Source organism: Erwinia sp. PsM31 (assembly GCF_030433775.1).
In the GTDB taxonomy this organism is placed as follows: Bacteria; Pseudomonadota; Gammaproteobacteria; order Enterobacterales; family Enterobacteriaceae; genus Erwinia; species Erwinia aeris.
In genome coordinates this window covers 115,343-173,013 of sequence record NZ_JARUWZ010000006.1, presented here as the reverse complement: position 1 = coordinate 173,013, position 57,671 = coordinate 115,343, and the positions used below count along the sequence as shown (strand labels likewise).

Genomic DNA, 57,671 nt, shown 5'->3' with positions numbered 1-57,671 from the left:
GCGAGCCGGAAGGCTTTACGCGGCATGTGGATGTTCATCAGGGCTTATCGTTCGCCGCCAGGCTGAAGCTGCTGTGTAAAGATGCCGCCACGACTAAGGCCAGCCTGGGGATTTTTATCCTGTGCTCGGTACAGAACTTTGGCTACTACGGCTTGATGATTTGGATGCCGGCTTACCTTTCCAGCCGCTTTGGCTTCTCGCTGACCAAATCGGGGCTGTGGACGGCGGTCACGGTCGTGGGCATGACGTTGGGTATCTGGCTGTTCGGCATGCTGGCCGATCGCTTTGCCCGCTGGAAGATTTTCCTGCTTTATCAGGCTGGTGCGGTCGTGATGGTGGTGGCATACGCCCAGCTACGCGATCCGATGATGATGCTGTTTGCGGGCGCCGTGATGGGGATGTTCGTCAACGGCATGATCGGCGGCTACGGCGCGCTGATCTCAGACACCTATCCCGTGCAGGTCAGAGCTACGGCGCAAAACGTCTTATTTAACCTGGGCCGCGGCGTCGGCGGTTTTGGCCCGCTGGTTATCGGACTGCTGGCGATGCAGTTCTCCTTTACGGCAGCGATTACGCTGCTGGCGCTGATTTACCTGCTGGATATCTTCGCCACGCTGTTTTTACTGCCGAAAAAGCAGGGCAGCGAAGATACGCTGGGCGCGATCGGCTAAACGGTGTCCGCGCCGCCTGGCGCGGAGTGCCTGCTCAGCGCGTCAGTTGCCAGCCTTTTTGCCGCCACAGCTCCGGCAGCTGCGCCATATCGTCAAAAGGCGTCACCAGCGGATGATCCAGCGGCCTGTTGTGGGCGTCCGCGCAGTAATAGAACACCGGGATACCCGCCGCGATGCCTGCTTTGGCGCCCGCTTCGGAATCATCCACCAGGATGCACTGCGCCAGCGGGATCGCCATCTGTTCCGCCGCGTATGCCATCAGCGCGGGATCGGGCTTCCAGCGTGAAATCGTATAGCCGCTGTACAATCGGTCATCAAAATAGTCGAGCATCCCGGTTAATCCCAGCGAATGCTGCATTTTCGGCACGGTGCCGTTCGATACCACGCACATCGGCACGCTAATCTGCGCCAGCAGGGCTTTCGCGCCCGCAATCGGCTGTAGCTGTTGCTCAAAAAGGCGCGCCACTTCCTGACGGTAAGCCGGCTCCAGCTCCGTGACATCGGCGCTGAGATGATGTTCAGCGGTCACGTCGGCAATAATGTCATAGAGCTTTACGCCCTTATATTTTTCAAACATCTCCTGCAGCGACAGCTCGACGCCGTAGCGCGCAAACGTATTGACATAGGCCTGGGTACAAAGCAGCTCGCTGTCCACCAGCGTGCCGTCGCAATCAAAAAAGATACAGCTAACAGACATCGGTTCATCCTTAACGAAGGGGCGTGCTTTTACTTTACGCGTGGAAAGGTAAAACGCGACCGGAAAAGATGAATTTTACGTTAACGGCGCTGAAGTCAGGGCTAACAAGGCGCAATCGGTTGCGAAAAAACTCTGGCGCCGTCTGGCAAATTAAAATTTATCGTTTAGGATAGCCGACGATAACTTTTCTCCGTTTTGGAATCTTATATGAACAACTCAGGTCTACTGCAGCGGATCTTCAAACTACAGGAACACGGCACGACGGTGCGTACGGAAGTGATTGCCGGTTTTACCACCTTCCTGACCATGGTCTATATCGTGTTCGTGAATCCGCAGATCCTCGGCGTGGCGGGCATGAATACCCAGGCGGTATTCGTGACGACCTGCCTGATCGCCGCCGGAGGCAGTATTCTGATGGGGCTGGTCGCCAACCTGCCGGTAGCGCTTGCGCCCGCAATGGGCCTGAACGCCTTTTTTGCTTTCGTGGTCGTCGGCGCGATGGGCGTCTCCTGGCAGACCGGCATGGGCGCCATCTTCTGGGGCGCCGTAGGGCTGCTGTTGCTGACCCTTTTCCGCATTCGCTACTGGATGATTTCCAATATCCCGGTCAGCCTGCGCGTGGGTATTACTGCCGGTATTGGCCTGTTTATCGCGATGATCGGCCTGAAAAACGCCGGGATCGTGGTGCCCAATAAAGAAACGCTGGTGGCGGTAGGCGATCTGACCTCCCACAGCGTCCTGCTGGGCGCGCTGGGCTTCTTTATTATTGCCGTGCTGGCTTCCCGCAATATTCATATTGCAGTGCTGGTTTCCATTGTGGTGACTACGCTGATCGGCCTGGCGCTGGGCGACGTGAAGTATGGCGGCGTGTTCTCTATGCCTACGGGCATTACGTCCATTCTGGGCGAAGTCGATCTGAAAGGGTCGCTGAACGTCGGCATGGCGGGGATCATCTTCTCCTTTATGCTGGTAAACCTGTTTGACTCTTCCGGCACGCTGATTGGCGTAACGGATAAAGCGGGCCTGACCGATGAAAAAGGCACGTTTCCGCGCATGAAGCAGGCGCTTTACGTCGACAGCATCAGTTCGGTAGCGGGCGCTTACATCGGTACTTCTTCCGTTACCGCCTATATCGAAAGCTCCTCCGGCGTTTCTATTGGCGGACGCACGGGCCTGGTGGCCGTGGTGACGGGCGTGCTGTTTCTACTGGTGATGTTCCTGTCGCCGCTGGCGGGCATGGTGCCGGCTTACGCTGCCGCAGGCGCACTGATCTACGTAGGCGTGCTGATGACCTCCAGCCTGGCGCGCGTCAAGTGGGACGACCTGACCGAAGCGGTGCCGGCCTTTGTTACCACCGTGATGATGCCGTTCAGTTTTTCTATTACCGAAGGGATTGCGCTGGGCTTTATTTCTTACTGCGTGATGAAGCTGGGCACGGGCCGCTGGCGTGAAATTTCGCCGTGCGTCATCGTCGTGGCGATCCTGTTTGTGTTAAAAATTGTCTTTATCGACGCGCACTAATCTGAACGGGCCGCTGGCCCGTTTTTTTTTGGCCGCGCTAAAGCGCGATTGCTTTTTCCGGCGGCAGGCTCACCAGCCGCAGCGCGCGCGGCCCCATCTTCTGTCCCGTGGCTGGAATATCCTGCAGGCCTTTCCAGCGCGCGTTGTCCACTTCCCACAGCGAGAGCCGCTCACAGCCCGATGAATGGGCGCAAGACCAGATAATCAGCGGCTCAACGTCGGAAAAGGCTTCTGTTTGCGGCTGCAACAGCGAGCGTAGGCGCCCGGACGCGGGATGCAGTCTCAGCGAATCTTTTTCCGGGTTATCGGACAGCTTTAGTATGCTTTGCCGCATCGTCCAGAGCTGGGTGGCCGCCTCATCGGGATCGGTCTGGGCCAGTATCCAGGCTTTTTCGGCCGGAGAAATTTCACGTGAATATCGCTCCAGCGTCTGGCGGCTGTGGGCGCGGACGATTTCCATATCCAGCCCGACGCTGCCGTCTTCTCCGGCCAGCAGTACGCCAACGATATTGCCTGCGTAGGCGATGCTGAAATCGGGCAGCTGCGGATCGGCAAAGTGGGGACGTCCGTTTGGTGAGAGCCGGATTTCAGGCAGCGGCGAAATGCCATAAAGGCGCAGCAGCATTTCCGCCAGCAGCATACGGGCCACCAGAAAGCGCGTCCGCCGTCTTTCCGGTAGGTTACTGGCGCTTTCTGTTATCTGTTGAGAAAGTTGGTGTACCGGGACGCGGGTATCCGTCAGGATCCAGCGTGCGAAATGGCTGGCCATCTGTCGCTCCGTGAAAATGGGTGAAAACGCGTTATTATTGTAAGAATTTTCTTAGCGCGTGACACGTAACTTTCCCGTTTTACCTCTAAATTAGGATTAATATTAACGAATGCGCGTGTGGTTCTCATCGTCAATATTCTTTTTACATGGCTTTTTAATATCTTCATTGTCTTATTTAAGTTTAATAATTTCCTGTAATGCCAATATATAATTGCTAAAGGGAGTGCAGAAGAATTCCAATAAATTAGTGTAGTAGAATTAAATATTGTTGTTATTTTCAATTTTAAATTGAAGTTGATTGTCGTACGGGAAATAGTGTACTTTCCTCTGCCAGGCACGGAAGGCCGGATTTTATTCACTTCATCAGTAAGTGCTAATAAATCTTTTATAATCAAACGCTAAGAATGTTATGGAAAACAAACCTTTATTTCGCATGGAAGCGGTGCAGCATCTGAAGACGAAATGGCTGGGTAAGGCGTTGTTAACCTCCGGCTATCCCGCCTGGGCCGTCGCTCTGGCGTCAATGCTGTTCTTTATTTTGCTGCTGATGTTTATTCTTTACGGCACCTTTACCCGCCGAATTAACGTCAACGGCGAGGTGATCTCGTTGCCGCACGCCATCACCATCCTTGCACCACAGCAAGGGTTTATTACCAAAACCTGGGCTGAAACCGGGCAGCGCGTAAAAAAGGGCGATCGGCTTTATCAAATCGACGTCAGCCGGATTACCTTGACCGGCAACGTCAGCGTCCGTTCGATCGCTGCGATTAATCAACAGATTGCGCTATCGGAAACGATTATCGCCCGGCTTCAGAAAAACAAAGCGGCCACGCTGAAGAATTTGCAGCATCAGCTGGCGCAGTACCAGGCGGCGCATCAAAAATCGCAGACGCTGATTTTTGAAGCCGGAAACGGCCTGAGCGAAATGCGGAAAAGCATGACGAGTTACGGTGATTACTTACGTAAGGGTTTGATTAACAAAGAGCAGTTTGCCAATCAGCGCTATCTTTTTTATCAGCAGCAGAATGCCTGGCAGAGCCTGAATACGCAGGTTATTCAGGAAGCTTTGCAGATTAGCAGCCTGGAGAGCGAGCTGCTGACCAGGGGGATCGAATATGACAACCAGATTTCGCAATATCAGGCGCAGCGCAGCGATCTGATGCGCCAGCTGGCGGAGGTGGACGCCAGCGGCACGCTGTTTATTACCGCGCCGAGCGACGGCAAAATTGAAAATATGAGCGTGACGGAAGGGCAAATGGTCAGCCCTGGCGACAGCCTGGCCCAGCTGACGCCCGCCAGCAGCAACCGTTATTACCTGATGCTGTGGCTGCCCAACACCAGCATGCCCTATGTCCATCCTGGCGACGCCATCAACCTGCGTTATGAAGCGTTCCCCTTCGAGAAATATGGCCAGTTTCCGGGCCGCATCCTGTCCATTTCCAACGTGCCGGCTTCCTATCAGGAAATGGGCAAGTACAACACGCTTCCGCGCACCGACGGCGTCATCGAACCCTATTACAAGGTAATCGTGTCGCTTGAAGAGAGCCGCTTCAGCTATCAGGGCAAGCCCCTGGCGCTCTCCAGCGGCATGAAAGCGCAGGCCACGCTGTTTCTGGAAAAACGGCCTCTCTGGCAGTGGATGCTGTCGCCTTACTATGACCTCAAAAAAAGCATTAGCGGGCCTGTAAATGAACGATCCTCTGTTTGACACTCTCCTGCGTCGGCTGAATTTCAGCTTTCGGCGCAAAGTGCCGGTCGTGTTGCAAACCGAAGCGGCAGAATGCGGCCTGGCCTGTCTGGTCATGGCCTGCCGCTATCACGGCATGGATATTGACCTGTTTAATTTGCGCAGCCGATTTGGCATCTCTTCACATGGCGCTACGCTGGCCGTGCTGATCGACATCGGCAGGCAGCTGAAGCTGAAAACGCGACCGCTGGCGCTGGATCTGGACGAGCTGAAACAGCTGAAAACGCCCTGTCTGCTGCACTGGGATATGAGCCACTTCGTGGTGCTGGTTGCCGTTAAAGGCTCGCGCTTTATCCTGCACGATCCGGCCTTTGGCCGGCGTGTTGTCGGGCTGGCGGAAATGTCCCAGCACTTTTCCGGCGTGGCGCTGGAAGTTTGGCCAGACAGCGAGTTCTCCCGCATTAAACAACGCAGCAGCCTGAGCTTTACCACGATGATGAAAAACGTCAGCGGGCTGCCGGGCTTCCTGGCCAAAATCTTCTGCCTTTCGCTGGTGATAGAAGCGGTTAACCTGCTGATGCCGGTAGGAACGCAGCTGGTGATGGATCATGTGATTATCGCGGAAGACCACGATTTGCTGTCGCTGATCTGTATCGGGCTACTGGGCTTTATCCTGTTCCGCGCCTTCGTCAGTATGCTGCGCGCCTGGACATCGCTGGTGATGGGATCGCTGATCGACGTACAGTGGAAAGCGGGCATGTTCGATCATTTGCTTAATCTGCCGCTCAACTATTTTGAGAAGCGCAAGCTTGGCGATATTCAGTCCCGCTTTGGCTCGCTGGACGTGATCCGCAACACGTTAACCAGCAGCCTGGTGAACGGCATTATCGACTCGCTGATGTCGATTGGCGTGTTTATCATGATGTTCCTGTACGGCGGCTGGCTGGTATGGGTCGTGCTGGGCTTTACGGCGCTGTATATGCTGCTGCGCCTGGCGACCTGGCAGCGCTATCGGCAGGCGCAGGAAGAGCAGATTGTGAAAGGCGCGCGGGCCAGCTCGCATTTTATGGAAAGCCTTTACGGCATCGGCACGTTAAAAGCGCTGGGCATAACCGCCAAGCGAGCGCAGTTCTGGCTGAATCTGAATATCGACACCACCAACGCTAATATTCGCCTGACCCGACTCGATCTGCTGTTTGGCGGCGTAAACACGTTTATCAGCACCATCGACCAGGTAGTGATCCTGTGGCTTGGCGCCTCGATGGTGATCGATGGTCAAATGACGCTGGGTATGTTTGTCGCCTTTAACGCCTATCGCGGCCAGTTTTCCGACCGGGCCGCCAGCCTGATCAATATGGTGCTACAGCTGAAAATGCTGACGCTGCACAGCGACAGGGTAGCGGAGATCGTCTTTACCGACGCGGAAGAAAGCCAGCCGGGCCGGGCGCTGGTCGCCTCGGGCGAACCGGCCAGCTTTGAGGCGCGCGGCGTCACCTATCAGTATGACAAACTGTCGAAACCGATTTTCAGCGGGCTGAATATCATCGTCGAGGCCGGCGAGAGCGTGGCGATTGTCGGGCCTTCCGGCATTGGCAAAACCACGCTGATGAAGGTCATGTCCGGCCTGCTGGCGCCTGCCGAGGGCGAAATCCTGATCAACGGCCTGAATATCAACAATATCGGGCTGAATAACTATCGGGAATGTATCGCCTGCGTATTGCAGGAAGACAAGCTGTTTGCCGGATCCATCGCTGAGAACATCGCCAGCTTTGACGGCGAGAAGGATATGGAGCGTATTATCCGCTGCGCCATGGACTGCAATATTCATGAGGAAATTAGCGCGATGCCGATGGGCTACGAGACGCTGATTAGCGAGCTGGGCGGCAGCCTGTCGGGCGGCCAGAAGCAGCGCTTGCTGATTGCCAGAGCCTTATATCGACGGCCCAACATCCTGTTTCTGGATGAGGCGACCAGCCATCTGGATCTGGCTAACGAGGCGCATATCAATGCTTCCGTGGCGGCGCTGAAAATCACCCGGATCTTTATCGCACACCGGCCTTCGACTATCGCCAGCGCGGACAGGGTGATTGAGCTGTAAGCTTTAGCAAAAAACGCCTGTAATTACAGGCGTTTTCTATGTTGCCCTTATTCTAAGGTAATCGCTTTTTTGATGTTATTGACCTGAAACTGCAAATCTGTGCCGGGGATTTTAGACCCGACAGCAAACGGATTAACATAGTTTCTCAACGCCGAATAGGGCGCTGTTGACATAGCGGTTCTGACAATTTTAAAGGGAACGGAAAGTTCAACCTCCGTATAGGTACCCACTGTGCCGCCGCTGGTATAGGCATAGGTAGAAACTTTTTTCCCCGTAGGGATATTAACGGGGGCTGCTCCCGGCTCGGTATCGCCGTAGCCAACATAAATGGTCAGCCCATACCCCAACTCGCCTGCAGCATTACGTTTGAAGTAGACTTCCGCGTCTTGCCCATACTGCTTAAGCTGATCTAACGCACAATTAAATTTTACGTCCATTTTTCCGCTATAGATTACGGTGTCGACAGGCGTATCTGCCGATAATTTCAAGCCTAATGTTTTTAAATTAAGCGCTGTTATCGTACTCGAATTTTTACAATTTAGCGTCGTGTCATCAGCTGCACAGGCCGTCATAGTAACAGAGCAAAAAAATAGTGCGGCCAGGCCATTAATGAAGGTTTTTTTCATGAGGATTGTCCTTAATATATCATATGGAAAATTTATCTTTATTTGTAAGGTGTTTTTAACTTATTCTTCCCTATAAAATACAGCCTCCTTTCTTTATGACTCTTCTATGTAATTCATTGTTTTTATTGTATAAATACAATAAAAATATTAATTTCTTTCTTTATATTAATAAATTATTCCGGCGGTATCTCACCGCTTTGTCTGGCCTGAATGCATAAGTGAAGCTGATGAAATAATAATTACTTTAACGCTAAAAAATTGCGACATTCGTCTGAGTAATGGTAAAAAATTATTCTGTCTTAATGAGTGAAAGTAAAAAGATATAAGTTCATGTGGGAGTGAAATATAAATAAAAACGGTGCCCACAGCAGGAGCACCATTTTAAATGATTATTTACCGATACAAAAACTGGAGAAAATCCGTCCCAGCAGATCGTCGGAGGTGAACTCGCCGGTGATCTCGCTTAACGCCTGCTGCGCGACGCGCAGCTCTTCCGCCAGCAGCTCGCCCGCTTTGGCGCCCAGCAGCTGCTCTTTGCCCTGAAGTAAGTGAACGGCCGCTAACTCCAGCGCCTGAAGATGGCGACGGCGCGCCAGGAAGCCGCCTTCGGTATTGCCTGCAAAGCCCATCGTTTCCTTCAGATGCTCGCGCAGCACCTCAACACCTTCACCCGTACGCGCGGAGAGACGAATAAGTGAGTGATCGTTTACTTGCGTCAGCCCCAGCGTTTCGCCTGTAACATCCGCTTTGTTGCGTACTACGGTAATCGGCAGGCTGGCCGGCAGACGGGCGATAAAGTCCGGCCAGATTTCCGCCGGTTCGGTCGCGCCGGTGGTCGTGCCGTCAACCATAAACAGCACGCGGTCGGCCTGCTCGATTTCATGCCAGGCGCGCTCAATACCGATCCTTTCCACCTCGTCGCTGGCTTCGCGCAGCCCGGCGGTATCGATAATATGCAGCGGCATCCCGTCGATATGGATATGCTCACGCAGCACGTCACGCGTGGTACCGGCAATGTCGGTAACGATGGCCGCTTCACGGCCCGCCAGCGCGTTGAGCAGGCTGGATTTCCCGGCGTTGGGGCGGCCGGCAATCACCACCTTCATGCCTTCGCGCAGCAGGCTGCCCTGACGCGCTTCGGCACGCACGCTGTCCAGATCGGCTATCACCTGATTCAGCTGGGCTTCGATTTTGCCGTCCGAGAGGAAATCAATCTCCTCGTCGGGAAAATCAATCGCCGCTTCCACGTAGATGCGCAGGTGAGTAAGTGCTTCCACCAGCGTGTTGACGCGTAGCGAAAAAGCGCCCTGAAGCGAGTTCAGCGCCGAGCGTGCCGCCTGCTCCGAACTGGCGTCAATCAGATCGGCAATAGCCTCCGCCTGCGCCAGATCGAGCTTGTCGTTAAGGAAGGCGCGCTCGGAGAACTCGCCGGGACGAGCGATACGCACGCCGGGAATAGCCACGATGCGCTTCAGCAGCAGATCCAGGATCACCGGCCCGCCGTGGCCCTGCAGCTCTAGCACGTCTTCGCCGGTAAAGGAATTCGGGCCGGGGAACCAGAGCGCAATTCCCTGATCCAGCGTGGTGCTATCGGCGTCGCGGAAGGGCAGATAGTCGGCGTAGCGGGGCTTCGGCAGCTTGCCCAGCAGCGCCTGGGCCACCTCGGCGGCTTTGGGGCCGGAAACGCGCAGAATACCCACGCCACCGCGGCCTGGCGGCGTCGCCTGGGCGACGATAGTCTCGCTATGACTCATGTTCGACTCTCTTTTTAAGGCAAAAAAATAAGGCGGTCAGTTGACCGCCTTATGATAACCCTTGTCCGCGCCGTTGGCGACGGGATGTCGGTTAAGCTTTTTTCTTGTCGCGGCTGTGCAGACCGCGTTTTTCCAGCCCGCGGTAGATCAGCTGCTGCTGCAGAATGGTCACCAGGTTGCTGACGATGTAGTACAGCACCAGACCAGACGGGAACCACAGGAAGAACACGGTGAAGATAACCGGCATAAAGGTCATGATCTTCTGCTGCATCGGGTCGGTCACGGTGGTCGGCGACATCTTCTGAATGAAGAACATCGTCACGCCCATCAGGATCGGCAGGATGTAGTACGGGTCCTGAGCAGAAAGGTCATGGATCCACAGCGCGAACGGCGCATGACGCAGCTCGATAGAGCCCATCAGCATGTAGTACAGCGCAAGGAAGATCGGCATCTGGATAACCAGCGGCAGACAGCCGCCCAGCGGATTCACCTTCTCTGCTTTATACAGCGCCATCATTTCCTGGCTCATGCGCTGCTTGTCGTCGCCTAAGCGCTCGCGCATCGCCTGAATCTTCGGCTGCAGCATACGCATCTTAGCCATCGAGGTGTACTGCGCTTTGGTCAGCGGGTACATGATGCCGCGCACGATAAAGGTGATGACGATAATGGAGAAGCCCCAGTTACCGATAAAGCTGTGCAGGAACTTCAGCAGCTTAAACAGCGGCTGAGAGATAAACCACAGCCAGCCGTAGTCCACGGTCAGATCCAGGTGTGGGGCGATAGCCGCCATTTTATCCTGAATTTCCGGGCCAACCCACAGCGTGGCGTTGAGGTTCTGCTGCGCGCCTGCCGCAACGGAAACCGGCGTAGACTTGTAGCCTACCGCAGCGATGCCGTTACCCAGATTGCTGGTGTACAGCGTGTTGGCGCCGTTGGTGCGCGGCACCCAGGCGGTAGCGAAGTACTGCTGCAGCATCGCCACCCAACCGTTGTTGGTATTGACGCTCAGGTTTTCGTTATCGCTGATTTTATCGAACTTGTACTTCTCGTAGTTGGTCTCACTGCTGGAGTAAGCCGCGCCACGGAAGGTGTGCAACGCAAAGTTATTGCTGCCGGTATCGCGATGCTTAGGCAGATCGATAGTCTGCTTCAGCTGGCCGAACATCGCCACTTCCAGCGGCTGCTGGGTAGTGTTGTTGATCTGGTAATCGACGTCGATGGCAAACTCGCCGCGCTTCAGCACGAAGGTTTTGGTATAGGTCGCGCCGTTTTCCGCCGTAAAGGTCATTGGAATACGCAGCTCGCTCGCGCCGTCAGCCAGCTCAAAGCTGTCCTGGGTCGTGGTGTAAAGCGGGCGGGCGCCGTTGGCCGGGTTATCCGGGCCGTTGCGTCCGGTCAGGCCGCTTTGTGCCTGATAGAGAAAGCCTGGCGAGGTTTCCAGCAGCTGGAAAGGCTGTGAAGAACCCAGTTTGTCCGGGTAAGTCAGCAGCTGCGCCTGCTCAATATCGCCACCGCGAGTATTGATCTGTAAAGACAGGACGTCAGTCTTAACGGTGATCGTTTTGCCCTGGCCGCTGGCGGGTACACCCTGGTTTGCGGCATCACCGGCTGCTGTCGTGTTTTGCGTGGTCTGGGTTTGCTGCGGCTGCGGAGCATGGTCCGTCTGCCAGGTCTGCCAGATCATAAAAGACACGAACAGAAAAGCGATGAGAAAAAGATTGCGTTGCGAATCCATCGTTAATGTTCTCAGTTATCGTCGGTTTTTGGCGGCACCGGATCGTCACCACCCGGGTTCAAAGGGTGGCATTTTAATACGCGTTTCATCGTCAACCAACTGCCTTTTACCACACCAAACCTGCGCAATGCCTCAATACCGTATTGCGAACAGGTTGGGTGGAAACGACAGTGGGGTCCTAAAAGCGGGCTGATCGCGCGTTGATAAACGCGGATCAGCGCAATCAGGAGCCGCGAGCCAGGCGACAGTGACGACGCCACATCTTCTCCAACGCTTCCATCAGCGCACGGTTATCCAGATCGGCCACGCCTTTTTTCGCCACCACTACAAAATCCATAGCGGGCAGGTCGTGCTGACGCAGACGAAAGCTTTCGCGGGTCAATCGCTTGATCCGGTTGCGTTCATGTGCGCGCTTAACATGTTTTTTGGCGACGGTAAGACCGATGCGGGGATGCCCCAGCGAGTTAAGGCGGCCGAGGATGGTGATTTGCGGCGTACCGGCTCTTTGTGGCTGCTGGAAGACGAAAGTGAAATGAGTGGGAGTTAACAAACGTAACTCCCTGGGAAATGCGAGCTTAACCACTCAGCGGTTAGCTTTTATTACTTAGAAACGGTCAGACGTGAACGGCCTTTAGCACGACGACGTGCCAGAACCTGACGACCATTTTTTGTTGCCATACGAGCACGGAAACCATGTGAACGGTTGCGCTTCAGTACGGACGGTTGAAAAGTGCGTTTCATGGCGATTTCTACCTAAACTTGGAAAATTTCACTTAGTGACGCGCTTGAAAGGTCCGAAAACCAACCGACGCCTCAGTGTATCTTTAATAAAGAGGCGGGATTGTAATAATTGTACAGTCCGGAGTCAATTTACTTCGCTTTTAAAGGCGCGTCTGGATATCCCGTTCGACCGCAAAACCAGCCGGTACGGGCCAGAGCGCAACACGCCGGGGCACGAATTATACGGCCTCTGTCGTAAAGCGCAAGGATCGTTCAGGATCTTCCGCCGATCTTATTGCAAGCGCGTTGCGTAAATAACGTGACGGCGCCTTAAATTTTCATCTTATGCGCAGGATCCTGAATGTCTTTTGAGCGCGAACGAGTAAACTTGTCCCTGCGCGCTTTGCCCTGTGGATAAATTGGAACAAAACTGTGTAGAAAGTGAAGATCTCTGCTGCGCTTTGCGCTATGATCCGCCCTTCCGTTAGCGATCCTTCGGGTCAGTCAGCGGCGGAGAAACCGCGGACAGCGGTTCGTATGTGCGTCATCTGCATGCGTCAACAATGATGAATTTATCGCTTCAGCGCCTTTTTTCTTATCGAATATTTTCGAGTGGAGTCCGCCGTGTCACTTACGCTTTGGCAACAGTGTCTTGCCCGTTTGCAGGATGAACTACCTGCCACCGAATTCAGCATGTGGATACGTCCGCTCCAGGCTGAATTGAACGACAACACCCTGGCCCTGTATGCACCAAACCGCTTTGTGCTCGACTGGGTTCGTGACAAATACCTTAACAATATCAATGCGCTGCTTAATGACTTTTGCGGCGCCGATGTGCCGCTGCTGCGCTTTGAAGTCGGCAGCAAGCCGGTAACGCGTCCGGTCAGCCAGCCGGTGATGAGCAGCGCCAGCGCGCCGCCGCCGATGAACCGACCGGCACCGGTACGTCCAAGCTGGGACAGCATGCCTGCGCCTGCGGAACTGTCGTATCGTTCAAACGTGAACACCAAGCATAACTTCGATAACTTCGTTGAAGGTAAATCGAACCAGCTGGCGCGTGCGGCCGCTCGTCAGGTCGCCGACAACCCCGGCGGCGCCTATAACCCTCTGTTCCTCTATGGCGGCACTGGCCTGGGGAAAACTCACCTGCTGCATGCTGTGGGTAACGGCATTATGGCGCGCAAGCCCAACGCCAAAGTGGTCTATATGCACTCGGAACGTTTTGTGCAGGACATGGTGAAGGCGCTGCAAAACAACGCCATTGAAGAATTTAAGCGCTACTACCGTTCGGTAGACGCGCTGCTGATCGATGATATTCAGTTTTTCGCCAACAAGGAGCGCTCGCAGGAGGAGTTTTTCCACACCTTCAACGCGCTGCTGGAAGGCAATCAGCAGATCATCCTGACGTCGGATCGCTATCCTAAAGAGATCAACGGCGTCGAAGATCGTCTGAAATCCCGCTTTGGCTGGGGCCTGACGGTGGCGATCGAGCCGCCAGAGCTGGAAACCCGCGTGGCTATCCTGATGAAAAAGGCGGATGAAAACGATATTCGCCTGCCGGGCGAGGTCGCCTTCTTTATTGCCAAGCGCCTGCGGTCCAACGTGCGTGAGCTGGAAGGCGCGCTGAACCGCGTGATCGCCAACGCCAACTTTACCGGCCGCGCCATCACCATCGACTTTGTGCGTGAAGCGCTGCGCGATCTGCTGGCGCTGCAGGAAAAGCTGGTCACCATCGATAATATCCAGAAGACGGTGGCGGAATATTACAAGATTAAGGTAGCCGACCTGCTTTCCAAGCGGCGTTCGCGCTCCGTCGCGCGTCCTCGCCAGATGGCGATGGCGATGGCGAAAGAGCTGACCAACCACAGCTTGCCGGAAATCGGCGACGCTTTCGGGGGTCGTGACCATACTACGGTGCTGCACGCCTGTCGCAAGATCGAGCAGCTGCGTGAAGAGAGTCACGATATTAAAGAAGATTTCTCAAATCTAATCAGAACATTATCTTCCTGACGCTATGAAATTTATTGTTGAACGTGAGCAGTTACTTAAACCTTTACAGCAGGTCAGCAGCCCGCTGGGCGGCCGGCCGACGCTGCCGATCCTCGGCAACCTGCTTTTACAGGTTAACGACGGCAGCCTGCTGCTGACGGGAACGGACTTAGAGATGGAAATGGTGGCCCGCGTCGCGCTGACGCAGGATCACGAGCCGGGCGCGACCACCGTGCCCGCGCGTAAATTTTTCGATATCTGCCGCGGTCTGCCTGAAGGCGCAGAGATCACGGTGATCCTGGATGGCGAAAGAATGCTGGTGCGCTCCGGCCGCAGCCGCTTCTCGCTTTCCACGCTGCCGGCCAGCGACTTCCCGAACCTGGACGACTGGCAAAGCGAGGTGGAATTCACGCTGCCGCAGGCCACGATGAAGCGCCTGATCGAAGCCACCCAGTTTTCTATGGCCCATCAGGACGTACGCTACTACCTGAACGGGATGCTGTTTGAAACGGAAGGCGAAGAGCTGCGCACCGTCGCCACCGACGGCCACCGTCTGGCGGTTTGCTCGATGCCGGTAGGCCAGTCGCTGCCCAATCATTCGGTGATCGTGCCGCGTAAGGGCGTGATTGAGCTGGTGCGCCTGCTGGACGGCGGCGAGACGCCGTTACAGGTGCAGATCGGCAGCAACAATATTCGCGCGCACGTCGGCGACTTTATCTTCACCTCCAAGCTGGTGGATGGCCGCTTCCCGGACTATCGTCGCGTGCTGCCGAAAAACCCGGACAAAACGCTGGATGCCGGCTGCGATCTGCTGAAGCAGGCTTTTTCGCGCGCGGCAATCCTCTCTAACGAGAAGTTCCGTGGCGTTCGCCTGTATATCAGCGAAAATCAGCTGAAAATTACCGCCAACAACCCGGAACAGGAAGAAGCGGAAGAGATCCTGGACGTCACTTATGGCGGCACCGATCTCGAAATCGGCTTTAACGTCAGCTACGTGCTGGACGTGCTTAACGCGCTGAAGTGCGAAAACGTACGTCTGCTGCTGACCGACTCCGTTTCCAGCGTGCAGATTGAAGACGCGGCCAGCCAGTCGGCGGCCTATGTCGTCATGCCAATGCGTTTGTAGTAAAATTATCGGGCTGACTTGGTCCGGCGCCCGCCGCCCTCGCGTGCTTTCACGCGGCGGCGGCTCGCCCGCACCGTAACGCTCTGGCCTTGTATAACAGCACGTGCCGTTTTATCCGATCTACTGCCCGCGGAATGACTCCACTTATGGCTTTAACCCGCCTGCTTATCAAAGATTTTCGCAACATTGAAAATGCCGATCTGGCGCTGGCGCCCGGCTTCAACTTTCTGGTCGGCGCTAACGGCAGCGGCAAAACCAGCGTGCTGGAAGCTATCTATACGCTGGGCCACGGCCGCGCTTTCCGCAGTTTGCAGGCAGGCAGAGTGATCCGCCACGAGCAGGACGCTTTTATTCTGCACGGCCGCATTGAAGGGGCCGAGCGTGAAACCACCGTCGGCCTGACCAAAAATCGTGCGGGCGACAGCAAGGTGCGGGTTGACGGCACCGATGGTCATAAAGTGGCCGAGCTGGCGCAGATGCTGCCGATGCAGCTGATTACGCCGGAAGGCTTTACGCTGCTTAACGGCGGCCCGAAGTACCGGCGCGCCTATATCGACTGGGGTTGTTTTCATAACGAACCGGGCTTTTTCACCGCCTGGAGCAACCTGCGGCGGCTGCTGAAGCAGCGCAACGCGGCGCTGCGCCAGGTCACGCGCTACCAGCAGATCCGCGCCTGGGATCAGGAGCTGGCGCCGCTGGCGGAGCAGATAAGCCAGTGGCGCGCCGCCTACAGCGAAGCCATTGCTGAGGATATCACCGCCACCTGCGCGCAGTTTCTGCCTGAGTTTGCGCTGAATTTCTCTTTCCAGCGTGGCTGGGATAAAGAAACGGACTATCGCGATCTGCTGGAGCGTCAGTTTGAGCGCGATCGCGCCTTAACCTACACGGCCAGCGGCCCGCACAAAGCGGACTTCCGCATTCGCGCCGACGGCACGCCGGTGGAGGATCTGCTGTCGCGCGGCCAGTTAAAGCTGTTGATGTGCGCCCTGAGGCTGGCGCAGGGTGAGTTTCTCACCCGACAGAACGGGCGACGCTGCCTGTATCTGATAGATGATTTTGCCTCCGAGCTGGATGAGACGCGGCGCCACCTGTTGGCATCGCGCTTAAAGGCCACTCGAGCCCAGGTTTTTGTCAGCGCTATTAGTGCCGATCATGTGTTCGACATGGCTGACGAAAAGGGCAAGATGTTCCACGTGGAACAGGGTAAAATAGCGGTTCAACCTGAAGATTAAACGAGCGAGAAACGTTGATGTCGAATTCTTATGACTCCTCAAGTATCAAAGTTCTGAAAGGGCTGGATGCGGTACGCAAGCGCCCGGGTATGTATATCGGCGATACGGATGACGGCACCGGTCTGCACCATATGGTATTCGAGGTTGTGGACAACGCCATCGACGAAGCCCTCGCAGGTCACTGTAAAGACATTCTGGTCACCATCCATGCCGATAACTCCGTTTCCGTGCAGGATGACGGTCGTGGTATTCCAACCGGCATTCACGAAGAAGAAGGCGTTTCCGCTGCGGAAGTGATCATGACCGTGCTGCACGCAGGCGGTAAATTTGATGATAACTCCTATAAAGTGTCCGGCGGCCTGCATGGCGTAGGCGTGTCGGTGGTTAACGCCCTGTCTGAAAAGCTGGAGCTGACCATCCGTCGCGAAGGCAAAGTTCACCAGCAGATCTACGTTCACGGCGTGCCTCAGGCCCCACTGCAGGTAACCGGCGAAACCGACCTGACCGGGACGCGCGTGCGTTTCTGGCCAAGCCACGAAACCTTTACCAACGTCACCGATTTCGAGTACGAGATCCTGGCGAAGCGTCTGCGCGAGCTGTCGTTCCTTAACTCCGGCGTCTCTATCAAGCTGGAAGACAAGCGCGACGGCAAGAACGATCACTACCACTATGAAGGCGGCATCAAGGCGTTTGTGGAGTACCTGAACCGCAACAAAACGCCTATCCACCCTAACGCGTTCTATTTCTCTACCGAGAAAGACGGCATCGGCGTGGAAGTGGCGCTGCAGTGGAACGACGGCTTCCAGGAAAACATCTACTGCTTTACCAACAACATCCCACAGCGCGACGGCGGCACGCACCTGGCCGGCTTCCGCGCGGCGATGACGCGTACCCTGAACGCCTACATGGATAAAGAAGGCTACAGCAAAAAAGCCAAGGTCAGCGCCACCGGCGACGACGCGCGCGAAGGCCTGATTGCCGTGGTTTCCGTTAAGGTACCGGATCCGAAGTTCTCTTCGCAGACCAAGGACAAGCTGGTCTCTTCCGAGGTGAAATCAGCCGTTGAGCAGCAGATGAACGAGCTGCTGGCAGAGTACCTGCTGGAAAATCCGGGCGATGCCAAAATCGTCGTGGGTAAAATCATCGATGCAGCCCGCGCGCGTGAAGCAGCGCGTCGCGCTCGCGAAATGACCCGTCGTAAAGGCGCGCTGGATCTGGCCGGCCTGCCGGGCAAGCTGGCAGACTGCCAGGAGCGCGATCCGGCGCTGTCAGAAATCTATCTGGTGGAAGGGGACTCTGCGGGCGGCTCCGCCAAGCAGGGCCGTAACCGTAAAAACCAGGCTATCCTGCCGCTGAAGGGAAAAATCCTGAACGTGGAAAAAGCGCGCTTCGATAAGATGCTCGCTTCGCAGGAAGTGGCGACGCTGATCACCGCGCTGGGCTGCGGCATTGGCCGTGACGAATATAACCCGGACAAGCTGCGCTACCACAGCATCATCATCATGACCGATGCGGACGTGGATGGCTCGCACATCCGTACGCTGCTGCTGACCTTCTTCTATCGTCAGATGCCGGAAATTATCGAGCGCGGCCACGTGTATATCGCGCAGCCGCCGCTGTACAAGGTGAAAAAAGGCAAGCAGGAGCAGTACATCAAGGATGACGAGGCGATGGATCAGTATCAGATCGCCATCGCGCTGGACGGCGCGACGCTGCACACCAACGCCGATGCGCCTGCGCTGGGCGGCGAGCCGCTGGAAAACCTGGTGGCCGAGTTCAACAGCACCCGCAAGATGATCAAGCGTATGGAGCGCCGCTATCCGCTGGCGTTGCTGAACGCGCTGATCTATCACCCGACGCTGAGCGATATCTCCGCAGAGGCGCCGGTTCAGCAGTGGATCGACGAGCTGGTGACGCGCCTGAACGAGAACGAGCAGCACGGCAGCACCTATGCCAGCCATGTGCGCCAGAACCGCGAGCAGCATATCTTTGAACCGGTAGTGCGTATCCGTACGCACGGCGTTGATACTGATTATCCGCTGGACAGCGAATTTATCTCGGGCGGCGAATACCGCAAGATCTGTACGCTGGGCGAGAAGCTGCGCGGCCTGATTGAGGAAGATGCCTTTATCGAACGCGGCGAGCGTCGTCAGCCGATCGCTAACTTCGAGCAGGCGATGGACTGGCTGGTGAAAGAGTCGCGTCGCGGCCTGTCGGTACAGCGTTATAAAGGACTGGGCGAGATGAACCCGGAGCAGCTGTGGGAAACCACGATGGATCCGGACAGCCGCCGTATGCTGCGCGTTACGGTGAAGGATGCGATTGCCGCTGACCAGCTGTTCACCACGCTGATGGGCGATGCGGTGGAGCCGCGCCGCGCCTTTATCGAAGAGAACGCGCTGAAAGCCGCCAATATCGATATCTGATAAAGCAGGACGCAGGCCCTCCGGCCATGCAACAGCGTTTGAAAGGCAGATCGTTCGATCTGCCTTTTTTTTCAGCTTTTCTGCTGTGCCGGATCGCCAAACGCGCGCTGATAAAACTGACCATTATTTTCATTTCCGGCCTGCGCGCTTATGGGCAGGAGGGTTTTACTGCTACTTTTCAGGGCTTAGCTGACAAGCCCGTTTCCCGCTTTTTTCACCCAAAGGCCGTAAGCGCGAGCACATTTACCGGAAGATTTACCAAATCGAACTTAAAATTACCGGGCGTGATTCGTCTGGTCATGGCTGGCTGAATCGCGTTAGCATGAAAGAAACCGTGAAGCTCAAGAGGAAGTTATGGCGATAAAACTGATTGCGATTGATATAGACGGCACGCTGCTTAATCCTCAGCATGAGGTGACGCCTGGCGTTAAGCGGGCCATTCAGGCAGCCCGTGATAAAGGAATAGCGATTGTACTGGCGAGCGGCCGGCCGTTTATCGGCGTGGAGCGTTATCTGATGGAGCTGGATTTACAACGGGAAGGGCAGTATTGCATTACCAATAACGGCGCGCTGGTGCAGAAAGCGGAATCGGGCGAGTGCGTGGCGGAAGTTACGCTGAACTTTGACGACTACCTGTATGTGGAAAAGCTGGCGCGCGAGCTGGGCGTACATTTTCAGGCGCTGACGAAATCGCTGCTGTTTACGCCCAACAAGGACATCAGCGAATACACCGTCCACGAAGCTTCGCTGACCGGGATGCCGCTGCGCTACCGCGCGGTGGAAGAGATGGATAAAACCGCCACTTTCCCTAAAGTCATGATGATCGATACGCCAGAAACGCTGGATGAGGCCATTACCCGCATTCCGCAGGAAGCTTACGATCGCTATACCATTATGAAAAGCTCGCCTTATTTCCTGGAAATCCTTAATAAGAAAGTCGATAAGGGCGCGGGCGTCAAAGCGCTGGCCGAGCGTTTAGGGCTTTCCCGCGATGAAGTGATGGCTATCGGCGATCAGGAAAACGATCTGGCGATGTTGACCTTCGCCGGCACGGGCGTGGCGATGGGCAACGGTATCGACAAGGTAAAAAACATTGCGCAGTTCGTTACCAAAACCAATATGGAAGACGGCGTGGCGCACGCTATCGAAAAATTCGCGCTCTGACAGGGCGGCGGTATCACGCTTTAAGCGCCAGTACCGCAAAAGCGCGTAATGCATTACCCTTAGCAGCAAACCTCGCTAAGGGTAAGCATGATGACGGAAAAACAGCTCACTTTTGCTCAGCGCAATCACCAGCTCACCAATATCAACGTCTGGACGGCCGACAGCCACTGGCTGGTCTACGACGTTCGCAGCAATGCCTCCACCTTCAACAGCTTAACCGTCGAGCGCGTTAACCTCAGCGGCCAGACGGAAATCCTTTACCAGGCGCAGGCGGGCGCGCACGTTGGCGTGATCACCGTCAGCCCGGATTTGCCGCCGCGCTACGTTTGCATTCACGGCCCGGAACATCCTGACAGCCAGTGGCGCTATGACTTTCATCATCGTCGTGGCGTTATTATTCAGAACGGCCTGGTGGAAAATATGGACGCCTGCGATATTACGCCGCCCTTTACGCCCGGCGCGCTGCGCGGCGGCTCGCACGTACACGTGTTCAGCCCCGACGGCACCAGGCTGAGTTTTACCTATAACGATCATGTGATGCACGAGCTGGACGTGAAACAAGATTTGCGCAACGTCGGCGTGGCCGTGCCGCTACATGCGGTTTGTCCGCCGTTGCAGCATCCCCGAGAGTATGCAGGCAGCCATTTCTGCGTGCTGGTCAGCGCCACCACCGCCACGCCGACGCCCGGCAGCGATGAGATCAATCGAGCCTATGAAGAGGGTTGGATCGGCGAAGAGGGCTACCTGAAAAGCGACGGCCACCGGCAGCGTTGGGCGCTGGCGTTTATCGGCGATACGCTCAGCGAAAAAGGCGAGAAGGTACCGGAAGTGTTTATTGTCGATCTGCCGGAAAAGATGGCCGACTATGCGCTGGAAGGCGACGCTCCGCTGGCTGGCACCGCCGCCACGCTGCCCGCTCCGCCGCTGGGCGTCAGGCAGCGTCGGCTGACTTTTACGCACGATCGCCCCTTTCCGGGCCTGGCGACCTCGCCGCGTCACTGGCTGCGTAGCTCACCCGACGGTCGCGCCATCGCCTTTTTAATGAAGGACGACGAAGGCGTGGTGCAGCTGTGGACCATCGCGCCCGGCGGCGGCAAGCCTCGTCAGATCACCCACGCCGCCAGCGATATTCAGTCCGCCTTCAGCTGGCATCCCGACGGCAAGTCGGTGGCTTTTATTAACGATAACAGCGTGGTGTTATGCGATACGGGCAGCGGTAAAATGCGGAGGCTGACGGCCCGCACCGCCGAAGCGCCTTCGCCGGAAGCGGTCGTCTGCTCGCCGGACGGGCTTTATGTGGCCTATTTGCGTAACGTGGCGGGCTTTCAGCAGATTTTTATTGCTGATGTCGAGGCGACGTATTGATCACCAGCGGCGCGGCCTGCGAAAGGCTGTCGCTGGTATGATTCTGCTGCTCGCTGCGCAACACGCGTTCACGCGGTGAATCGCCGGTTTTATCGCGGCCTGAGCGGTAGTAGTCAAACGGCAGCAGCAGCGTATCCAGCACGGCGGAGAAAGGCAGGTCGATAGCCGCCAGCGGGCGCATTACCCAGCCGCTGTCGCTGTCGCTAACAATTTTTGCGCTGGCGCGCGTACCGGGATAATAGCCCTGATCGGGGCCGGAATGGGACATAAAGCTGGAGCAGCCACCCGTGCCGGCCAGTGACAGACAGGCCAGCAGGCCAGCGAAACGACTTTTTTTTAGTACCATCATATTCTTTATCCCTTCAGCAGCGGCAAAACCGCTCTGCTTATCATGATCAGCATGTGCCCGCTGCTTTAACGCTCCGATTAATCTCTTTCTGAGTGTATGACATTCGCACCGGATTGGCCGAAAAATTTCCTGAACGGGCCCTTGAAAGCGATCTTAATGTCACCATTTTATGTTCAGGGTCACAAAACGTATGCCGACAGGATACCGCTTGTAGCCCGACGATCTGTCCATAGTGGAAGGTCGCATTACACCCTCGCTGATAATCAGGAGCTATACCATGCGTAATTTCGATCTCGCCCCGCTGTACCGTTCTTCTATTGGTTTCGACCGTCTGATCAACCTGCTGGAATCCAACCAGGGTCAGAGCAACGGCGGCTACCCTCCTTATAACGTGGAGCTGGTGGCGGAAAACCAGTACCGAATCACCATTGCCGTGGCAGGGTTCGCGCAGAGCGAACTGGAGATCACCTCTCACGACAATATGCTGACCGTGCGCGGCGCCCATCCAGAAGAGCAGCAGGAAAAAACCTATCTCTATCAGGGTATTGCGGAACGCAACTTCGAGCGTAAATTCCAGCTGGCCGAGCACGTTAACGTGCGTGATGCACGCCTGGAAAACGGCCTGCTCTATATCGATCTGGAGCGCATCGTGCCGGAAGCCAACAAACCGCGCCGCATTGAAATTCTGAAATAAGACCGCGCGTAAAATTAAGGCCGCACTTTGTGCGGCCTTTTTCGTTTGCATCAGCAGAGGGCTCTGCCGCCCGATTCGCTGTGCGCTCGCTCAATCTCTTCCGCCAGAATGGCGATCCCTTTCTCAATTTTGTCGCTGTCCGGCACATAGTTCATGCGCATGCACTGGTGCGTGTGCGGCCATTCATGCTCCAGTCCCGGAAAGAAAAAGTGGCCCGGCACCATCAATACGCCGCGCGCTTTTAAACGCTGATAAAGGATCTCCGTCGAAATGGGCAGATCTTTAAACCAGAGCCAGAGGAAAATAGCACCCTCCGGCTTGTGGATAAGGCAGCGTTCTTCGGGTAAATAGCGCCGGATAACGGCGATAGTCTGCTTAACCCTTTCCTGATAAAACGGCCTGATCACCTCTTCCGACAGGCGCAGCAAATCACCACGCTGGATCATCTCATGCGCGATGGCCGGGCCGATGCTGCCCGGCGCCAGACTGATAATGCCGTTCATATTGCCGATGGCGGTAATCACTTTTTCATCAGCAACAATGATGCCGCAGCGTGAGCCGGGCAGGCCCAGCTTGGAAAGGCTCATGCACAGAATAATATTCGGGTTCCACAGCGGGCGAACGTCGCTAAAGATGATGCCGGGAAAAGGCACGCCGTAGGCGTTATCAATCAGCAGCGGTACCTCATGCTGCTGCGCCAGCGCATCCAGCTTCATCAGCTCTTCGTCGGTAATCACGTTGCCGGTTGGATTGGTCGGCCGGGAAACGCAAATCAGCCCGGTATCTTCGGTAATATGCAGCTGCTCAAAATTAACGTGATATTTGAACTGGCCTTCAGGCAGCATTTCGATATCGGGACGGGCGGAAACAAACAGCTCTTCGTCCAGCCCGGCGTCAGCGTAACCCAGATATTCGGGAGCCAGTGGAAACAATACGCGCTTTTTGCGCCCGTCTGCGCGGCGGCCCGCGTAAAGATTAAACAAATAGAAAAAGGCGCTCTGGCTGCCGTTGGTCAGGGCGATATTCTGCGGCCCTACCTGCCAGCCCAGCTCGTCGCGCAGCAGCGTGGAAAGCGATTCCAGCAGCGTGCTTTTTCCTCTTGGGCCGTCGTAGTTGCAAAGCGCATCGGCCAGCTTGCCCTCGTCATGCATCTGCTGCAGCAGCTGCTGAAAATAGTCGTTCATCGCCGGGATCTGGGCCGGATTACCGCCGCCCAGCATCACCGAACCGGGCGTGCGCAGCCCTTCGCCCATATCTTCCATCAGGCGGGTGATCCCTGAGGCGCGTGTGAATTTGTTACCGAAAGCGGAAAAGCTCATAACGTATTAACTGCTTATCGTAGGCAAGTGAAAGCTAACCTTAACGCCACGCCAGGCGTGATGCAACGTCAGCGGGCAGCCGTGTCGGCCAGCAACAGCAGGCGGTGGTCAGGCAGGCAGCGAAGGTTAAAGGTGAATCGTTTCAACTGATTAGCTTTTTTTCGCCGTTAGCCCTGCCGCTTTTTTCCGTCAGCTGGCTATTTCAGTTAATAATTTGTGATGAACTGCACGACTTATTGATAAAAATTTCTTAAAAATCCGTGCGGTGACGCCAGTCACAGTCCTGATACCGCATGCTTTGTAGGCTGGCTGCTCTTCAGCTTAATCATTTCAGCAAGGACAACAAAATGCATAAGACTCTTCTGGCGGGCGCGGTGATAGCAATGTTCAGCGGGCAGGCGGCGGCGCAAAGCTGGGTGTTAACCGATACGCAGGGCACGGAAAAAGGCGACTGGCGGATCGACAGCAGGCAGCTCAAGCTGAGCGGCGAACCCTTTACGCTGGAACAGCAGGTGCTGCACGGCGGCAAGCAGGAAGGCTCGAAGGTGCTGACGTTGACCAGCAAAAACGGCCTGACTATCGCGCTCAGCCCGACGCGCGGTATGGATCTGCTGCACGTTAACGGTCACGGCGTGCGGCTGGGCTGGGATTCGCCGGTTGATGAGGTGGTGAACCCGGCCTATATCAATCTGGAAAGCCGTAACGGCCTGGGCTGGCTGGAAGGATTTAACGAGATGATGGTGCGCTGCGGCTTTGAGTGGACCGGCCATCCGGTCACCAAAGACGGGCGTATTTACACGCTGCACGGTAAAGCGGGCAATACACCAGCGTCGAAAGTGGAAGTGATCGTGGATGACCAGGCGCCGCATGAAATCCGTATTCGCGGCTTGCTGAAAGAAAACACCTTTAAAAAAGCGCGTCTGGAAACCTGGACCGAGCTGCGCTACGTGCCGGGCGCGGACTCCTTTACCCTCCACGACGTGCTGACCAACCAGGCTGACTACCCGCACGACTATGAAATTATCTATCACAGCAACTTCAGCACGCCGATCCTGGAAGAAAACGCCCGTTTCCTGGCGCCGGTAAAATCCGTTTCGCCATTTAATGACTATGCGAAAAAAGGGCTGGAAAACTGGCAGACCTATGGCGCGCCAACCAAAGATTTCGATGAAATGGTGTTTAACCTGCAGCCCATTGCCGACAGCAATGGCAAAACCGTGGCGGCCGTGGTTAACAGCAAAGGCGACAAGGGCGCGGCTATCGAATTCGATACGCGGCAGCTGCCGGTGCTGACGATGTGGAAAAACACCGATACGCTGAAGCAGGGCTACGTGACGGGGATCGAGCCCGGCACCAACTATGCCTATCCGGTAACGATTGAAAAAGAGCAGGGCAGGGTTAAACAGCTGCAGCCGGGCCAGAGCGCGGAGTTTACGCTGACCTATTCGCTGCTGAAGGATGCCAGCGCGGTACAAAAAGTCGAAGAGCGTATCAAAACGCTTCAGGGCGAGACCAAAATCAACGTGGAGCAAACGCCGATAGCCGTAGAATAAGCCAGCCAGGGCGGACGCCGTTTCGCCCTTTAAAATGAAACATTGTTTTATTTTTTATAAATAGCGATTTCATTATCCCCCTTTTCCTGATTTCGATCACGGCGTGCGTGCTTTTCCCTCCGCTATAGTGTGCGCTCGAAAACCGGGCAGGGCTGCCCTGTCTCGGATAACAGGCCACTTTCCCGGCTTCTGACACGCAGTCCGCCCTCTGGCTTACAGGAGCAGTTATGATTTTGAATGCATTTGATTTAAAAGGCCGCGTGGCGATGGTCACGGGATGCGATACGGGACTGGGTCAGGGTATGGCGCTGGGGCTGGCGGAAGCGGGATGCGATATCGTTGGCGTGAATATTGTCGAGCCGAAAGAAACCATTGAGCGCGTCACCGCGCTGGGCCGCCGTTTTTTCAGCCTGACCGCCGATCTGGGCAAAACCGAATGTATTGAAGGCGTTGTGGCAAAAGCCGTGGCGGAATACGGCAAAATCGATATCCTGGTCAACAACGCCGGTATCATTCGTCGTGAAGATGCGATCGACTTCTCAGAAAAAGACTGGGACGACGTGATGAACCTGAATATTAAATCCGTGTTCTTTATGTCGCAGGCGGTAGCGCGTCAGTTTATCAAACAGGGCAAGGGCGGGAAAATCATCAATATTGCCTCCATGCTCTCTTTCCAGGGCGGCATTCGCGTGCCTTCTTATACGGCATCAAAAAGCGCCGTGATGGGCGTGACGCGTCTGCTGGCCAATGAATGGGCGAAGCACAGTATTAACGTTAATGCCATCGCGCCGGGCTATATGGCGACCAACAATACCGCACAGCTGCGTGCCGATGAAAAGCGCAACGCCGATATTCTGGAGCGTATCCCGGCAGGCCGTTGGGGACTGCCGGCCGATCTGATGGGGCCAGCGGTATTCCTGGCCTCTCCGGCTGCCGACTATATTAACGGCTACACCATTGCCGTAGACGGCGGCTGGCTGGCTCGTTAAAAGTGAAAACCGCCCCGGGTAGCTGTCAGGGACGGTTTTATTGGTCTGCGGCGCTACCCGCGCCAGCCGGTCAGTTGAAAGGCCCCGTTTTTGGCGTACGCGCTCAAAATGGGGCCTTTCCGATCTTACCCTGGCAACATTACCGGGCCGGAGGCGTAAAAGTTACGTTAATCGGCATCACGCCACGGCGAAGCATCAAATTAACCGCAATCTTTCCGCTCATCGCTTTAGTTGAGGTCAGCTGAGCGGTATAGACGTTACCACTGACCTTAACCGCGCTGATATGGCAGCCAGGCAGGCCGCTGGTATCAAAGTTAATTAAGTTCGGCAGCGTTTTCACCGCGTTATTGCGCATATCCCGGGCGACGAGGGTAAGCGTGATGGCGCTGACGCCGTCAGCCGGCACGCTCGTGGCGCTTACGGTGAAAGAAGAGTTATTGACGGTTGGATAGCCCGCGTAAAAATAGACAATCACCGAGCCTTTGAGGCCATCAATAGTTCCTTCTACTTTCCAGCCGCCATCGTGATTGCTGGAGGTCGGGAAACGCGCCGCGCCATATTTATCTAAAGTAACTTCAGAAGGAATGTTGACGCGGTCGTCAGTGGCCGTAATGGCGACTTTTCTGTTGGTGACGGGATTGCCGTTGCTATCTTTTACAAAGATCTCAACCACGCTGGTATCTGTACCATCCGCAACGGCGCGGCCCGTGACCCGATGCATGTAAACCGATGCCGCCTTGCCTGCCACAAAATTCACTTCGGCTTCTTTACGGGCGGAGCCCATTTGCGCCACAACCTTACTCTGGCCGGTTTTGGTATCGCTAACGGGAACGGACGCTTCGCCCCGGTCGTCAGTTACCGCGCTTTGCGGGATGACGGCGCTATTGTCGGCGCTGAAGGTTACGGTTTGTCCGGCCAGCGGATTGCCCTGCGCATCCGTTACCAGCGCTGTAACCCGATCGGCTGCTTTACCGTCGGCTACCGCATCGTTGCTGACCACGGTCAGGCTTGCCAGCCGTGCGCTTGCGTTATCCGCCGCGATAGTTACCGTTGCACCAGGAAAAGTCATATTGCGGGCAACAGGCGTAATGGTCAGCGTTTCCGGATGCGTGCCCGCCGTCACCACGGCGGTATAACGGCCTGCGCTCTGGCGAGTAAAGGCAGACACTTTGGTATCGTCGGCGGCCTGCGCGCTTTTGGTCACGCTAATCTCTTTTTCATTGATATCAACCGGATTGCCCAGGCTGTCTTTTACCGTCAGGGTCAGCGTCTGCTGAGCGTGGCCGTCTGATACCAGCGTGCTGCTGACCGGCAGCAGTGAACTGCTGTTAACGTTAATAGCGGCTTCGGTGACGGTAATTTGCGTTTCCGTACGCTTTGAGGCGTTACCTTTTTTATCGATCGCCACGCCGCTGAGGGTGTAGCTGTTGGTACCGGTGGCGTCGGCATGATAGGCCGGCAGCACCACGCTGAAATCGGTAGGGCCGTTAGCGATAATTTTCCCGCCGTTAGCCAGCAGCGACGACGCGGACCAGTTGATGCGATCCAGGCCGTATTTGCTGTTGACCGAAACGTTCAGCGTTTTTTGCTCGCCGGCCGTGCCGCTGATGAGCTTCGCGGTGCTCAGCCTGATCGTCTCTTGTTTGCGGTACTCAAGCACAATGTTGTTATTACGGTTCACCAGATCGTAGCGGTTGCCGGCCAGGCTACGCATCGCCGCTACCGCATCGCTGTCCAGCTGTTTGCGCCACGGCATCCCGAGCTGATAATTGAGCGTCAGGCCCAGCCGCGTATCGTGTTCTCCGGCTTTGCCCTGGCGCTGTTCCGCTTCCAGCGACAGCAGCGGGAAGGGCGTAAAGGTGACGCCTGCGGTAATGGCGTGCGGATTTTTCTGGCGGTTATCCTTATCAAACAGCGCCACGTCGTTACCGTAATATTGTTCGTAGTTAAACTTCGCGCCCAGCTGAGGCAGGGCAGGCAGGAAGGCTTCCGTACGGATATCCCAGCCGTTGGCCGGACGCTCTTCGTAGCCGGAAAAATCTTCAGAGTCTTTCCAGCTGGTCAACCGCACATAGCCGTTCGCCGCTACTTTGATAAAGTCGCGCCAGTACTCGACGCCCATGCCGGAACGGGCATGTTGACGGGAAAGATCGTAATCGAAGAAGGCGTTGGCGCCGGTCATAAAATTCTGGCCAAAATGGCGCATGCCCAGACCGAGATTCGCCTGGTTGCGATCGTCGGTGCGGTGGAAGCTTCCCTGAGTGAAGATCAGGCGGTCGCTACGATCGCTTAAAGGCAGCAGCAGGTCGAACTGCGAGTTTTTCAGCGAGAAGTTTTTATCCGCGTCCAGCTGCACGCGCGCGGTACCGAAACGGCCCAGCCACTGCTGCGCCTGCTCGCTCGCTTCGCCTGCGGCCATGCTGGCGGCGGCAGAGGCGGCGCCGTTGCCGTTGCGGCTGTCGAGCGAGGAACCCGCCTGCGTAGCAAGACCGGCGGCTTTCATCTCCAGGCCGTTGTCGGCGTTGTGCCAGTGCACTTTTGGCAAAGGAGAAAGCGGCACGTCCAGCTCGTCGCCCGGCTGTAGCCGATCAAAGCCGTGAGCGAAAGTGCGCAGCTGGTTCAGCTTGCGCAGCGCTTCCACGCTCATATTGTATTTTTGCGCCACGCCCGCTGCCGTTTCCGCCTGGCCCAGGGTATAAACCTGCGTTCGGATAGCGACGGCATCCGCCGACTGCGTCAAAAAATGCTGGCGGGCAACGGCCAGCGCGGGCGTAAACGCACAGGCAATCGGGAAAGCGCCCTGAATCGCTACGGTCAGCCAGGTTAAACGGTGCCGCCACGGCGACTTATTTTCTTTATTAAGGTCAGGTTTATTTTTCATGGTTTCTTTATATTAAATAAAAGAGAATTTCAGCCAGCGTGAGCGTGCTGTATTAATTCAGGGGAGCCCATGAATAATAAACCTGTCACTCGTGATTGCTGGCGCTACGGATAATTAAACATCTTTAAGTCGTTGAAGATTCCCCCCTTATTAATGTGGTGCTTATTACGGGCAAAATAATACCCTCGGCATAATTTATGCCGATAAGCGAGTTTCCGAATGAGCGTAGTTATATCACAATATTAAGTTGGCACAATGCCCGCCCCTAAGGGGGAAGAAAGGCCAGGTAACAAAAAGGGATCTTTACATTTCTATTGCTTTCTTTATGTTGAGCATTTAATTAACAATATGACCGCTTTTTTTTAATTAAAAAGCCGCAGGATCTCATTTTATATCATCTTAATTAAATAATGATTTAGCTTATGGTTACCTGAGTGGATCAACTAAATAACAACAGGGCACTGAGGCGTTCAGGAACGAACAGGCTATTTGTTTAGCGCCTGTTTAGGCTAAGAAGGGAATTTTTGCGGGATAAAGAGGTCGGCAGGGCGCTGAAAAACGTGCCGACACGCAAAGCGCATCGGCACAGAAAATTATTTTGCTACTTCAGGATTAACGCAGTTCTTGTCCACTTTACCGTTCAGGGCGGCAATCAGATTTTCCACCGCGTCTTTTGCCATGCCGTAACGGGTTTCATGCGTCGCAGAGCCAATATGCGGCAGCGCCACCACGTTAGGCAGCGTCAGCAAAGGCGAATCCTTTGGCAGCGGCTCTTTCTCAAACACGTCCAGACCGGCGGCGTGGATAGTGCCCTCTTGCAGCGCGGCGATCAGCGCTTCTTCATCGATAACCGGGCCGCGTCCGGCATTGATCAGCACGGCGGAAGGCTTCATTTTCGCCAGCTCCTCGCGGCCGATCAGGTGATGCGTTTGTTCAGTCAGCGGCAGGCTGATGCACAGGAAATCGGACTCTTTCAGCAGCGTATCCAGATCGCAGTATTGCGCGTCGAAACGCTGCTCCGCCTCTTCGTGGTGCTTACGAGCGTTGTAAAGGATCGGCATGCTGAAGCCCAGGTGCGCGCGCTGCGCCAGCGCCAGTCCGATACGACCCATGCCCAGGATGCCCATTTTTTTATGGTGCACGTCAATGCCGAACCAGTCCGCGCCGATGCTGCCCTGCCACTCACCTTTTTTCACGCGCTCGGCGGATTCCACCACGCGACGCGCGCTGGTCAGCACCAGCGCCATCATGGTATCGGCGACGGTTTCCGTCAGTACGGTCGGGGTGTGCATCAACAGCACGCCGCGTTCGCTCAGCGCGGGAATATCAAAGTTGTCCACGCCCACGGAAACGGAAGAGGCGACGCGCAGCTTCGGCGCTTTTTTCAGGAACTCAGCGTCCACTTTGCCGCCGGAGCCTAAAATACCTTCGGCCTGCTGAAAGGCCTCCGCGTGTTGGCTAAGGGTTTCCGGGGTCAGGCCGTTGATTTCGGTAACGTTAAAATGCTCGTCGAGCTGCGAACGCAGATCCTGCGGCAGCTTCTTATACAGCACCACGGATGGTTTCATGCTTGTCTCCCTGTTTCTTTAAGGCACGGGCCAGGCGGCCCGCACCGTTAAGCGTGTTTAGCGCCATGCGGCATCGGGGGTTGCTTATTGGCTGCTGGCTTTACGATCAGCGTCAGCCAGACCGAGATAAGCAGCGATACCCCCATAAAGATATACGAAGCGGAAGGGCTGCCCGTCGCGCCGTTCAAATAACCCACGACCCAGGAGCCCAGGAAAGAGCCTAGCGCGCCCATCGCGTTAATCAGCGCCATTGCGCCGCCCGCCACGTTACGCGGCAGCATTTCCGGGATAATGGCGAAGAACGGGCCATAAGGCGCGTACATCGCGGCACCGGCCACCACCAGCAGGCTGAACGACAGCCAGAAATTATTCGCCCCTACAAGATATGAACCTAAAAACGCCAGCGCGCCAATTAACAGCAGCGGCCAGACAAAGAGTTTACGGTTTTGCAGCTTGTCGGAAGCCCAGGAAGCCAGGATCATCGCCACGGTAGCGGCCAGGTAAGGCACCGCAGAGAGCCAGCCCGCTTCCACCATGCCCATCTGCATCCCGTTGCGCAGAATAGAAGGCAGCCACAGCACAAAGCCATAGACGCCGATGCTCCAGGTAAAATACTGAATGCAAAGGATAATGACATTGCGCGAGCGGAACGCCTCGCTGTAATTGCGCACCGCCTTGATGTTTTCCTGCTCTTTTTGCAGCTGTGCCGCCAGCGCCGCTTTTTCCTCTTCGCTCAGCCATTTCGCCTGAGCGGGCTTATCCTGCACCATAAACCACCAGGCCACGGCCCAGATCACCGCCGGAATGCCCTCAAAAATAAACATTTCGCGCCAGCCGAAGGCGTTGATCAGATAGCCGGAAACCACGGACATCCACAGCACCGTCACCGGGTTGCCCAGGATCAGGAAGGTATTGGCGCGGGAGCGCTCCGATTTGGTAAACCAGTTGCTGATATAGATCAGCATGGCCGGCATCACGGCCGCTTCCACCACGCCCAGCACAAAGCGAATGGCCGCCAGCATCGGGATATTACTGACCATGCCGGTCAGCGAGGCGCAAATGCCCCACAGCACCAGGCAGACGAAAACCAGTTTTTTTACGCTGCGGCGTTCGGCGTATACCGCGCCGGGGATCTGGAAAAAGAAATAGCCAAGAAAGAACAGGGCGCCCAGCAGCGACGACATGCCGTGCGTGATGCCCAGATCTTCATTGATGCCGGCGGCCGAGGCAAAGCTGAAATTGGCCCTGTCGAGATACGCCAGGCTGTAGGTGATAAACACGATGGGCATGATGTACCACCAGCGTTTAGGCGCGATTGTCTGCTTATTCATCGTCTGCTTCCTCTGTTGGAGGTGGCCGCACTCTGCATTGTAGGGTGGGTGCGGCTCATTATGGTTCGGTTAGAAGCCTGGTCCGGTTCGTGTCGCCCGCTGTTTAAAAATCGCCGAGCGTTTCGCGCGTGGGCAAGCCTTCGCTGTCGCCGCTGACCTGGATAGCCAGCGAGCCGATGCGGTTGCCGCGCTTAATCGCCTGCGGCAGGGTTTTCCCTTCCAGCAGCGCGCTGATGACGCCAACGGCAAAGCCGTCGCCCGCGCCAACGGTATCCACCACGTTAGCGGTTCTGATCGCGTCGACCTGGCCTTTTTCGCCCTCGGCGGTTTTATACCAGGCGCCTTCGCAGCCCGTTTTAATGATGACCGCTTTGACGCCCATCGCCAGATAAAAATCGGCGATCGCTTCCGGCTGGTCGTAGCCGGTCAGGATTTTGCCTTCGCTGATGCCTGGCAAAACCCAGTCGGCAAAGCCCGCCAGCGCGTTGAGCTGGGTAGCCATTTCGCGCTCGCTTGACCACAGCACGGGACGCAGGTTCGGATCGAAGGAGATGGTTTTGCCCATCCGCTTCATCTCCTGCGCCGCATGCTTTGACAGCGCCAGCGAGCTGTCGGAGATGGCCGCCGCCACGCCGCTCAGGTGCAGGTGGCGCGCTGCGCCAAAATAGTCGCGGTTGAAATCCTCGACTGACAGATGGCTGGCCGCAGAGCCTTTACGGAAATATTCCACCAGCGGATCGGAGCCGTCTTCCACGCGGGATTTCAGCTGGAAACCAGTAGGATAGCGAGCATCGGTGGTCACCTGACGGCTGTCGACGCCCTCTTTTTCCAGCTGCTGGCGCGTAAAGCGGCCAAAGGAATCATCGCCAACGCGGCTGACCCAGCCTACCTTCAGGCCCAGGCGAGCCAGGCCGATAGCGACGTTCAGCTCGGCCCCGGCGATACGTTTGGTAAAATGCTCCGCCGCCGCCAGATCGCCGGTGTCGCTGGCGATAAACATCGCCATCGCTTCGCCGATGGTCACCGCATCCAGCGTGCCGTTTTCATGAAGGGTCATGATTTATACCTCTCGCAGCAAATCTACATAGTGACGGGTGACGGCCACCAGGTCGTCGCCTTCCAGCGGGAACTCAATACCGCGCGGCACGTCGGAGGGCAGCAGCGCCAGCGTTTCCCGCCACAGATTATCAGCCTCGTCCAGCGCGATGGCGCGCCAGCCGTCAGCGGTCGGCGCAGCGGCTTTGACGTGCACGTAGCTGACGAAAGACGCCAGCTTTCCCGCTGCCCGGATGGGGTCGTCGCCCACCCATAGCCAGTTGCCCATATCAAACGTCATCCCAACAGGCGCGTTGTCAGAAAAATAGCCGTTGAGGGCGGCAAGCGTGCCGCAGTCGGTCTGATCGTTTTCCACCACCAGCGTTAACGGCAGCCCGTCGCGCAGCGGCGAGTCGTCCGAACCGGGCTGATAATGGCCTAATGAATATTTTATCAGGCGGGCGTTTAACTGCTGCGCCTCGTTAAGGTGGCTTGCCAGCCGAGGATTCAGCGCACCCTCTTCAGTATAAAGCGCTTCCGGGACCGAGTAGAACGCTGTCAGCCCGGCATCACTGATTGCCTTGCCCAACGCGGGCAGCTGCTGGATTTCCGCTTCGCTGCACAGCTCGCGGCGGATCTCAATGCCGTCTGCGCCGGCGGCGGCGACAATCGGCACCACGGCCTGCTGACCGCCGAGTTCGCCGATCCGATCGCGGCCATAGGCGGCGGTCACTACAATAATTTCAGGTTTCATCTTTTCCTCCGGGCGGTGGCCCTGACGTTACAAAAACGTTAACTGGAACCGGTTCCAACCGAAAGGGGCGGAGCGCGGTTTTATGATCGCGCTCACGATGTGGACAATTATTTGGAAATTTACTGGAAAAGCGTCAGAACGAAGCGGGTCAGGCCGACCGCTGCGTTAATACGGTGAAAAGAAAGGAAATCAGGCGAACTTCGTGGAACTGCGGATAATCAACTCGCCGGAGTAGAGCTGCTCGCACGGCGGCGCTTCGTCACCTTCAATACGGCGGATAACCTGTTCCAGCGCCGCATAGCCAATCTGCCACGTAGGCTGTTTCAGCGTAGTGATGCCGCCGCCCGCCAGTTCCGACCAGACCAGCTCGTCAAAGCCCAGCAGCCCTAAATCTTCGCCCCAGCGCAGATCCAGGCGTTTGAAGCTGCGCGCGATTTGCAGCGTCAGCGCGCCATTAACGGCCAATACGGCGCAGCGCTGGTGGCGATGGCGCTGATAAAAATCTTGCAGGATGCCATCCAGCCGCGCGCTGTCGTTTAACGCCACTTCGGCCTGTTCGGCCTCGCGCTGCGGATGCTGCGCCATCGTTTCCCGGAACGCCTTGAGGCGCTCGTGGCGGGTATTGACGGTGCCCAATGGCTCGGTAACAAACAGAATGGCGTCAAAGGCTTCTTCAAGCAGATGCGTTGTGACCTGCGCGGCGGCCTCGTGGTTATTCAGCCCTACCACGTCGCAGGCGAAATCAGGGATCTTACGGTCAATCAGCACCATCGGCAGCAGCGACTGCTGGAGATGGCTCAGCGCTTCCTCGCGCATCCCCACGGCGTTAACCACGATCCCTTCCACCTGATAGCTGCTGAGCAGATTCAGATAGTGCTGCTCCTGGTCCACCTCGTTATTGGTGTTGCACATCAGCAGCGTAAAGCCCTGCGCGCGGCAGGCCGCCTCAATGCCGCACATCACATCAACGGAGTAAGGATTGGTAATATCCGCGATAATCAGGCCGATTAAGCGGGTGCGCCCGCGCTTCAGGCCACGCGCCATCTGGCTGGGTCGATAGTTAAGTTCGGCAATGGCGGTTTCAATCCGCTGCTTTAAATCGGCGGACAGAAGGTGCTGCTCGCCGTTGAGATAGCGAGAAACGCTGGTTTTGCCCGTATGGGCTTTTCTGGCAACGTCGCTGATTGTCGCGCGTGCGGCCTTGCGGTTCATAGCGATCCTTGAACGAGTAAAAATGAAAGCAGCCATCACGGGCTTAAATCTTAAGATAGCGGGTAATGGCGGGAAGCGGATCCGGCCATCATAAAGCATAAGGGCGGTCTCGCCCACAGTCAGGCGGTTGGGCAGGGAAACAGCCGGACAAAGATTGTCCGGCTGGCGGGATTACTGCAGCGGGCTGAGGGTGATTTCCACGCGACGGTTCTGCGCTTTACCTGCGGCCGTGCTGTTGGTCGCGACCGGGTTGTCCGGCCCCATGCCGCCGGTGCGAATGCGATTGGTCGCCACGCCCTGGGTGATCAGCGAGCTGGCTACGCTGTCGGCGCGCTGCTGCGACAGGTTCATGTTCAGCTGGCGGCTGCCGGTGCTGTCGGTATAGCCGACGATGTTAACGGCGGTTTTTGGATACTCTTTCAGCACCATTGCCACGCCGGTCAGCGTGTTGGCACCCGCAGGCTTCAGCGAGCTGCTGCTGCTGTCGAAGGTGACGCTGTTCGGCATGTTCAGCACGATATTATTGCCTTCACGCGTCACGCTGACGCCGGTGCCGCGCATTTTTTCACGCAGCTTGGTTTCCTGCACGTCCATATAGTAGCCCGCGCCGCCGCCCAGCGCCGCGCCTGCCGCTGCGCCAATCAGCGCGCCTTTGCCGCGATCTTTTTTGGAAGAGGAGAGCACGCCGACGCCTGCGCCCAGCGCGGCGCCCAGGCCCGCGCCGATACCGGCTTTACCCGCCTGGCGTTCGCCGGTGTAAGGATTCGTGGTGCAGCCCGACAGGGCGATGGTACCGCTCAAAACCAGAGCAAGAGTAACAAAACGTTTTTTCATGGATAGCGTTTCCTGAACAGCGACTGGCGAAAATAGCCTGAAAAGAAGCGATTATGCCGACCCCGCGCCGAAAAAAAACCGTGTTGTCTTCCTAAATTTGTAAAGAGACGCTACCTGAGGTTATCCGGATGACAGAAACAGCTGGTCGTGTGGTCGCTAATCAGCCCGCAGGCCTGCATAAACGAATAACAGGTAGTGGTGCCGACAAATTTAAAGCCGCGCTTTTTTAGCGCTTTAGAAAGGGCATCGGAAACGGTGCTGAAGGTTGGCGCAGCGCGATAGTCGCTGTAGCGGTGGATTTGCGGCTGGCGATCAACAAACTGCCAGATAAACTCAGCAAAGGCCTCGCCCTGCGCCGCCATCGCCAGCAGCGCGCGCGCGTTGGCGACAATAGCGGAAAGCTTGCCGCGATGGCGGATCAGCCCGCTGTCCAGCATCAGCCGATCGAGGTCGCTTTCCGTCATCAACGCCACCTGTTCAGGATCGAAACCGCAGAACGCCCGCCGGTAGTTTTCCCGCTTTTTTAAGACGGTCAGCCAGGAAAGGCCGGCCATCTGACCTTCCAGGCACAGCATTTCAAACAGCGCCTGCGCGTCGGTAATCGGCACGCCCCATTCCGTATCATGATAGGCCAGATAGATCGGATCCTGAGTCACCCAACCGCAACGCTGCATAAGTAAAGTTCCTTATCTGAATTGGTTAAAAAATACACGCAAAAGGCTTGACGCAATGCCCGGAAAGGCAATAGTTATCTGACAGGTTGACGATGATAGCAACAAAATAACCGGCGTCATGCCGCCGCTTTCAGGCTCTTTCTGGAGTCACGCCATGCTAAAAAAATATTCGCGCCTGCGCGCTGCCGGAAGCGCGTGGCTCTTTTATGCCGTCTCGACTTTTCCGGTGCTGGCCTGGGATAGCTACACCGTCTTTGGCGACAGCCTGAGCGATGGCGGTAATAACGGCCGCTATACCTGGGACAGCAGCCGACATCCGCTCTATGACGAAATTCTGGCCGCAAAAATCGACCAGTCGCTCCAGCCTTCCAATAACGGCGGCAGCAACTATGCCGCGGGCGAAGCGGTGGCGCTGCCGCTGCTGAATGCCGACAACAATACGGCTAACCAGCTCGCCGCTTATCTGGCGGCCAGGCGCGGCCAGGCGGATGCCGACGGCCTCTATATTCACTGGATCGGCGGCAACGATCTGGCGGCGGCCGCGCTGAATCCGCAGCAGGCGGCAGGGCTGGTCAGCAACAGTGCTTTTGCCGCCGCAGGCCAGGTACAGCAGCTGCTGGCTGCCGGAGCCGGAACGGTTATCGTGCCGACCGTGCCCAATATCGGTGCGGCGCCGGTGCTGCTGGAGGCGGTCATCCAGACCGGCCTGGCGCCCGTTGCCGGTACGGCGCTGGCTGCGGCCTTCGCTTCCCTGAACGGCCAGACGACGCCGGATCTGAACAGCCGCAATCAGGCGATTTACCAGGCGCTGTACGCCGCCGCCGGTGAGGCCAGCAGCGTGACCGCCGTGCGGCAGGCTATCGCCGATCGGCTGTTTGCCGCGTGGCAAAGCCTTAGCGAGCAGGGCAGCGCGTTGACCAACCGCTATAACCAGCTGGAAGACGATCGGCTGGCGCAGCTGGGCGGCAACATTGTGCGCGTGGATATCAACGGTCTTTTCAGCGAGATCCTCAGTGACCCGGCGCGCTATGGCTTAAGCAATACGGCCGGCATGGCCTGCCCGCCCGGCGTTTCAGCGGCGGTCTGCACTTCGGCTACGCCCGGTTTTTCCGACGAGCAGGCTTTGCTGTTTGCCGATCGTCTGCATCCCGGCCCCGCTACGCACCAGCTGATCGCCGATTATATTGAGGCCGTGCTGAACGCGCCCGCGCAGGTGGTGGCGCTGGATCAGGCGATGCTGGCGCTCTCTCGCGATGCGCGCGCCACGCTCGACAGTCGCTTGCAGCAGCAGCGCCACAGCGACAATCCGCAGGGATCGCTTAACGTGTTCGGCGGCTACGCCGGTCAACATTACGACTATGCCGCCAATCTGGCGGCGGGCGACGGCAACGCCACCACCCATAACCTGACGCTGGGCGTGGACTATAAGCTGACCGATTCACTGCTGGTGGGCGCGCTGGTTTCCGGCTCGGACGACACGCAGCATCCTTCATCTCGCTTCGATTACAAGCTGCGCGGCTGGCTATTTTCGGCCTGGAGCGAGCTCGCTTTTCTGGACAACGGCTGGATAAATACGGATGTGTACTACGCTTTTGCCCGCTATGACGATATCCAGCGGCATTTTGCCATCGGCCCGGCGACGCGGACGGAAAAGGGCGATACCGACGGTAAACAGCTCGGCGCGCGTATTACCACCGGCTGGGATTTTCCGTTGGGCGCTTCGCTTACCACCGGCCCGACGGCACAGTACGCGCTGGATTACAGTTCGGTAGAGGGCTACAGCGAGCGGGGCGAGAGCAGCACCGCCATGCGCTTCGCCGATCAGAACTACCATTCGCAGATTGGCGCGCTGGGCTGGCGGCTGGATGCCACGCTGGGCGGGATCAATCCCTGGGCGGCGGTCAGCTATAACCACCAGTTTGGCGATAACGTCTGGCGCGCCGGCGGCGGGCTGAAGTCAACGCAGACCCGCTTCACGCGCGATACCGCCCGCCAGGACAGCAACTGGGCGGACGTGACCGTCGGCGCAAACTTGCCGCTGGGCGACAGCGCGGCGGCCTTCGCCTCGGTGTCGCAAACCGGCGGCCTCAGCACCGGCGAGCAGTTTATCTATAACCTGGGCGTCAGCGCGCGTTTCTGATCGGCTGGCGTGCGCTTTCCGGCACGGCATGAGCGGTATTGGGCGGCGGCGCGCCCGTAAATTTCTCCACCTCCAGCTGCGCCATCTGCCCGCAGTTGCCCTGCGCCAGCCGTGAGGTGCCGATATCGAAGGTCAGGCAGTTTACGTTGCCGTTCCTGCACAGCGTTTTCGGTTCGGCAGGCTCGGCGGGATCGTACCAGGCGCCTTCGCTGATGCGCACTACGCCGGGACGGATCGCTTCCGTTACCAGCGCGCCGACCAGGATCTGACCCCGATCGTTAAACGCCCTGACCAGATCGCCGGACTGGATCCCTCGGGTGACGGCATCCTGCGGATGGATCAGGATCGCTTCGCGATCGCTGACGGCATATTTTTGCCGCAGCGGCGTGTTATCCAGTTGGGAATGCAGTCGATGGCTCGGATGCGCGGTATTCAGCGACAGGGGATAGCGCTGCGCCTGCGGGCTGCCGTGCCACTCCTGCGGCGGCTGCCAGCCCGGCAGGCCCGCGCAGTCGTCGTAGTGCATCGCCGCGATAGTTTTAGAGAAGATTTCAATTTTCCCGCTGGGCGTGCCGAGCGGATTCAACAGCGGATCGGCGCGATAGTCAGCAAAGCGCACCCACTTTTTATTCTCTTCCGGTACCGGAAAGCGAATGTAGTTATTGGACTGCCAGAACAGATCGAACGGCGGCAGCGGGACGCCGGCGTTTCTGGCCTGCTGCTTCATATCGTCATACAGCTTTTTCAGCCACAGCATTTCATCGCGGCCTTCGGTAAAAGCCTGTTCGACGCCGAGCCTGGTCGCAATGGCCTGAAAAATGGCGAAATCGCTGCGCGCCTGGTGCTGCGGCGGCACGCACTGGCGCATCGGGAACAGATAGCGCTGCGAATAGTCGCCGCCCATATCCATATCGTTGCGCTCATAGCTGGTGGTGCAGGGCAGCACGATATCGGCGTGTCTGGCGGTGGCCGTCCAGTAAGGATCCTGCACCACAATGGTTTCCGGGCGTTGCCAGGCCAGCAGCAAATTGTTGGTGTCCTGATGGTGGTGGAAAGGATTGCCCCCCGCGACGTAGACCATTTTGACGTCGGGATAAGTCACCTCTTTGCCATTAAAAACGATAGTTTTGCCGGGATTGGCAAGGCAGTCGGCAATGCGCGCTACCGGGATCGGCGGCGGCGAACCGGCAGGCGCGACGCCCGCGCTGATGCCCGACAGGATCCCGCCTCGCGCCGTTGGGCTGCCGCCGGAAGAGTAGTGGTAGCTGAAGCCGAAACCGCCGCCCGGCAGGCCGATTTGCCCGAGCATGGCGGCCAGCGTTACCAGCAGCCAGTGCGGCTGCTCGCCGCGGTGCTGGCGCTGAATGCCCCAGCCGGCCATGATCATGGTGCGCTGACCTGCCATCCTTCTTGCCAGCTGGCGCAGCTGCTCCGGCGCGATGCCGCAGATCTCGCTGGCCCATTCCGCGCTTTTGACAAGGCCGTCGCTTTCGCCCAGCAGGTAGGCGCGAAACTTTTCAAAACCCGTGGTATAGCGGGCAAGAAAAGCCTCGTCATGGTGCTTTTCTGCCAGCAGCGTATGCGCCAGGCCCAAAATCATCGCGGCGTCGGTATAGGCTTTCGGCGCGATCCATTCCGCATTCAGCGCTTTGGCGCTGTCGCTAAATACGGGATCGATGCAGATAATCGGCGTGCCTTTGGCGGCCAGCGCCGCAAATCCTTCCAGCCCGACGTGATCCGGCACGTTCCAGCTGTTTTTCAGCGTCACCAGCGGATTGCAGCCCCACAGCACCACCAGTTCGCTGCTTTCCACCACCACCGGCCAGCTGGTTTGCTGCTCGTAAACCTCCATTGAACCGACCACGTGCGACATAATCACCTGCGCCGCGCCGGTAGAGTAATCGCCGCTGTAGCCCAGAAAGCCGCCCGCCAGGTTCATCAGGCGGTGCAGCAGCGCGCGGGAGTTGTGCAGCATCCCGGTGCTTTTCCAGCCGTAGGATCCGGCGTAAATAGCGGACGGGCCGTGCTCGCGCTGTAGCCTGCGGATGTCGTTGGCGACCAGCTCGGTGGCCTTTTCCCAGCTGACGCTGACCCACTTATCGCGGCCGCGCAGCGCCGTATTGCTGCCCGGCCCGTGCTCCAGCCAGCTTTGCCGCACCATCGGCGCGGTGATGCGGTTGGCTGCGTGAACCTGATAAGGCGCCATAGTGATCAGCTCGTTGGGCGCGGGATCGTCCTCCACGGGCTGTACGCCGACCATTTTTCCGTTCTCTACCAGCGCTTCAAAAGCGCCCCAGTGAGCGGCGGTCAGGATGCCTTTTCTGGCGGGCCTGAGCGCGGTAAACAGCGGCATTGCCTGGCTGATGGCCTGAGCCAGCGCGGAGCGGGCGTATAGCAGATCCAGCGAGCCGGCGGCCAGCAGCGTGCCGCCTGCGGCGAGAAAGTGGCGGCGGCTGAGGCCGAAACGATTATTTTTCATGGGGTTCTCTCCCTGTGCGGTCGACTTCATGTCGCTGGCGTACTGCTGTGCGTAGCGCGTCAGCAGGCGCAGCTGCTCCGTATCCAGCGAAGTGCGCGAGGCCATGCCTTTTATCACCCCCGTCCACTGGTTCGCCGTGTAGTGGTCGGGCGCGGTGAGTCCGTGGCAGCCCGTGCAGTTGGCGGTCATCAGGCTGGCGGCCTGCTGCCAGAGCTTGTCCCGATCGGCGATCAGCGCGTCGCTGGCGACCGCTATATCGAGCGAAACGCGGTGCCAGCTTGTTTCCGTCTGGCTGTCTTCCTCCGTGGCGAGGATTTTTATCTGCGGCGCGGCTTCCGGCGCGACGATGGCGCTGATAATGCGTTTGCCTTTGGCCGCGTAGATCGCGCCGGTCGAGCCATCCTGCTGCCAGCCTTTCAGCTGTGCTTCAGTACGGCCATTTTTATGCCGGTACGGCAGCAGCTCCGCCGCCGGAAACAGCGTGCCTGCGGCAGGCCCGTCATGGGATGCCAGGGTGAAAGGCTGCGTGCTGATGGGATACAGAGGACGGTTATCGGCTTTGGCTGCGGCGGCCAGCGCGGTTAGCTGAGCGGCGCCGGAAGCGTTGCTGGCGCGCATATCGGGCAGGATGTGCGCCACGCCACGATGGCAGTCGATGCAGGTTTCGCCGCTTTTCAGCGCAACAGGGTGCGCTTTCCTGGCTTCCGGCCGCTGGCCCAGCATATCCATCGCGGCAAAACTGTGGCAGCTGCGGCAGGTCGCAGAATCGCTGGCCTTCATCTTTTGCCATACCGACTCCGCCATCGCCAGCTTGTGGGCATTGTACTGCTCTTCGCTGTCCAGCTTGCCGGTCAGTTCGCCCAGCAGATCCTTGCTCGCGCCCAGCTTGGTCGCCATCCAGGCCAGCGGCTCGTTGGGAACGTGGCAGTCGGCGCATTCCGCGCGGATGCCGGCATGGTTCTGGAAGTGAATGCTGCCCTGATATTCCGCCAGCGGCCTCGACATGCTGTGGCAGGAAACGCAAAAAGCGGTGTCGCTGGTTTTGTGCAGCACTACCGCGCTGCCGGCGACGACCAGCAGCGTGGCGATAGCAATCAGCGCGATAAACGGCCAGCGGCGCTTACTGAAAATTTTCATATAAGCTCAAATCCCTTTGTTTAAAAAACAGGCTTATTTATCCCACAAAATCAGCGGGCTAAATTTGTGTCGCATCAATAAGGGAAGCGTTAGGGAAAAAGGAGGATTAGGGGAACATGCTGTCGTCGCGCAGCAGATGATCGCTGCCCTGACGATGGGTAAAGCCGCTGTGGTCGAAAAATTCCAGGATCTGCACCGCCAGCTTGCGGCCCATAGCGAAAAGGCGGCGAAAGTCCGCCGCGCGGGTGGCAAGCCCCTGCTGATGCCGCTGGCGAATGGTGTCGGCAAACCGTTCAATCAGCGCGCGGGAGTAGTAGCGATCGTGAACAATCGCCGCAATTTCGCCGCTGCTGGCGGCTTTTTGCAGCGTCAGACGCATCAGCGCCTCGTCGGCGTTCAGGCAGGTTGCCATATCGCGCACCCACCCGCTATCCTGCGTCAGCAGCGGTTTGGCCTGCTGCCACAGCGCCTGCTCTTCTGGCGTAAAGCTGACGGAGAAAGCAGGCAGACGCAGCCAGCCATAGCGAAACGCCAGCGCGCCGTCGGCCAGCAATAAGTCGATAACCGCCAGCCCGATTGCTTCCGGCAGGCCGGGCAGCGCCATCCTTCTGAGGCGGCTTCGCCCCAGCCCCGGCCTGTCTTCGTGCTTGCGATGGTAGCCCGCCAGCGTATCCAGCACCTGCCGCCGCCATCCTGCGGTAACCTCTGCCAGCAGCAGATAGTCGCCCGCTTCAACCGGCGCAATGGCGCTGAGCGCAGCGGAAAAGCCTTCGGCAGTCAGCTGGCGTGCCCAGGCCAGCTGCGTTTTGCGCCAGGGACGGGCCTGAAGCAAAAGCCGCAGCGTTGCCTCATCGTCCTGCGCATTGGCCAGCTGCTGTAGCCAGCGCGTCGCGTCGGGCTGTGGCATACAGCCTTTTTTCTGCATCAACAGCACCACGCGAGCGCCCGCCAGCGTTTGCCGGGCCGTGATATCGCGCAGGATCAGCCGATCGTTATCTGCCAGCCACAGCGGTTTATCCAGCGTCAGCTCGGCCAGGTTATCCTGCATCGGCGTCACGCTGCCGGTGATATGGCTGGCGGCATGATGAATATGCAGCCGCTGCGCCTGTTTTAACGGCTGAAGCGGCTGGAGCGCCACCACCACCCGGCTGGAAAGCACGGCGGGCGGCTCTTGCAGCAGCCAGTCGCCGCGGGACAGCTCGCTTTTTTCGACGCCGCCAACAAGGTTAAGCGCCAGCCGCTGGCCGCCGCAGGCGACGCTGGCAGGCTGGTTTTGCGCCCGCAGACCCTGCACGCGGACGCTTTTATTCATGCCGGTCAGCCAGAGCCTGTCACCGACGCGAACCTCGCCGCCCAGCGCGGTGCCCGTGACCACAGTGCCCGTACCCGGCACGCTGAAGGCGCGATCGATAGCCAGGCGAAAGCGTTTACAGGGCGCGATCGCGCGCGGTGGCAGCTGGCTGATATGGTCGGCAAGGGCGCTGATGCCGGTGGCGTTCAGCGCGCTGGTGACAAACAGCGTGACGTCCGGCCAGCCCATCAGCGCGGCCAGCGTACGGATTTCCCGCTCGGTGTCGCTGATGCGTGCGGCGTTGGCCAGGTCGGCTTTGGTAATTGCGATGGTCAGCGGCGGCTGCCCGCTCAGTTGCAGGATCGCCAGATGTTCGCGGGTTTGCGGCATGATGCCGTCATCGGCCGCCACGGCGAGCAGCGCGTGATCCGGGCCGGTGACGCCGCTGAGCATATTAGCGAGGTGCTTTTGATGGCCCGGCACGTCGATAAAACTGAAGATCCGTCCATCCGGCCTCGGCCACCAGGCGTAGTTGAGATCGACCGTGCTGTCCTGAGGCTTTTCACCCGGCAGCCGATCGAGCGCCGCGCCGGTCAGCGCCTGCAGCAGCGTAGTTTTACCGTGTGCGGCATGACCTGCGCTGACGATGACCATCAGCTTGCCCCGGCGCTAAGGCGCCGCGGCGGAGGCGCCGTTATCCGGGCGGCGGTAAACGGGTTCACCATCAGGCCGATGGCGGCACCGTGCGGGCGAAGCTTTCCCGCTGGAACATTTTTTCCGCCAGTTTGACCAGCGCAGGCCGTTCCACGCACCAGTTAGGGATCACGCGGCGAAAATTCAGGAAGCCTATCAGGCAGGCGACGGCTATATCCGCCACGTTGATGGCCTCGCCGTTGATCGTGGTGCCTTTGGCCGCCTCTTGTTCCAGCGCGTCGAGACCGCGCGCGATTTTTTCGCGCTGGCGCAGCAGCTGGCTCTCCATCTGTAGCTCCGGCGGCCTCATCTGTTCGCGCAGCAGGATCACTGCCGCATCGCCGATCCCGTCCGCCAGCGCCTCCAGCTGCTGTACCTTCAGCGCCGCCAGCCGATCATGCGGCATCAGCGCCGGGGCGATATCCAGCTGCTCCAGGTAAGCGGCGATGATAGGCGAGTCGTACCAGGTATCTTCCCCAGCCACCAGCGCCGGGACTTTACCCAGCGGATTGTAGTGCGGAACGTGGCTCTCGTCGGTCCAGGGCGATTCGTTGATAAATTCAAAGGTGATGCCTTTTTCCAACAGAATGACCGAAATTTTCCGTACAAAAGGACTGGTATAGCTGCCGATTAATTTCATTACGCGAATTCCCCTTCAAAACCGAATGGCCTGTTTATCATGTTATTCTCCCGGAAACAGGAATGGATTCAGGCTGCTGCGTGAAAAGCCCTCCTGTTCCATTCGCGCATCCAGCACCAGCGAGGCGAGATCGTCGGCAACCGCTTCTACGGCCGGATCTTTTGCCTGATAGAGCAGTTTCATATAGGTGCCGCAGTCGCCGCAGCTTTCGGCCTTAATGGACGCGAGATTGCCTTCCAGCGACCAGGCGTGCAGGTCCTGCGTTTGCTCACAGTTGCTGCATCGCGCGCGCGCCACGTGCCATTCGCTTTCGCACAGATTGCAGTGCAGATAGCGCAGGCCGTCCTCCTGCTGGTCCATATGCACCACGCCGGAGACCGGCACGCTGCCGCACACCGGACAAAACTGCCGCTGTTCGCCATATTCGGCGCGCGCGCGGCCGGGGATCAGCGCCGCCATCTGCGCCCAGTACAGCGAGAGCGCCGCCCAGACAAAAGGCGATTTGTCGCTGGCTATTTGTGAAAAGTCATTGGCGAACAGCGCGTTAGCCATGGCTTCCAGCTCCGGCGCAGAGGCTTTTTCCAGATTCTCCAGTACCGCCAGCGCCTGACCGGACATTTCCGGCTTCATTTCAGCGATCAGCGAATGGAGCAGACGCTGCCAGTGCGGATCGCGGGGCAGCGTGTTGATATCCAGCGGCGGTTTGCCGATGCGTGCGGCTTCCGCCAGGCGCGCCTGCAAATCCAGCCGCAGCGGATGATCGTAAAGCACTATCTCCTGCGCGCTGGCGATAACGGCCGCAAAGCGCAAATAGTCGCCCAACGGATTTTTCTCTGCCAGCTGACGCAGTCTCGCGGCGCGGCGGGCATACAAATTTTTCAGCCTGGGGAAAAGTAACGGCGGGATCGTCTCCGCCATTTTTGTTTCGCTTTTCTCCAGCGGCTCCTGCGGGATTATGCGAATAGTCATCAGGAATTCCTGTTATCTGGCGCGCTAATATCGTCGGCGGAACGCGCATTAGCCGCACTTTTTGCCCGGTAGTCGGGCACCCGGTCTTCAAATTGTCTGTTTCGCCTCTAAAGCGGCGTAAACCCGCATGGCGCGCGGTGGTCAATCTCCTGTCACGCTCAACTTACCGGTAAAGCAGGGCCGCCGCATCGCGTATTGCGCGCCTGCGGCGGCCTGAAAAATGCGCTTATGGCTAAAATTATAGCGTCCGCTCTCGTCAACTTCCTTGTTAAGCGTAATTTAAGGGATATTTTTTAACCACGACGGTTTGCTGCACACAGCGAAAAAGCCTCTACGGCATGTCCGAGTTCCGGTCTGCGACCGTCGCTGTCCACCAGGCCGGTTGCAACCCGAGGCCCTGGCAGCGGTTGGTTATCCGTTTCTTTTTGTGCTTTTTGCCGCCGGAAAACACCGTTGCGCGGATTATTGTTTTGCGGTCGTTCTCTTGCGGGTTCAAAATTACAGGCGAAAAAATTAGCGGCGCGGCTTGAGTGACGGGAAAGACAGGTGAGTGAAATGAGCAAGGCGGGTGAACAGAGCATGGCCGGCGTCAGTCAGATTGAGGTCTGGCAGCGCGGTACGCTGGAGACGGCACAGGAGGACTGGCTGGCCGATGAGGTGCCGGTGGCGCTGGTGTATAACGGCATTTCGCATGTGGTGATGATGGCAACGCCGAAAGATCTCGAGGCATTCGCCATCGGTTTTTCCCTCTCCGAAGGGATTATCAGCTCGCCCGGCGATATTTACGGCATTGATATTCAGCCTTCCTGCGGCGGGCTTGAGGTGCAGATAGAGCTGTCCAGCCGCCGTTTTATGGGGCTGAAAGCGCAGCGCCGGGCAATGGCGGGCCGCACGGGCTGCGGCGTCTGCGGCGTGGAGCAGCTGGCGGAAATCGGCAAGCCCGTGCAGCCGCTGCCTTTCAGCCAAACCTTTTCGCTGGATCGGCTGGACGGCGCGCTGTCGCAGCTGAAAAGCTACCAGCCCGTCGGGCAGCTGACCGGCTGCACGCACGCGGCGGCCTGGATAGCGCCAGACGGCAATCTGGCGGGCGGCTGTGAAGACGTAGGTCGCCACGTGGCGCTGGATAAGCTGCTCGGCCTGCGCAGTCAGCAGGCAAGCTGGCAGCAGGGCGCGGTGCTGGTTTCCAGCCGCGCAAGCTACGAGATGGTGCAGAAATCCGCCATGTGCGGCGTGGAAATTCTCTTTGCGGTTTCCGCCGCGACCAAACTGGCGGTTGAGGTGGCGCAGCGCAGCAATCTGACGCTGGTCGGCTTCAGCAAGCCGGGCCGCGCCACGGTTTATACCCATCCGCAGCGGCTGATTTGACCGCCTGATCTCTCGGCGCAGGTGGCCGTTACGCCACCACCACCTGCGGCAGTACCGTTTCCAGCGAGGCGAAAGCCTGAACGCCCGCCGCGCCGCTGTCGGTGACCAGCAACGCGATCTGTTCAGGCCGGGCATACTGCATCCGGCTGCTCACGCCCAGCTTGCTGTGATCGGCCAGCAGGATCGATCGCGCCGCCTGATGCACCATCGCGCGCGCGATGGCCGCTTCGTAAGGATGAAAGCTGCTGGCACCGTTTTTGCTGTCGACGCCGGTCGGCGACAGCATCGCCACGTCGGCGCGGTAGCGATAAATTTCCGCCACCGTCAGCTCGCCGCGCGTTTCCTGCGCACCGGCCAGCATCGCACCACCCAGCAGAATAATGCTGTTGTTCAGCTGCTCGCCCTCTTCGGCAGCGGAAAGTTTTAGCGCCGCCTGCAGGCTGTTGGTGATGATGGTCAGACCGGACATGGTGCGCAGCTCTTCCGCCAGCATGGTGGTGGTGCTGCCAGCGTCGATAAACAGCGTCTGGCCCGGCGTTAACAGCCGCGCGGCGGCACGCGCAATAGCGCGTTTTTCTCTGGCGCGGACTTCGCTGCGCACCGTCAGCGGCGGTTCCGGCTCCGCCGTCAGCGACATCAGCCCGCCGTGTACGCGACGGGCCGCGCCCAGCGCCTCCAGCTCGATAATGTCTCTTCTGGCAGTTTCGCGTGAAACGCCTAACTCTTTGATAATGCGCTCGGTGCTGACATGACCCAGCGTAGCCAGCAGCGCGCGAATGCGATGCAGACGCGATTCCTGAAGCATGATTGCGTTCCTTAACCGGACAAGGGCACCAGCCTAACCGACAAACGATCGCCGTGCATGTGTATTTTATTGCATATGTGTATTTTGTTGCATTAAGACAAAAAAGAGTCATTATAAAAAGACGGCTGCACGCCTTCATCCTTTCGCAACGGGAGTTATCATGGCTACACGTTCGACCATCATGGATACCAACAGTTTTCGCGCAGAGCACGCTGCCGGTCTGGACGCCGACGTGCGGAAACTTACCGATAAACGCAGCCGGGTGCTGGGCGAATCCTACCGGCTGTTTTACCGCAAGCCGGTGCATCTGGTGCGGGGCGAAGGGCAATATCTATGGGATGCCGCCGGAGAAAAATATCTGGATGCCTATAACAACGTGGCGAGCATCGGCCACTGCCATCCTGCGGTCATTGATGCGGTATATCAGCAGATGCAGCAGCTTAATACCCATACTCGCTATCTGCATGAGCGCATTCTCGACTATTCGGAAGCGCTGCTGTCGACGCTGCCCGGCGAAATCGATCGGGCGATGTATATGTGCACCGGTTCGGAGGCGAACGACCTGGCTATCCGCGTGGCGCGGGCCTTCAGCGGCGGCACGGGCATTATCGTCAGCCAGGAGGCCTATCACGGCACCAGCGATCTGACCTCCGGCGTTTCGCCTGCTTTAGGCTCCGGCCAGCCGCTGGCCACCACCACCCGCCTGGTTTCGCCGCCCGATCGCTATCGCGTCACCGCGCCGGATTTGGGCGACTGGTTCGCCAACGAAATCCAGCGGCAGATCGACGATATGGCCGCGCACGGTATTAAATTCGCCGGCTTCCTTGCCGACTCGATTTTCTCCTCCGATGGCGTGCTGCCCGGCCCGAAAGGCTTTTTGCAAAAGGCGATTGACGTGGTGCACAACAACGGCGGCATCTTTATCGCCGACGAAGTGCAGCCCGGCTTTGCCCGTACCGGTGAGGCATTCTGGGGCTTTGCGCGGCACGGCGTCGTGCCGGATATCGTTACCACCGGCAAGCCGATGGGCAACGGCATTCCGGTATCCGGACTGCTGGCGAAAAGCGACGTATTGGCCGCTTTCAGCGACGATATCCCCTATTTCAATACGTTTGGCGGCAATCCGGTGGCGATGGCGGCGGCGCAGGCGGTGTTACAGGTGATTAAAGAAGAACAGCTGCAGGAACACAGCCGCGTCGTGGGCGAAAAACTGCTGAAAGAGCTGCTGACGCTGAAAGAGAAGTACGAATGCGTAGGTGACGTGCGCGGCGCGGGGCTGTTTATCGGCTTTGAGCTGGTCAAAGACAAGAGCAGCAAAACGCCGGACAAACAGCTGGCGCTGGATGTCACCGAAAAGCTGCGTGAAAACCGCGTGCTGACCTCGGTGGCCGGGCCTTACGGCAACGTGTTGAAGCTGCGTCCGCCTTTGGCTTTTCAGGAAAGCGATATCGACTGGCTGGTCGGCGCGCTGGATAACTCCCTGCGGGCCGTACTGCGCTAACCACAGCGGCGGCCCGCGCGCCGTCTGCTGGCCAGAAAGCTTACTCATGGACTGAACAGCTCACTCAGGCGGCAGTCAAGCTCCTTCAGGCAGCCGGAAAGCTTGCTCAGGCAGCGGCGATCTGCTGAGAAAAGTTAGCTTCCATCCGCGCCCAGGCGTCGTGCATATCGTCCGCCAGGCTGAACAGTCCGGAGGTGCCGACGATAAACACCTCGACGCCGGAAGCTGCAATCTGCCCGAAGGTGGCCGCATTGCAGGAGCCGTCGATTTCCGTGAGGTAGCGCCAGCCATGCTGTTCGCGCAGCCGGATCAGCTGACGAATTTTATCCAGCGTTTGCGGAATAAATTGCTGCCCGGCAAAGCCCGGATCCACTGACATTACCGTAACTTTATCCAGCAGATGCGCATATTCCATAATGGCTGCCGCGGGCGTGGCCGGATTAAGCACCACGCCGCAGCGTTTACCTGCTTCTTTAATCTGCATCAGCAGGCGGAATATTTTGTTATTCGCCGTTTCGGGATGAAAACTGATAATGTCCGCGCCCGCCTCCAGGCACATTGGAATAATATCTTCCGGATGATTAACCATCAGATGCACATCAATCGGCACATCGGTTATTTTGCGCAGGTTCTCGATAAAGAACGGCGACAGCGTAATATTTTTTACGTAACTGCCGTCCATAATATCGACATGATAAAAAGCGGCTTTATCATTCATTGCCTCTATTTGCTCACGGAACCGGGTTAAATCCATACACATTAAAGAAGGTGAAAATTTCGCGTTCATGGAAGTTGTCCTGTTATGCGGCCTTAATGGAACAGAGCGATAAGCTTGCCGAGGATAATGCCGATTACGCCGAAATCCGCATCGCCAAAGGTGGTGGAAGCGAAGCCAAGCTCGCCCATCAGCGGCAGCAGGATGGCCGGCAGGAAAGAGATCAGCAGGCCCTGCACGAAAGCGCCAATCATCGCGCCACGGCGGCCGCCGGTAATGTTGCCATAGACGCCGGCCGTTGCGCCGCAGAAGAAATGCGGCACCAGGCCCGGTACGATCACGCTCAGGCCGAACAGCGGGCAGAGGAACATGCTGATCAAACCGGCGGCAAAACTGCACAGAAAACCGATAATTACCGCATTGGGCGCGAAGGGGAACACCGTCGGACAGTCCAGCGCCGGTTTAGCGTCCTTCACCAGTTTGTCGGCGATGCCTTTAAAAGCCGGCACGATTTCCGCTATGACCATCCGCACGCCCGCCAGGATGATATAAACGCCTGCGGCAAAAGTAATGGACTGGATAACGGCAAAAACCAGGAAGTTCTGACCGCCGCTGACCTGGCTTTCGGTAAAGGTTTTGCCGGCCACCAGCACCAGCGCCACAAACAGGATCATCATGGTAAGCGAAATCGCCACCGATGAGTCGCGCAGGAAATTCAGCGTTTTCGGCACCTTCAGCTCTTCTGTGGAAGGACTGCCTTTGCCCACCACCTTGCCGACCAGCGCCGCCAGCAGGTAGCCGGTCGAGCCAAAGTGACCCAGCGCCAAATCATCAGAACGCGTAATCTTGCGGGTAAAGGGTTGCAGGATTGCCGGACTGATCACCATCATCGCGCCCAAAATCAGCGAGCCGGTCGCCACCAGCCAGAAACCGCTGAAGCCGCCGACCGACAGGATCACCGCCAGCATCGCAGACATATAAAGCGTATGGTGGCCGGTTAAAAAGATATATTTCAGCGGCGTAATGCGTGCCAGCAGAATATTAATCAGCATCCCAAACACCATAATCATCGCCGTAGCCGTGCCGTAGCTTTTCTGCGCCAGCGCGGCCATTGCATCGGTATTGGGCACCACGCCCTGAATATTAAAAGAGTGCTCAAACAGCTGGCTGAATATCGTCAGCGTTGTCGCAATCAGGTTAGCGCCGGCAATCAGGATTAAAAAGCCCATGATAGTTTTCAGCGTGCCGGAAATGACTTCTGAAAAAGCTTTCTTTTGCAGCAATAAGCCGATCAGGGAAAAAAGGCCGACCAAAATCGCTGGCGTTCCGAGAACGTCATTAATAATAAACTGAAGCATAAACGACTCCGTGCGTTTGAGTTGCCGCGTTTTTATAAGTGCTCGGCCAGGATCTCTTTAATTCTGGCGTTATCGAGCAGGTTGCTCAGGCCAAATACCTGCGCCTCGTGATCGGCAAGCCGATCGGCGATATCCTGGGCGCTTAAAATTAAATCTGCCGGTTCCGAGCGCGCGGTCGTTAAATCCGTATGGCTGACCTCCGCCGTCTTTCCCAGTTCCGCCAGGATTTTTTTCACGTTCATTTCGACAATAAAGCTGCTGCCCAAACCATTGCCACACACAATCAGCACTTTTTTCATGAGGTTTTCTCCAGAGAGGGATCGCTAACGGCGGCCGCAAGGGCCGACAGCGTGGTCGCCGACAGCAGCTGCTGTAGACGGAAGTCGTCGCTGAACAAACCGGCCAGTTCGCCGATCATTCTGATGTGCTCTTCGCCGGAGACGGCGCTCAGCAGGATCACCACGTATACGGGATCGTTTTCAGCACTGTCGAAGCTGACTCCCTGATTAATACGCAGCAGAGAAAGCCCGTTTTTCAGCGCACCTTCTTCGGGGCGCGCATGAGGCATGGCGAGGCCGGGCGCCAGCACGTAGTAAGGGCCAAGCTGAGCATGAGAGCGGAAAATCGCCTCCAGGTAGTCCGGTGTAATAGCCTGCTGCGCCAGCAGCGGCGCGGCAGCCTGGCGGATTGCTTCCTGCCAGTGGCCGACGCTTTCGGTCAGCTGAATATTTTCAGGTTGAAGCCAGTTCGACAGCATGTTCGCTCTCCGGTAAGGGTCTGCCTGCACTTTAGGCGGTTTTCTGTACGCTTTTCCGTGATTGTTGTCGCAAAAGTTAGCGCTAACATCAGCAATGTTAAAATATGTGTTATCGCTAACATTTCTGCTGCACACGAAGCATGATCAATGGCGCTTTATGCCGCCTGGCCCGGAGGGAAACAAGGATGAGCGCCGCCTGCAACCTTTCTGCGCCGCCTCGCATAACAAGGTGAAGGATCGCTTTTAACGTGGCGCGACCGGGCTTTTGGTTTTAAGCTGCGTCCAGTTGAAACAGCTGGCTGCAGGAGAATGCATGGCAGAAAAACGGCGGCGCAGTACCGGGAAAAGTACGCTGGCCGATGTCGCCCGTCTGGTTGGCGTCAGTACGATGACCGCATCACGCGCGCTGCGGATGCCGGAAAAAGTCTCTTCCGATATTCGTGAAAGGATCGAGGCGGCGATAGCCGAACTGGGCTACGTACCTAACGTGCAGGCGCGCAATCTGGCGTCGGCTTCCTCAAAGCTAATCACGATGGTGGTGCCTTCTTTCGTTACGCCAGGCTGCGCGGCGGTGTCGGAAGCGTTACAGGCGATACTGCGGCCTGAGGGATACAACGTCATGCTGGCAGAGGCCAACCATTCTGCGGCGGGCGAGAACGAGCTGATAGAAATGTTGCTCTCTTACAATCCTGCGGCGATGGTGCATTTTAACTTTGATAACGTGGAGGCGGCGCATCGGTTGCTGAGCAACTCCGGCCTGCCGGTTATCGACATAGGCGGCGTGCATCATGATTCGGCGGGCATCAGCGTGGGCGTCGACTATGCCAAAGCGGTACGGCTGCTGGTACAGGCGCTGGTGGAGAAAGGGTTTCGTCATCCCGGTCTGCTCTGCACGCAAACCAGCAACACGCTGTTCAGCCAGCTGCTGAACGGCTGGCACAGCGGGATGCTGGCGCATAATTTGTCGCCGCATCGCGTCGTAACGTCGCCTTTGCCGCCCGGCTTTGCCGCTGGCCACGCGCTGCTGGCGGATATTCAGCTTACCTGGCCCGAAATCGACGTGCTGATCTGCACGGCGGAAGAGGTAGCCTGTGGTGCGATGATGGCCTGCCACGCGGCGGGGATTGCGGTGCCCAGCCAGCTGGCGATAGCCAGTATCGGCGGCGGACAGCTTTCCGCCGTCTGCTCGCCACCGCTAACCACGGTGACGCTGCCCTACGGCGAAATGGGCAAGTTGGCCGGTAAACGCCTGCTGGCTGCGCTACAGGGAGAAGATCCGCCGGTCTGGAACGAGCTGCCGGTAACGCTACAGCTTCGTGCCAGTACGGAGAAAATATAAAGCCCGGCTTGTGGTGCGGTGGAAAAGCGAAACGAACATTTTGCCTGCCCAAAATCAGGTAAAAATGCCGTGGGCGAGGCTGAAGATTAACAGCGCCAGCAGCAGCCCGCCTGACATCAGTAACGCAAACTGGAAAGCGACAACGCTTATCCCAAAGAGTATTGCGGCGCCTGCGGCGTGCCTGTTTTCTCTTAACCAAATTTGACCAACGCATCAAATCTGGTTAATCTTTATGCGTAGTACTTTGGTACTGCAAAGGATGCAGCAGACTGGTTAGCCCAGACATCCCGCTACCCCAATAAGGATGGTTCCGAACCATTTTTAACAGGGTCAGGCCAGGTCCGGTAAAGGCGATTCTGAATACCAGAAGAAATTCTGGCGAAACCCACCTTAAGGTGGGTTTTGTTATTTCAGGGGTGGGGTAAAGGTTTGTTGAGAAAAGAGAGATCCCACACTGTTCCTTCAGAATCAACGAAGGGATGCCATTTTGATACCTCACCGATCTTCACTTTTGCAAAACTCCCTGTCCTGAAAAAAGTTATGTGGAAAGTTATCCTGTCTTATCAATGCCACAGACGATAGCCGCAGCGGTCGGCTCTGTTTTGTCAGGCGTAAACGGCTTAGACCATTTTGCTCTGTAGGTCATCAATAAGGTTCTGATGCCCTTCACCGGCGTGCTGTCTATAATAACCTTATAAAGACCGGGGCATTGATAACCCTTTTCCAGATCATTAATTTAACTATAATGATCCGACTGCTTACGCGGCACTCCATCGGGACGTGCTGCCAAAAAAACCAATGGAGATGATGAACATGAGTTATTCACTGCCATCCCTGCCTTACGCATACGACGCACTGGAACCGCATTTCGACAAGCAGACGATGGAGATCCATCATACTAAACATCACCAGACTTACGTGAACAACGCGAACGCCGCGCTGGAAGGCACCGAGTTCGCTGACCTGCCGGTAGAAGAGCTGATCACCAAACTGGATCAGGTGCCTGCCGATAAGAAAACCGTACTGCGTAACAACGCGGGCGGCCACGCTAACCACAGCTTTTTCTGGAAAGGTCTGAAAACCGGCACCACGCTGGGCGGCGAGCTGAAAGCGGCTATCGAAAAAGATTTCGGCAGCGTTGATGCCTTCAAAGAAGCGTTTGAAAAAGCGGCCGCTACCCGTTTCGGCTCCGGCTGGGCGTGGCTGGTTAAGAAAGACGGCAAGCTGGCTGTAGTCTCTACCGCTAACCAGGACAACCCGCTGATGGGCGAAGCGATCGCTGGCGCTTTCGGTACCCCAATCGTGGGCCTGGACGTGTGGGAACACGCTTACTACCTGAAATATCAGAACAAACGTCCTGACTACATCAAAGCGTTTTGGGAAGTGGTTAACTGGGACGTGGCGGCAGAGAATTTCGCTGCGGCTAAATAAGCCCGTTCCGGACGAAAACGACAGGCGTTTGTAGGCTAAGCGTCTGATAAATACCCTGCTGGCGCTAAGTTAGCAGGGTATTTTTTTGCCGTAAAAATACCCCGCCAGCCTTTCTTGCCTGACTGTTTTCTAATTTTTTATTAAGAGCGGCGTTAATATCATCCTGAAGCGCCATTATTAATTGTCCTTTTTTTGTGACAGGAACTTTTTTTAAGGAGGTTTTATTCTGCTGTTGTTAAGACGATATTAAAAATTAAGCTTTTGTAATTGGCATTCGTCCCTTATCTCGTTAAAAAAGGACGGCTGTATGAAAATGGCTGATGCGTTGCAATATCATAATTTTTATCGGCATAAAAGCTATGCATTTACCAGATGGTACGTAAGATTAACGCCTGTTAAAATAAATGGTTGTTAAGAAATTTAATCTGTTAACACAGAAATTAGCCTATACGGAGCGTACCATTCAACTGCTACAAACAATAGCTTCCTGCACCATCTCGATTTTTCATTTTTTACAGTAAGTCTGCCACTTTATAAGAACATTGTTCGGTGCTCTTTTGACAGATATAAAATAATAATAACAAAAGTAAGTCACTGTTATTCAATAAGAATAAAGGTGAACTGAATTTTATCAACCGAGCATAAAGCCCTTCGCCTCATGTTGGTATCAGGTAAGTGTTTAGACACTGTTCATACTTATTATGCTAATAATTTTATTGATTTTAGGTACTTTAAACTCTGGAGGAAATATGAAATTAGTAAAATTATTGTTACTCGGTGCATGTCTGTCTTTTGGGGTATCAACCTTGTCATATGCCACGGTGTCTTCATCTCAAACGCAATATAAAGCTGGTCAGTGTGGTACTGATGGTATTTATGTCCCCGGATATGGTTGCGTTTATCCTGGCGATTCCGGATCTCGCCCCTGATAACTTAAGACACCACAAGTCCTGAAGCTATAGAGAGGCCGCGGTTATCCAAAGTTATGTAAATAATCCTGGATAACTGCGGCCATATTCAAGGCGGAATTAATACGCCTTGTTAAGTAACCAGTGGATATAGCCTGGCTGCTATTTGCCCGAAATTACTCGCCGTTTTCTGAAAAACGAACGCGCGGCTATATGAAAACCATCATTAAAATTCTTTTACTGTTAACGGTGCGTCCATACTGCGGTTGCCGCAATGACTGGCGAATGTACGCCAGCGACGGCTGATGGGGTGACCTGCGTCTGTTTCCCCGATCCTGTTGGATGCTGGCGGTCTTTTGTTTTCACCTTTTTCTTTTCTGTACTTTTCCTCGCCGTCCTGACCGAGCGAAACCCTGCTTAATCTTCTGATTACCTCTGTTCATGCTGCGTAACGGGATGCCGCTGGTTTTAACCGCTTAAATGGCTGGGCGTCTGGATGGCTAATAACATTTCGTGTTAGCTTATCTCCTTTCGTTCGTTGCCTGTCGTGATAATCCATTAAAAAATAAGGCAGCTTACCCTTCAGAGAGCGCTCGCTATGACCGCAGTGAACCATCTTGAAATGCGGCAGATCGCCATCGCTTTTGGCGGTTTTGCCGCGCTGACCGACGTCGACTTTCGCCTTGACGGCCACAGTGTTCATGCGCTGACCGGCGCTAACGGCGCAGGAAAATCAACGCTGATGGCCGTGCTGTCGGGTGCCCATGAGCATTACAGCGGCGATATCCTGCTGGATGGCGAGCCGGTATCGATTCGTTCTCCGCGTGATGCAAAGAAGCTGGGCATTCATCTGGTGCAGCAGGAAGTTGATGTGGCGCTGGTTTCCACGCTCAGCGTGGCGGAAAACATCATGCTGGATCGCCTGGCAGAAGGCGGACAAATTTATCGCTGGCGTGCTATCCGTCGCCAGGCTCGCGCGCTGCTGGCACAGCTGGAGGTGGATATTGACGTCAATCGCCGCGTCGATCGCTGCACGCTGGCGGAGAAACAGCAAATCCTGCTGGCCCGTGCGCTCTCCCATCACTGCCGCTTTTTGATCCTGGATGAACCCACTGCGCCGCTGGATCGGCATGAAAGCGAACGCCTGTTTGCGGTGGTTCGCCGCCTGCAAAAAAGCGGTATCGGCGTAGTGTTTATCTCCCACCGTATCCACGAACTGCGCGCGATTTGCGATCGGCTTACGGTGCTGCGCGACGGCCGCCTGATTGAAACCGTGCCGATGAGCGCGCTGAGCGGCGAACAAATCGTGGAAAAGATGCTGGGTCACCAGCTGGCGGATATCTATCCGCCGCGTCGTCCGGCCAGCAACG

Annotated in this window: 47 protein-coding genes and 1 pseudogene (2 of these 48 running past the window's edge); 20 read left to right on the top strand and 28 right to left on the bottom strand. The window is 57.0% G+C overall.

Going from position 1 to position 57,671, the window contains the following annotated elements; translation table 11 throughout:
* Nucleotides 1–671, top strand: the 3' portion of a protein-coding gene (locus tag QCD69_RS07550) for an MFS transporter (protein WP_301251615.1). Its footprint begins 556 nt before the window's first position; only the last 671 of its 1,227 coding nucleotides appear in the window; the start codon falls outside the window, past its left edge; it ends in the stop codon at nt 669–671.
* A 34-nt stretch (nt 672–705) separates the two neighbouring features.
* On the opposite strand, the gene yieH is transcribed toward QCD69_RS07550, so the two are convergent.
* A complete protein-coding gene (gene yieH / locus QCD69_RS07545) occupies nt 706–1,368 on the bottom strand; it encodes a 6-phosphogluconate phosphatase (RefSeq protein WP_253456803.1) in 663 nt (220 codons plus the stop codon).
* A 207-nt stretch (nt 1,369–1,575) separates the two neighbouring features.
* On the opposite strand from yieH, the gene QCD69_RS07540 reads away from it, so the two are divergent.
* A complete protein-coding gene (locus QCD69_RS07540; RefSeq protein ID WP_125289191.1) occupies nt 1,576–2,889 on the top strand; it encodes an NCS2 family permease in 1,314 nt (437 codons plus the stop codon).
* Between the two features lie 37 nt (nt 2,890–2,926).
* Here QCD69_RS07540 and QCD69_RS07535 read toward each other — a convergent pair whose 3' ends face one another.
* Nucleotides 2,927–3,658 (bottom strand): 4'-phosphopantetheinyl transferase family protein, encoded by a 732-nt coding sequence (locus QCD69_RS07535; RefSeq protein ID WP_301251585.1) that lies wholly within the window; start codon nt 3,656–3,658, stop codon nt 2,927–2,929.
* Nucleotides 3,659–4,067: 409 nt separating this feature from the next.
* Here QCD69_RS07535 and QCD69_RS07530 point away from each other — a divergent pair, with 409 nt between their 5' ends.
* Together QCD69_RS07530 and QCD69_RS07525 are read left to right on the top strand one after the other, a co-directional pair.
* On the top strand, nt 4,068–5,366 hold the full coding sequence (locus QCD69_RS07530; protein WP_301251584.1) for an HlyD family secretion protein: 1,299 nt from the start codon (nt 4,068–4,070) through the stop codon (nt 5,364–5,366).
* Complete coding sequence (locus QCD69_RS07525) at nt 5,347–7,443, top strand: peptidase domain-containing ABC transporter (protein ID WP_301251582.1); 2,097 nt, start codon at nt 5,347–5,349, stop codon at nt 7,441–7,443. The genes QCD69_RS07530 and QCD69_RS07525 overlap by 20 nt, the downstream gene beginning before the upstream one ends.
* Before the next feature lie 47 nt (nt 7,444–7,490).
* Here QCD69_RS07525 and QCD69_RS07520 read toward each other — a convergent pair whose 3' ends face one another.
* The 6 genes from QCD69_RS07520 to rpmH form a co-directional block, all read right to left on the bottom strand.
* On the bottom strand, nt 7,491–8,069 hold the full coding sequence (locus QCD69_RS07520; protein WP_253456791.1) for a hypothetical protein: 579 nt from the start codon (nt 8,067–8,069) through the stop codon (nt 7,491–7,493).
* A 389-nt stretch (nt 8,070–8,458) separates the two neighbouring features.
* On the bottom strand, nt 8,459–9,823 hold the full coding sequence (mnmE, locus tag QCD69_RS07515; protein ID WP_253456788.1) for a tRNA uridine-5-carboxymethylaminomethyl(34) synthesis GTPase MnmE: 1,365 nt from the start codon (nt 9,821–9,823) through the stop codon (nt 8,459–8,461).
* A 91-nt stretch (nt 9,824–9,914) separates the two neighbouring features.
* Nucleotides 9,915–11,558, bottom strand: a complete 1,644-nt coding sequence (gene yidC / locus QCD69_RS07510; RefSeq protein ID WP_125289196.1) for a membrane protein insertase YidC — start codon at nt 11,556–11,558, stop codon at nt 9,915–9,917.
* A gap of 11 nt (nt 11,559–11,569) precedes the next feature.
* Nucleotides 11,570–11,818 (bottom strand): membrane protein insertion efficiency factor YidD, encoded by a 249-nt coding sequence (gene yidD, locus QCD69_RS07505; protein ID WP_125289197.1) that lies wholly within the window; start codon nt 11,816–11,818, stop codon nt 11,570–11,572.
* A complete protein-coding gene (gene rnpA, locus QCD69_RS07500) occupies nt 11,782–12,141 on the bottom strand; it encodes a ribonuclease P protein component (protein ID WP_125289198.1) in 360 nt (119 codons plus the stop codon). The genes yidD and rnpA overlap by 37 nt, the downstream gene beginning before the upstream one ends.
* 17 nt (nt 12,142–12,158) lie before the next feature.
* Nucleotides 12,159–12,299, bottom strand: a complete 141-nt coding sequence (gene rpmH / locus QCD69_RS07495) for a 50S ribosomal protein L34 (RefSeq protein WP_003849659.1) — start codon at nt 12,297–12,299, stop codon at nt 12,159–12,161.
* A gap of 603 nt (nt 12,300–12,902) precedes the next feature.
* On the opposite strand from rpmH, the gene dnaA reads away from it, so the two are divergent.
* From dnaA to QCD69_RS07460, 7 genes are all read left to right on the top strand, one after another.
* A complete protein-coding gene (gene dnaA, locus QCD69_RS07490) occupies nt 12,903–14,288 on the top strand; it encodes a chromosomal replication initiator protein DnaA (RefSeq protein ID WP_253456786.1) in 1,386 nt (461 codons plus the stop codon).
* Between the two features lie 4 nt (nt 14,289–14,292).
* A complete protein-coding gene (gene dnaN / locus QCD69_RS07485; protein WP_253456783.1) occupies nt 14,293–15,393 on the top strand; it encodes a DNA polymerase III subunit beta in 1,101 nt (366 codons plus the stop codon).
* A 146-nt stretch (nt 15,394–15,539) separates the two neighbouring features.
* Nucleotides 15,540–16,625, top strand: a complete 1,086-nt coding sequence (gene recF, locus QCD69_RS07480) for a DNA replication/repair protein RecF (protein ID WP_253456780.1) — start codon at nt 15,540–15,542, stop codon at nt 16,623–16,625.
* A 17-nt stretch (nt 16,626–16,642) separates the two neighbouring features.
* A complete protein-coding gene (gene gyrB, locus QCD69_RS07475; RefSeq protein ID WP_253456777.1) occupies nt 16,643–19,051 on the top strand; it encodes a DNA topoisomerase (ATP-hydrolyzing) subunit B in 2,409 nt (802 codons plus the stop codon).
* A 26-nt stretch (nt 19,052–19,077) separates the two neighbouring features.
* Entirely contained in the window at nt 19,078–19,362 is a 285-nt protein-coding gene (locus QCD69_RS07470; protein ID WP_301251581.1) for a hypothetical protein, read from the top strand.
* 43 nt (nt 19,363–19,405) lie between these two features.
* On the top strand, nt 19,406–20,215 hold the full coding sequence (gene yidA, locus QCD69_RS07465; RefSeq protein WP_253456775.1) for a sugar-phosphatase: 810 nt from the start codon (nt 19,406–19,408) through the stop codon (nt 20,213–20,215).
* A gap of 90 nt (nt 20,216–20,305) precedes the next feature.
* A complete protein-coding gene (locus QCD69_RS07460; protein WP_301251614.1) occupies nt 20,306–21,580 on the top strand; it encodes a DUF3748 domain-containing protein in 1,275 nt (424 codons plus the stop codon).
* Here QCD69_RS07460 and QCD69_RS07455 read toward each other — a convergent pair.
* Complete coding sequence (locus tag QCD69_RS07455; RefSeq protein ID WP_301251579.1) at nt 21,552–21,929, bottom strand: YceK/YidQ family lipoprotein; 378 nt, start codon at nt 21,927–21,929, stop codon at nt 21,552–21,554. The genes QCD69_RS07460 and QCD69_RS07455 overlap by 29 nt on opposite strands.
* Nucleotides 21,930–22,206: 277 nt before the next feature.
* On the opposite strand from QCD69_RS07455, the gene ibpA reads away from it, so the two are divergent.
* Entirely contained in the window at nt 22,207–22,623 is a 417-nt protein-coding gene (ibpA, locus tag QCD69_RS07450; RefSeq protein WP_125289205.1) for a small heat shock chaperone IbpA, read from the top strand.
* Nucleotides 22,624–22,673: 50 nt separating this feature from the next.
* Here the strand turns inward: ibpA and QCD69_RS07445 are convergent, their stop codons facing one another.
* The gene (locus QCD69_RS07445; protein ID WP_253456769.1) at nt 22,674–23,942 is read right to left on the bottom strand and encodes a valine--pyruvate transaminase; all 1,269 of its coding nucleotides are present in this window, start codon (nt 23,940–23,942) and stop codon (nt 22,674–22,676) included.
* Nucleotides 23,943–24,289: 347 nt separating this feature from the next.
* On the opposite strand from QCD69_RS07445, the gene QCD69_RS07440 reads away from it, so the two are divergent.
* The gene (locus tag QCD69_RS07440) at nt 24,290–25,495 is read left to right on the top strand and encodes an aldose 1-epimerase family protein (RefSeq protein WP_301251576.1); all 1,206 of its coding nucleotides are present in this window, start codon (nt 24,290–24,292) and stop codon (nt 25,493–25,495) included.
* Nucleotides 25,496–25,722: 227 nt separating this feature from the next.
* Nucleotides 25,723–26,484, top strand: a complete 762-nt coding sequence (gene kduD / locus QCD69_RS07435; RefSeq protein WP_301251574.1) for a 2-dehydro-3-deoxy-D-gluconate 5-dehydrogenase KduD — start codon at nt 25,723–25,725, stop codon at nt 26,482–26,484.
* A gap of 139 nt (nt 26,485–26,623) precedes the next feature.
* Here the strand turns inward: kduD and QCD69_RS07430 are convergent, their stop codons facing one another.
* From QCD69_RS07430 to QCD69_RS07395, 8 genes are all read right to left on the bottom strand, one after another.
* Nucleotides 26,624–29,365, bottom strand: coding sequence for an inverse autotransporter beta domain-containing protein (locus tag QCD69_RS07430; protein WP_301251573.1), 2,742 nt, complete (start codon nt 29,363–29,365; stop codon nt 26,624–26,626).
* Between the two features lie 593 nt (nt 29,366–29,958).
* Entirely contained in the window at nt 29,959–30,933 is a 975-nt protein-coding gene (gene ghrB, locus QCD69_RS07425; RefSeq protein ID WP_301251571.1) for a glyoxylate/hydroxypyruvate reductase GhrB, read from the bottom strand.
* Between the two features lie 47 nt (nt 30,934–30,980).
* The gene (locus QCD69_RS07420; RefSeq protein WP_301251569.1) at nt 30,981–32,264 is read right to left on the bottom strand and encodes an MFS transporter; all 1,284 of its coding nucleotides are present in this window, start codon (nt 32,262–32,264) and stop codon (nt 30,981–30,983) included.
* A 103-nt stretch (nt 32,265–32,367) separates the two neighbouring features.
* Nucleotides 32,368–33,321: a sugar kinase gene (locus QCD69_RS07415; protein WP_301251568.1), complete on the bottom strand. Its 954-nt coding sequence runs from the start codon at nt 33,319–33,321 to the stop codon at nt 32,368–32,370.
* A 3-nt stretch (nt 33,322–33,324) separates the two neighbouring features.
* Nucleotides 33,325–34,053 (bottom strand): sugar phosphate isomerase/epimerase family protein, encoded by a 729-nt coding sequence (locus QCD69_RS07410; protein WP_301251566.1) that lies wholly within the window; start codon nt 34,051–34,053, stop codon nt 33,325–33,327.
* 189 nt (nt 34,054–34,242) lie between these two features.
* Entirely contained in the window at nt 34,243–35,265 is a 1,023-nt protein-coding gene (locus tag QCD69_RS07405) for a LacI family DNA-binding transcriptional regulator (protein ID WP_253456743.1), read from the bottom strand.
* 171 nt (nt 35,266–35,436) lie between these two features.
* Complete coding sequence (locus QCD69_RS07400) at nt 35,437–36,099, bottom strand: OmpA family lipoprotein (protein ID WP_253456740.1); 663 nt, start codon at nt 36,097–36,099, stop codon at nt 35,437–35,439.
* 110 nt (nt 36,100–36,209) lie between these two features.
* Nucleotides 36,210–36,773: a DNA-3-methyladenine glycosylase I gene (locus QCD69_RS07395; protein WP_301251563.1), complete on the bottom strand. Its 564-nt coding sequence runs from the start codon at nt 36,771–36,773 to the stop codon at nt 36,210–36,212.
* Between the two features lie 154 nt (nt 36,774–36,927).
* On the opposite strand from QCD69_RS07395, the gene QCD69_RS07390 reads away from it, so the two are divergent.
* Nucleotides 36,928–38,913: an autotransporter outer membrane beta-barrel domain-containing protein gene (locus QCD69_RS07390; RefSeq protein ID WP_301251561.1), complete on the top strand. Its 1,986-nt coding sequence runs from the start codon at nt 36,928–36,930 to the stop codon at nt 38,911–38,913.
* Here the strand turns inward: QCD69_RS07390 and torA are convergent.
* From torA to fdhE, 5 genes and pseudogenes are all read right to left on the bottom strand, one after another.
* Nucleotides 38,897–41,392 (bottom strand): trimethylamine-N-oxide reductase TorA, encoded by a 2,496-nt coding sequence (gene torA, locus QCD69_RS07385; protein WP_301251612.1) that lies wholly within the window; start codon nt 41,390–41,392, stop codon nt 38,897–38,899. The two genes, QCD69_RS07390 and torA, sit on opposite strands and share 17 nt — an antisense overlap.
* A 627-nt stretch (nt 41,393–42,019) precedes the next feature.
* Nucleotides 42,020–42,529: pseudogene (locus QCD69_RS07380) on the bottom strand (NapC/NirT family cytochrome c); the annotation flags it as partial.
* A 106-nt stretch (nt 42,530–42,635) separates the two neighbouring features.
* Nucleotides 42,636–44,474, bottom strand: a complete 1,839-nt coding sequence (selB, locus tag QCD69_RS07375; RefSeq protein ID WP_301251559.1) for a selenocysteine-specific translation elongation factor — start codon at nt 44,472–44,474, stop codon at nt 42,636–42,638.
* A 70-nt stretch (nt 44,475–44,544) separates the two neighbouring features.
* Nucleotides 44,545–45,153, bottom strand: a complete 609-nt coding sequence (locus QCD69_RS07370; protein ID WP_301251558.1) for a glutathione S-transferase — start codon at nt 45,151–45,153, stop codon at nt 44,545–44,547.
* A 42-nt stretch (nt 45,154–45,195) separates the two neighbouring features.
* Nucleotides 45,196–46,122: a formate dehydrogenase accessory protein FdhE gene (fdhE, locus tag QCD69_RS07365; protein ID WP_301251556.1), complete on the bottom strand. Its 927-nt coding sequence runs from the start codon at nt 46,120–46,122 to the stop codon at nt 45,196–45,198.
* A 555-nt stretch (nt 46,123–46,677) separates the two neighbouring features.
* Here fdhE and fdhD point away from each other — a divergent pair.
* Nucleotides 46,678–47,487 carry a formate dehydrogenase accessory sulfurtransferase FdhD gene (fdhD, locus tag QCD69_RS07360; protein ID WP_301251555.1) on the top strand — a complete coding sequence of 270 codons (810 nt, stop codon included), beginning with the start codon at nt 46,678–46,680 and terminating at the stop codon, nt 47,485–47,487.
* Nucleotides 47,488–47,515: 28 nt separating this feature from the next.
* On the opposite strand, the gene QCD69_RS07355 is transcribed toward fdhD, so the two are convergent.
* Nucleotides 47,516–48,292, bottom strand: a complete 777-nt coding sequence (locus QCD69_RS07355) for a DeoR/GlpR family DNA-binding transcription regulator (protein WP_301251554.1) — start codon at nt 48,290–48,292, stop codon at nt 47,516–47,518.
* A 160-nt stretch (nt 48,293–48,452) separates the two neighbouring features.
* Here QCD69_RS07355 and QCD69_RS07350 point away from each other — a divergent pair, with 160 nt between their 5' ends.
* Nucleotides 48,453–49,793: an aspartate aminotransferase family protein gene (locus QCD69_RS07350; protein WP_301251553.1), complete on the top strand. Its 1,341-nt coding sequence runs from the start codon at nt 48,453–48,455 to the stop codon at nt 49,791–49,793.
* 106 nt (nt 49,794–49,899) lie between these two features.
* Here QCD69_RS07350 and alsE read toward each other — a convergent pair whose 3' ends face one another.
* The 4 genes from alsE to QCD69_RS07330 are packed head-to-tail and all read right to left on the bottom strand — an operon-like array spanning nt 49,900 to nt 52,623.
* Complete coding sequence (gene alsE, locus QCD69_RS07345) at nt 49,900–50,580, bottom strand: D-allulose 6-phosphate 3-epimerase (RefSeq protein ID WP_301251552.1); 681 nt, start codon at nt 50,578–50,580, stop codon at nt 49,900–49,902.
* Between the two features lie 23 nt (nt 50,581–50,603).
* Complete coding sequence (locus QCD69_RS07340) at nt 50,604–51,866, bottom strand: PTS ascorbate transporter subunit IIC (RefSeq protein ID WP_253456701.1); 1,263 nt, start codon at nt 51,864–51,866, stop codon at nt 50,604–50,606.
* 32 nt (nt 51,867–51,898) lie between these two features.
* A complete protein-coding gene (locus QCD69_RS07335; protein ID WP_253456698.1) occupies nt 51,899–52,165 on the bottom strand; it encodes a PTS sugar transporter subunit IIB in 267 nt (88 codons plus the stop codon).
* On the bottom strand, nt 52,162–52,623 hold the full coding sequence (locus QCD69_RS07330; RefSeq protein ID WP_301251551.1) for a PTS sugar transporter subunit IIA: 462 nt from the start codon (nt 52,621–52,623) through the stop codon (nt 52,162–52,164). The genes QCD69_RS07335 and QCD69_RS07330 overlap by 4 nt, the downstream gene beginning before the upstream one ends.
* 313 nt (nt 52,624–52,936) lie before the next feature.
* Between QCD69_RS07330 and QCD69_RS07325 the strand changes: the two genes are divergently transcribed.
* The 3 genes from QCD69_RS07325 to QCD69_RS07315 form a co-directional block, all read left to right on the top strand.
* Nucleotides 52,937–53,962 (top strand): LacI family DNA-binding transcriptional regulator, encoded by a 1,026-nt coding sequence (locus tag QCD69_RS07325; RefSeq protein WP_253456692.1) that lies wholly within the window; start codon nt 52,937–52,939, stop codon nt 53,960–53,962.
* Between the two features lie 813 nt (nt 53,963–54,775).
* Nucleotides 54,776–55,393: a superoxide dismutase [Mn] gene (sodA, locus tag QCD69_RS07320; protein ID WP_301251549.1), complete on the top strand. Its 618-nt coding sequence runs from the start codon at nt 54,776–54,778 to the stop codon at nt 55,391–55,393.
* Between the two features lie 1,506 nt (nt 55,394–56,899).
* Nucleotides 56,900–57,671, top strand: the 5' portion of a protein-coding gene (locus QCD69_RS07315) for a sugar ABC transporter ATP-binding protein (RefSeq protein ID WP_301251547.1). 734 nt of this gene lie beyond the right edge of the window; 772 of the gene's 1,506 nt are visible here — the first part of the coding sequence; it begins with the start codon at nt 56,900–56,902; the stop codon falls past the right edge of the window.

Bases quoted from the DNA above. Each gene is read 5' to 3' on its own strand.
- yieH (WP_253456803.1), bottom strand. From the start codon at position 1,368: ATGTCTGTTAGCTGTATCTTTTTTGATTGCGACGGCACGCTGGTGGAC.
- QCD69_RS07540 (WP_125289191.1), top strand. From the start codon at position 1,576: ATGAACAACTCAGGTCTACTGCAGCGGATCTTCAAACTACAGGAACAC.
- QCD69_RS07535 (WP_301251585.1), bottom strand. From the start codon at position 3,658: ATGGCCAGCCATTTCGCACGCTGGATCCTGACGGATACCCGCGTCCCG.
- QCD69_RS07530 (WP_301251584.1), top strand. From the start codon at position 4,068: ATGGAAAACAAACCTTTATTTCGCATGGAAGCGGTGCAGCATCTGAAG.
- QCD69_RS07525 (WP_301251582.1), top strand. From the start codon at position 5,347: ATGAACGATCCTCTGTTTGACACTCTCCTGCGTCGGCTGAATTTCAGC.
- QCD69_RS07520 (WP_253456791.1), bottom strand. From the start codon at position 8,069: ATGAAAAAAACCTTCATTAATGGCCTGGCCGCACTATTTTTTTGCTCT.
- mnmE (WP_253456788.1), bottom strand. From the start codon at position 9,823: ATGAGTCATAGCGAGACTATCGTCGCCCAGGCGACGCCGCCAGGCCGC.
- yidC (WP_125289196.1), bottom strand. From the start codon at position 11,558: ATGGATTCGCAACGCAATCTTTTTCTCATCGCTTTTCTGTTCGTGTCT.
- rpmH (WP_003849659.1), bottom strand. From the start codon at position 12,299: ATGAAACGCACTTTTCAACCGTCCGTACTGAAGCGCAACCGTTCACAT.
- dnaN (WP_253456783.1), top strand. From the start codon at position 14,293: ATGAAATTTATTGTTGAACGTGAGCAGTTACTTAAACCTTTACAGCAG.
- recF (WP_253456780.1), top strand. From the start codon at position 15,540: ATGGCTTTAACCCGCCTGCTTATCAAAGATTTTCGCAACATTGAAAAT.
- gyrB (WP_253456777.1), top strand. From the start codon at position 16,643: ATGTCGAATTCTTATGACTCCTCAAGTATCAAAGTTCTGAAAGGGCTG.
- QCD69_RS07470 (WP_301251581.1), top strand. From the start codon at position 19,078: ATGCAACAGCGTTTGAAAGGCAGATCGTTCGATCTGCCTTTTTTTTCA.
- yidA (WP_253456775.1), top strand. From the start codon at position 19,406: ATGGCGATAAAACTGATTGCGATTGATATAGACGGCACGCTGCTTAAT.
- QCD69_RS07460 (WP_301251614.1), top strand. From the start codon at position 20,306: ATGACGGAAAAACAGCTCACTTTTGCTCAGCGCAATCACCAGCTCACC.
- QCD69_RS07455 (WP_301251579.1), bottom strand. From the start codon at position 21,929: ATGATGGTACTAAAAAAAAGTCGTTTCGCTGGCCTGCTGGCCTGTCTG.
- ibpA (WP_125289205.1), top strand. From the start codon at position 22,207: ATGCGTAATTTCGATCTCGCCCCGCTGTACCGTTCTTCTATTGGTTTC.
- QCD69_RS07445 (WP_253456769.1), bottom strand. From the start codon at position 23,942: ATGAGCTTTTCCGCTTTCGGTAACAAATTCACACGCGCCTCAGGGATC.
- QCD69_RS07440 (WP_301251576.1), top strand. From the start codon at position 24,290: ATGCATAAGACTCTTCTGGCGGGCGCGGTGATAGCAATGTTCAGCGGG.
- kduD (WP_301251574.1), top strand. From the start codon at position 25,723: ATGATTTTGAATGCATTTGATTTAAAAGGCCGCGTGGCGATGGTCACG.
- QCD69_RS07430 (WP_301251573.1), bottom strand. From the start codon at position 29,365: ATGAAAAATAAACCTGACCTTAATAAAGAAAATAAGTCGCCGTGGCGG.
- ghrB (WP_301251571.1), bottom strand. From the start codon at position 30,933: ATGAAACCATCCGTGGTGCTGTATAAGAAGCTGCCGCAGGATCTGCGT.
- QCD69_RS07420 (WP_301251569.1), bottom strand. From the start codon at position 32,264: ATGAATAAGCAGACAATCGCGCCTAAACGCTGGTGGTACATCATGCCC.
- QCD69_RS07415 (WP_301251568.1), bottom strand. From the start codon at position 33,321: ATGACCCTTCATGAAAACGGCACGCTGGATGCGGTGACCATCGGCGAA.
- QCD69_RS07410 (WP_301251566.1), bottom strand. From the start codon at position 34,053: ATGAAACCTGAAATTATTGTAGTGACCGCCGCCTATGGCCGCGATCGG.
- QCD69_RS07405 (WP_253456743.1), bottom strand. From the start codon at position 35,265: ATGAACCGCAAGGCCGCACGCGCGACAATCAGCGACGTTGCCAGAAAA.
- QCD69_RS07400 (WP_253456740.1), bottom strand. From the start codon at position 36,099: ATGAAAAAACGTTTTGTTACTCTTGCTCTGGTTTTGAGCGGTACCATC.
- QCD69_RS07395 (WP_301251563.1), bottom strand. From the start codon at position 36,773: ATGCAGCGTTGCGGTTGGGTGACTCAGGATCCGATCTATCTGGCCTAT.
- QCD69_RS07390 (WP_301251561.1), top strand. From the start codon at position 36,928: ATGCTAAAAAAATATTCGCGCCTGCGCGCTGCCGGAAGCGCGTGGCTC.
- torA (WP_301251612.1), bottom strand. From the start codon at position 41,392: ATGAAAAATAATCGTTTCGGCCTCAGCCGCCGCCACTTTCTCGCCGCA.
- selB (WP_301251559.1), bottom strand. From the start codon at position 44,474: ATGGTCATCGTCAGCGCAGGTCATGCCGCACACGGTAAAACTACGCTG.
- QCD69_RS07370 (WP_301251558.1), bottom strand. From the start codon at position 45,153: ATGAAATTAATCGGCAGCTATACCAGTCCTTTTGTACGGAAAATTTCG.
- fdhE (WP_301251556.1), bottom strand. From the start codon at position 46,122: ATGACTATTCGCATAATCCCGCAGGAGCCGCTGGAGAAAAGCGAAACA.
- fdhD (WP_301251555.1), top strand. From the start codon at position 46,678: ATGAGCAAGGCGGGTGAACAGAGCATGGCCGGCGTCAGTCAGATTGAG.
- QCD69_RS07355 (WP_301251554.1), bottom strand. From the start codon at position 48,292: ATGCTTCAGGAATCGCGTCTGCATCGCATTCGCGCGCTGCTGGCTACG.
- QCD69_RS07350 (WP_301251553.1), top strand. From the start codon at position 48,453: ATGGCTACACGTTCGACCATCATGGATACCAACAGTTTTCGCGCAGAG.
- alsE (WP_301251552.1), bottom strand. From the start codon at position 50,580: ATGAACGCGAAATTTTCACCTTCTTTAATGTGTATGGATTTAACCCGG.
- QCD69_RS07340 (WP_253456701.1), bottom strand. From the start codon at position 51,866: ATGCTTCAGTTTATTATTAATGACGTTCTCGGAACGCCAGCGATTTTG.
- QCD69_RS07335 (WP_253456698.1), bottom strand. From the start codon at position 52,165: ATGAAAAAAGTGCTGATTGTGTGTGGCAATGGTTTGGGCAGCAGCTTT.
- QCD69_RS07330 (WP_301251551.1), bottom strand. From the start codon at position 52,623: ATGCTGTCGAACTGGCTTCAACCTGAAAATATTCAGCTGACCGAAAGC.
- QCD69_RS07325 (WP_253456692.1), top strand. From the start codon at position 52,937: ATGGCAGAAAAACGGCGGCGCAGTACCGGGAAAAGTACGCTGGCCGAT.
- sodA (WP_301251549.1), top strand. From the start codon at position 54,776: ATGAGTTATTCACTGCCATCCCTGCCTTACGCATACGACGCACTGGAA.